Annotated in this window: 47 protein-coding genes and 1 other RNA gene (2 of these 48 only partly in view); 20 read left to right on the top strand and 28 right to left on the bottom strand. The window is 37.9% G+C overall.

The genetic code is table 11. The annotated features are described in order from the left end of the window. From MS2017_RS02425 to MS2017_RS02465, 8 genes are all read left to right on the top strand, one after another. Positions 1-363, top strand: partial view of a class I SAM-dependent methyltransferase gene (locus MS2017_RS02425; RefSeq protein ID WP_164707579.1) — the 3' end only. 486 nt of this gene lie to the left of the window's left edge; the window shows 363 of its 849 coding nt (coding positions 487-849); its start codon lies off the left edge, out of view; the stop codon is at positions 361-363. 311 nt (positions 364-674) lie between these two features. After that, a complete protein-coding gene (locus MS2017_RS11875; RefSeq protein ID WP_420886042.1) occupies positions 675-887 on the top strand; it encodes a hypothetical protein in 213 nt (70 codons plus the stop codon). A 357-nt stretch (positions 888-1,244) separates the two neighbouring features. Continuing rightward, entirely contained in the window at positions 1,245-2,933 is a 1,689-nt protein-coding gene (locus tag MS2017_RS02440) for an AIPR family protein (protein ID WP_122951137.1), read from the top strand. Between the two features lie 104 nt (positions 2,934-3,037). Further along, complete coding sequence (locus tag MS2017_RS02445) at positions 3,038-4,072, top strand: virulence RhuM family protein (RefSeq protein ID WP_122951138.1); 1,035 nt, start codon at positions 3,038-3,040, stop codon at positions 4,070-4,072. Further along, the gene (locus MS2017_RS02450) at positions 4,065-4,442 is read left to right on the top strand and encodes a hypothetical protein (RefSeq protein WP_071565250.1); all 378 of its coding nucleotides are present in this window, start codon (positions 4,065-4,067) and stop codon (positions 4,440-4,442) included. The genes MS2017_RS02445 and MS2017_RS02450 overlap by 8 nt, the downstream gene beginning before the upstream one ends. A gap of 3 nt (positions 4,443-4,445) precedes the next feature. Beyond that, positions 4,446-6,236: an ABCB family ABC transporter ATP-binding protein/permease gene (locus MS2017_RS02455; protein ID WP_122951139.1), complete on the top strand. Its 1,791-nt coding sequence runs from the start codon at positions 4,446-4,448 to the stop codon at positions 6,234-6,236. Then, positions 6,226-7,329, top strand: coding sequence for a tRNA guanosine(34) transglycosylase Tgt (gene tgt / locus MS2017_RS02460; RefSeq protein ID WP_122951140.1), 1,104 nt, complete (start codon positions 6,226-6,228; stop codon positions 7,327-7,329). Before MS2017_RS02455 ends, tgt begins: the two co-directional genes overlap by 11 nt. After that, complete coding sequence (locus MS2017_RS02465; RefSeq protein WP_122951141.1) at positions 7,322-7,684, top strand: hypothetical protein; 363 nt, start codon at positions 7,322-7,324, stop codon at positions 7,682-7,684. The genes tgt and MS2017_RS02465 overlap by 8 nt, the downstream gene beginning before the upstream one ends. On the opposite strand, the gene mrdA is transcribed toward MS2017_RS02465, so the two are convergent. The 4 genes from mrdA to MS2017_RS02485 are packed head-to-tail and all read right to left on the bottom strand — an operon-like array spanning position 7,673 to position 11,862. Then, positions 7,673-9,514, bottom strand: coding sequence for a penicillin-binding protein 2 (mrdA, locus tag MS2017_RS02470; RefSeq protein WP_122951142.1), 1,842 nt, complete (start codon positions 9,512-9,514; stop codon positions 7,673-7,675). The two genes, MS2017_RS02465 and mrdA, sit on opposite strands and share 12 nt — an antisense overlap. A 9-nt stretch (positions 9,515-9,523) precedes the next feature. Next, a complete protein-coding gene (gene mreD / locus MS2017_RS02475; protein WP_071565255.1) occupies positions 9,524-9,994 on the bottom strand; it encodes a rod shape-determining protein MreD in 471 nt (156 codons plus the stop codon). Position 9,995: 1 nt separating this feature from the next. After that, entirely contained in the window at positions 9,996-10,796 is an 801-nt protein-coding gene (mreC, locus tag MS2017_RS02480) for a rod shape-determining protein MreC (protein ID WP_071565256.1), read from the bottom strand. A 34-nt stretch (positions 10,797-10,830) separates the two neighbouring features. Next, entirely contained in the window at positions 10,831-11,862 is a 1,032-nt protein-coding gene (locus MS2017_RS02485) for a rod shape-determining protein (protein WP_122951143.1), read from the bottom strand. 93 nt (positions 11,863-11,955) lie between these two features. Between MS2017_RS02485 and MS2017_RS02490 the strand changes: the two genes are divergently transcribed. Continuing rightward, positions 11,956-13,446 carry a fumarate hydratase gene (locus tag MS2017_RS02490; protein WP_122951144.1) on the top strand — a complete coding sequence of 497 codons (1,491 nt, stop codon included), beginning with the start codon at positions 11,956-11,958 and terminating at the stop codon, positions 13,444-13,446. 170 nt (positions 13,447-13,616) lie between these two features. Here MS2017_RS02490 and MS2017_RS02495 read toward each other — a convergent pair whose 3' ends face one another. Beyond that, the gene (locus MS2017_RS02495; protein ID WP_122951145.1) at positions 13,617-13,961 is read right to left on the bottom strand and encodes a hypothetical protein; all 345 of its coding nucleotides are present in this window, start codon (positions 13,959-13,961) and stop codon (positions 13,617-13,619) included. 396 nt (positions 13,962-14,357) lie between these two features. Between MS2017_RS02495 and rnpB the strand changes: the two genes are divergently transcribed. Then, an RNA gene (rnpB, locus tag MS2017_RS02500) (RNase P RNA component class A) lies at positions 14,358-14,700 on the top strand. 108 nt (positions 14,701-14,808) lie between these two features. On the opposite strand, the gene MS2017_RS02505 is transcribed toward rnpB, so the two are convergent. Genes MS2017_RS02505 through clpB form a run of 6 tightly spaced genes read right to left on the bottom strand, consistent with a single transcriptional unit; the run spans position 14,809 to position 21,677 of the window. Next, positions 14,809-16,104 carry a TRAP transporter large permease gene (locus MS2017_RS02505; protein ID WP_071563666.1) on the bottom strand — a complete coding sequence of 432 codons (1,296 nt, stop codon included), beginning with the start codon at positions 16,102-16,104 and terminating at the stop codon, positions 14,809-14,811. Beyond that, the gene (locus tag MS2017_RS02510; protein WP_071563667.1) at positions 16,101-16,574 is read right to left on the bottom strand and encodes a TRAP transporter small permease subunit; all 474 of its coding nucleotides are present in this window, start codon (positions 16,572-16,574) and stop codon (positions 16,101-16,103) included. Before MS2017_RS02510 ends, MS2017_RS02505 begins: the two co-directional genes overlap by 4 nt. Before the next feature lie 6 nt (positions 16,575-16,580). Next, positions 16,581-17,678: a TRAP transporter substrate-binding protein gene (locus tag MS2017_RS02515; protein ID WP_071563668.1), complete on the bottom strand. Its 1,098-nt coding sequence runs from the start codon at positions 17,676-17,678 to the stop codon at positions 16,581-16,583. Between the two features lie 8 nt (positions 17,679-17,686). Next, positions 17,687-18,493 carry a peptide chain release factor N(5)-glutamine methyltransferase gene (gene prmC, locus MS2017_RS02520; RefSeq protein ID WP_306822003.1) on the bottom strand — a complete coding sequence of 269 codons (807 nt, stop codon included), beginning with the start codon at positions 18,491-18,493 and terminating at the stop codon, positions 17,687-17,689. Beyond that, positions 18,465-19,091, bottom strand: a complete 627-nt coding sequence (locus MS2017_RS02525; protein ID WP_071563670.1) for an electron transport complex subunit E — start codon at positions 19,089-19,091, stop codon at positions 18,465-18,467. Before MS2017_RS02525 ends, prmC begins: the two co-directional genes overlap by 29 nt. Before the next feature lie 27 nt (positions 19,092-19,118). Then, positions 19,119-21,677 (bottom strand): ATP-dependent chaperone ClpB, encoded by a 2,559-nt coding sequence (gene clpB, locus MS2017_RS02530; protein ID WP_122951147.1) that lies wholly within the window; start codon positions 21,675-21,677, stop codon positions 19,119-19,121. A gap of 78 nt (positions 21,678-21,755) precedes the next feature. Here clpB and MS2017_RS02535 point away from each other — a divergent pair, with 78 nt between their 5' ends. Both MS2017_RS02535 and MS2017_RS02540 read left to right on the top strand, forming a co-directional pair. Continuing rightward, positions 21,756-22,214: a tRNA (cytidine(34)-2'-O)-methyltransferase gene (locus tag MS2017_RS02535; RefSeq protein WP_122951148.1), complete on the top strand. Its 459-nt coding sequence runs from the start codon at positions 21,756-21,758 to the stop codon at positions 22,212-22,214. After that, the gene (locus MS2017_RS02540; RefSeq protein WP_164707580.1) at positions 22,211-23,224 is read left to right on the top strand and encodes a polysaccharide deacetylase family protein; all 1,014 of its coding nucleotides are present in this window, start codon (positions 22,211-22,213) and stop codon (positions 23,222-23,224) included. The genes MS2017_RS02535 and MS2017_RS02540 overlap by 4 nt, the downstream gene beginning before the upstream one ends. A 101-nt stretch (positions 23,225-23,325) precedes the next feature. On the opposite strand, the gene MS2017_RS02545 is transcribed toward MS2017_RS02540, so the two are convergent. Together MS2017_RS02545 and MS2017_RS11100 are read right to left on the bottom strand one after the other, a co-directional pair. After that, positions 23,326-23,877 (bottom strand): cytochrome b, encoded by a 552-nt coding sequence (locus MS2017_RS02545; protein WP_071563674.1) that lies wholly within the window; start codon positions 23,875-23,877, stop codon positions 23,326-23,328. A 9-nt stretch (positions 23,878-23,886) separates the two neighbouring features. Continuing rightward, positions 23,887-24,036, bottom strand: a complete 150-nt coding sequence (locus tag MS2017_RS11100) for a hypothetical protein (RefSeq protein WP_164707581.1) — start codon at positions 24,034-24,036, stop codon at positions 23,887-23,889. A 422-nt stretch (positions 24,037-24,458) separates the two neighbouring features. Here MS2017_RS11100 and MS2017_RS02550 point away from each other — a divergent pair, with 422 nt between their 5' ends. Further along, positions 24,459-24,986: a hypothetical protein gene (locus MS2017_RS02550; RefSeq protein WP_164707582.1), complete on the top strand. Its 528-nt coding sequence runs from the start codon at positions 24,459-24,461 to the stop codon at positions 24,984-24,986. Between the two features lie 14 nt (positions 24,987-25,000). Continuing rightward, complete coding sequence (locus MS2017_RS02555; RefSeq protein WP_071563676.1) at positions 25,001-25,348, top strand: hypothetical protein; 348 nt, start codon at positions 25,001-25,003, stop codon at positions 25,346-25,348. A gap of 415 nt (positions 25,349-25,763) precedes the next feature. Here MS2017_RS02555 and fmt read toward each other — a convergent pair whose 3' ends face one another. From fmt to MS2017_RS02570, 3 genes are read right to left on the bottom strand one after another with little or no spacing between them, the layout of a single operon-like run. Next, entirely contained in the window at positions 25,764-26,693 is a 930-nt protein-coding gene (gene fmt, locus MS2017_RS02560) for a methionyl-tRNA formyltransferase (protein WP_122951150.1), read from the bottom strand. Then, positions 26,690-28,072, bottom strand: a complete 1,383-nt coding sequence (gene argH, locus MS2017_RS02565; protein WP_122951151.1) for an argininosuccinate lyase — start codon at positions 28,070-28,072, stop codon at positions 26,690-26,692. Before argH ends, fmt begins: the two co-directional genes overlap by 4 nt. Continuing rightward, positions 28,069-28,473: a thioredoxin family protein gene (locus tag MS2017_RS02570; RefSeq protein ID WP_122951152.1), complete on the bottom strand. Its 405-nt coding sequence runs from the start codon at positions 28,471-28,473 to the stop codon at positions 28,069-28,071. The genes argH and MS2017_RS02570 overlap by 4 nt, the downstream gene beginning before the upstream one ends. A gap of 38 nt (positions 28,474-28,511) precedes the next feature. On the opposite strand from MS2017_RS02570, the gene hemC reads away from it, so the two are divergent. Further along, positions 28,512-29,420 carry a hydroxymethylbilane synthase gene (hemC, locus tag MS2017_RS02575; RefSeq protein WP_122951153.1) on the top strand — a complete coding sequence of 303 codons (909 nt, stop codon included), beginning with the start codon at positions 28,512-28,514 and terminating at the stop codon, positions 29,418-29,420. Between the two features lie 31 nt (positions 29,421-29,451). Next, positions 29,452-30,084, top strand: a complete 633-nt coding sequence (locus MS2017_RS02580) for a hypothetical protein (protein WP_071563681.1) — start codon at positions 29,452-29,454, stop codon at positions 30,082-30,084. On the opposite strand, the gene MS2017_RS02585 is transcribed toward MS2017_RS02580, so the two are convergent. Both MS2017_RS02585 and MS2017_RS02590 read right to left on the bottom strand, forming a co-directional pair. Continuing rightward, positions 30,081-31,208: a DNA alkylation repair protein gene (locus MS2017_RS02585; protein ID WP_122951154.1), complete on the bottom strand. Its 1,128-nt coding sequence runs from the start codon at positions 31,206-31,208 to the stop codon at positions 30,081-30,083. The genes MS2017_RS02580 and MS2017_RS02585 overlap by 4 nt on opposite strands. Continuing rightward, positions 31,201-32,229: a bifunctional transcriptional activator/DNA repair enzyme AdaA gene (locus MS2017_RS02590; protein WP_071563683.1), complete on the bottom strand. Its 1,029-nt coding sequence runs from the start codon at positions 32,227-32,229 to the stop codon at positions 31,201-31,203. Before MS2017_RS02590 ends, MS2017_RS02585 begins: the two co-directional genes overlap by 8 nt. A 335-nt stretch (positions 32,230-32,564) precedes the next feature. Between MS2017_RS02590 and MS2017_RS02595 the strand changes: the two genes are divergently transcribed. Further along, entirely contained in the window at positions 32,565-37,712 is a 5,148-nt protein-coding gene (locus MS2017_RS02595; RefSeq protein WP_122951155.1) for a beta strand repeat-containing protein, read from the top strand. Positions 37,713-37,806: 94 nt separating this feature from the next. Here MS2017_RS02595 and ftsY read toward each other — a convergent pair whose 3' ends face one another. Beyond that, entirely contained in the window at positions 37,807-38,751 is a 945-nt protein-coding gene (gene ftsY / locus MS2017_RS02600) for a signal recognition particle-docking protein FtsY (protein ID WP_122951156.1), read from the bottom strand. A gap of 689 nt (positions 38,752-39,440) precedes the next feature. On the opposite strand from ftsY, the gene MS2017_RS02605 reads away from it, so the two are divergent. After that, positions 39,441-40,652, top strand: a complete 1,212-nt coding sequence (locus tag MS2017_RS02605) for a reverse transcriptase domain-containing protein (RefSeq protein ID WP_071563960.1) — start codon at positions 39,441-39,443, stop codon at positions 40,650-40,652. Between the two features lie 755 nt (positions 40,653-41,407). Here the strand turns inward: MS2017_RS02605 and MS2017_RS02610 are convergent. The 3 genes from MS2017_RS02610 to MS2017_RS02620 form a co-directional block, all read right to left on the bottom strand. Continuing rightward, a complete protein-coding gene (locus MS2017_RS02610; protein ID WP_122951157.1) occupies positions 41,408-43,129 on the bottom strand; it encodes a JDVT-CTERM domain-containing protein in 1,722 nt (573 codons plus the stop codon). Between the two features lie 818 nt (positions 43,130-43,947). After that, complete coding sequence (locus MS2017_RS02615) at positions 43,948-46,185, bottom strand: cadherin repeat domain-containing protein (protein WP_122951158.1); 2,238 nt, start codon at positions 46,183-46,185, stop codon at positions 43,948-43,950. Positions 46,186-46,207: 22 nt separating this feature from the next. Beyond that, entirely contained in the window at positions 46,208-46,609 is a 402-nt protein-coding gene (locus MS2017_RS02620; protein ID WP_122951159.1) for a hypothetical protein, read from the bottom strand. 263 nt (positions 46,610-46,872) lie between these two features. On the opposite strand from MS2017_RS02620, the gene MS2017_RS02625 reads away from it, so the two are divergent. Continuing rightward, complete coding sequence (locus MS2017_RS02625) at positions 46,873-47,052, top strand: hypothetical protein (RefSeq protein ID WP_071564755.1); 180 nt, start codon at positions 46,873-46,875, stop codon at positions 47,050-47,052. 178 nt (positions 47,053-47,230) lie between these two features. Here the strand turns inward: MS2017_RS02625 and MS2017_RS02630 are convergent, their stop codons facing one another. Further along, positions 47,231-49,795 (bottom strand): JDVT-CTERM domain-containing protein, encoded by a 2,565-nt coding sequence (locus MS2017_RS02630; RefSeq protein WP_122951160.1) that lies wholly within the window; start codon positions 49,793-49,795, stop codon positions 47,231-47,233. Between the two features lie 29 nt (positions 49,796-49,824). Further along, a complete protein-coding gene (locus MS2017_RS02635; protein ID WP_122951161.1) occupies positions 49,825-50,220 on the bottom strand; it encodes a hypothetical protein in 396 nt (131 codons plus the stop codon). 165 nt (positions 50,221-50,385) lie between these two features. On the opposite strand from MS2017_RS02635, the gene MS2017_RS02640 reads away from it, so the two are divergent. Further along, positions 50,386-50,565 (top strand): hypothetical protein, encoded by a 180-nt coding sequence (locus MS2017_RS02640; protein ID WP_071564755.1) that lies wholly within the window; start codon positions 50,386-50,388, stop codon positions 50,563-50,565. A 179-nt stretch (positions 50,566-50,744) separates the two neighbouring features. Here the strand turns inward: MS2017_RS02640 and MS2017_RS02645 are convergent, their stop codons facing one another. The 4 genes from MS2017_RS02645 to MS2017_RS02665 form a co-directional block, all read right to left on the bottom strand. Then, entirely contained in the window at positions 50,745-53,048 is a 2,304-nt protein-coding gene (locus tag MS2017_RS02645; RefSeq protein ID WP_122951162.1) for a cadherin repeat domain-containing protein, read from the bottom strand. A gap of 22 nt (positions 53,049-53,070) precedes the next feature. Then, on the bottom strand, positions 53,071-53,514 hold the full coding sequence (locus MS2017_RS02650; protein ID WP_122951163.1) for a hypothetical protein: 444 nt from the start codon (positions 53,512-53,514) through the stop codon (positions 53,071-53,073). 644 nt (positions 53,515-54,158) lie between these two features. Continuing rightward, entirely contained in the window at positions 54,159-55,163 is a 1,005-nt protein-coding gene (locus MS2017_RS02660; RefSeq protein ID WP_122951164.1) for an IS5 family transposase, read from the bottom strand. A 255-nt stretch (positions 55,164-55,418) separates the two neighbouring features. Then, a protein-coding gene (locus tag MS2017_RS02665) for a cadherin domain-containing protein (protein WP_122951165.1) crosses the window boundary here: on the bottom strand, positions 55,419-57,671 show its 3' portion. The gene runs 285 nt beyond the window's last position; only the last 2,253 of its 2,538 coding nucleotides appear in the window; the start codon falls outside the window, past its right edge; its stop codon occupies positions 55,419-55,421.

The following is a 57,671-nucleotide window of genomic DNA, read 5'->3' on the forward strand; positions in this document are numbered from 1 at the left end:
ATTTACTATGGACACTTGTTTTTAATTGGAATTAATAAATTAAGGTTATTGGCTAAAATTTCTGGGTTCAGAATTAAAAATATTGAAAATACGCGGGTTAAAACATCGGCAGTTATATTGCTTGTATTGTTTTATCCTTTTATCCTTTTATCAAACTGGAGAAGTTATAAACGGTGCTTAAGAAGAAACAAGAAAGTGTCTATGAAAATAAAAAAGGAAGTATATGGGGAAATTTTTAAATTGGCGACCACTCCAAGGCTACTAGTTAATAGCCATATATTTGTTGAATTTGAAAAAGAATTTAGCACTGAAGATGCTAAATGCAATTTAACGGGTTCACAACAAGAATTAAACGCAACATAAATTATAACAAATCGTTCCAGTTAACTGCTAACTCAAGTGTTGGGCGTATAAAAACATCGCTGATATTATGGCACTATAAAGTGTATAAAATTTAATGTAAGTGATTTTCTATCTTGTTTGAATTTACATCATAAGGGCGATACTCAATTAGTTGGTCAAAGGGTATATTGACCACTCCTTAATCCGACAAGAAAAAAAGTGAAACATATAAAAATATACACAATTGACTTGCGAACAAAGATATCATAATTTCCCTACTGAACAAACAAGGATACAATCAAACTTTTATCGCCAAATCAATAGGCAGAAGCATGCCAACTATTTCTAGGGAATTATCTCGTAATACTGGTAAAAGAGGTTATCGCCACAAGCAAGCCTGCGAAAGGCACAAAGAGAAAGATAAAACTATAAAGCTCACTGTTGCAGCTAGAAACCATCTAGCGTTTGCCTTGCAAGGCAAAGCGGTAGGTGGGGCGTTTTATAAATACCTACGCCACCAGTATAAAAGAATGCAAAGGATTTAAAATTTTTCATAATGACATAAAAAGTGATTTTTTATAGACAGCATTATGCCCAATATTGGTAGCATAAATGAATGCTTGATATTTATAGTTTATAATGTCAAAAACCCAGTTAGCAATCAAGGACTTGGTCTTTGTATTTTCATTTAATAAACGAAAGTTTTTTGTTGAAATAGTTATGCTAGTAGGGTTTTTCATTTTTTCATTTCTGGACTAAGGTGCATCCTCGCTCCCAAGCGGGGCTTGGGAACGAGGACAAAAATGGATTACAAGGATCAGATTTAGAGAATATATTCTATAATTTAAATCCCTTTATCTTGTTGAACAAATAGATTAAATTAATTATATTAGGAATATTTTATGAACCAAAAATTATTTATAGATGGTTATCTTGAGCGAATAGAAAAAAAATTTTCACTTAGCGACGGTTTTGCATTTGAAATTTTAGCTATTACCGCTCTATTAGACCAAAGTTTTGATGAAGTTTATCAAAATATTAGCACCATTGTTAATGGTAATGGCGAGCATGATGGAGGTATGGATGGAATATTTATTGACGAAAATGACAATGAATGCACTATGCATGTTTTTCAAATGAAAAATGGAAAAGGCTTGGGGGACAATATCCTTTCAAAGTTTATCAATGATTATAGAAATATTTTTGTGTATGGAAATAGTACGAGCATCCCATTAAATTCAAAAGTAAGTTCGTTTCTTCAGAGATACACCGATATTGTCTCTTCAGGAAAAATTGTAGATGTTAAATTATATTTTGTATTCTCTGGAGAAAAAGAGAAGAACGATCAATCTATAATAGAAAGACATCAAAGAGAAAATAGCGAACTTACGATATATGACATAAACGATTTATACGATAGAATAGATAATCTAGTTTCCGAAAGCAAGAAACGAGAAAATATTGATTTTAGTTTTATGGCAGCAAAATCTAACATATCTTTAAGAAGAGACCCCCAAGCATTAATATCATTTCAAATACAAAATATCAAAGCAATAAATTTTAGGTTGAAAGCACTTGATTTATGTAAATTATTAGATCAAGAAATAGCAGTTAATCAAAGAATAGATACAGTATTTAGTGATAATATAAGAGGATTTTTAAAATATAATAAAGCTAATAAAAACATTAAAGAAACGCTTGAAAGTGACTATTCGGAATATTTTCCATTTCTTAACAATGGAATAACCATCATATCTGAAAAAGTAAAAATACCAAATGATATGCAAGCTGGATATTATCCAATTGAAACAAAAAATCCAATTATTGTGAATGGACTACAAACAACAAATGTAATTTATGATATTTATAAAGAAGATTCTACAAAATTAGATGGAGTATATGTTTTAATAAGGTTATATGAGACTAGCGATCCTGATATTGTAGATAAAATTACAGATGCTACAAATACACAATCCCCTATAGGTTATAGGGATAAAATGAGCAATAAGAATTTCATTAGATATACAAAAGTTATATTTGAATCAAATGAAATAGGCTTTCTTGCTAAACGAGGAGATACTTTTGAAAATAGTTTAAGTAAGCAATTGAAAGAATCTATACAAAGCGATACAGTTTTTAAATTTTGGTATGCGACATTCCAAGAATTGCCAGAGTTTTCTAAAAATTCAAAGTCAAAACTTTTAGAAGAGATTTTTGAAGCAAGTAATGACGATACCCATAGGTTACATAGCCTATTTAACGGTTCAAAAGATTCCGCTATATATGATCAACTCCTTAAATCGTATAAAATATATAAATTTATTGTACAAAAACGCAATGAAAATATTAAAGATGATTTTATCAACTATACTGATGAACTTATATCATATGGGATGTACAAATTAGGAGGAACATTTGAAGATTCATATGAAAAAATTTGCTCCTCAATAAGCAGTATAGTTGATAACGAAAAAAAATTCTTAGAAGAGAAAAACTTAACATATTCACACAATGGATATTTTAAATCTGCCAAATCAAGATATGACCTTAACAAAAAAATGAGTTTCGTTGAAAAAAATGAAACCATATAGGCGAGTATTCTAACTATAAAATCCCAACAATTTTCTCGTTCCCAAGCTTTACCTGGGAATGCATACTTGGGTTTGGGAGCGAAGATATTACCTGAAAATACAAGATGACTAAAAACTTAACCATTAAAAACTCAACGGCAGAATTTCTAATTTTTACCACGCAAGCAGGTAAAGATAACATTAGCGTGCGTGTTGAGAATGAAACGGTTTGGCTGACGCAAAAATTAGTAGCGCAATTGTTTGAATGTTCAGCAGATAATATTTCATTGCATTTAAAAAATATTTTTCAAACGGGTGAATTGGATAAAAATTCAGTTACCGAGGATTTCTCGGTAACTGCTACTGATGGCAAAAATTACAACACCAAACATTACAATTTAAAGGCAGTGATTGCGCTTGGTTATCGTATTAATTCACAAAAAGCGACGGATTTTAGAAAATGGGCGACGCAGGTTTTGGAGCGCTATAGTGTTCGTGGGTATGTTTTGGATGATGTGCGATTGAAGAATGGGGCGTATTTAAATCCGCAGTATTTTAAAGACTTAATTTTAGAAATTCGTGATATTCGTGAAAGTGAGCGCAATTTTTATCAGCAAATTACGGATATTTATGCCACGGCGATGGATTATGATTTGGATTCGAATGTGACTAAGGATTTTTTTACAACGGTACAAAATAAATTGCATTGTGCTACGCATGGCAATACAGCGGCAGAATTAATGACCAAAAGAGCGGATCATCAAAAAGATTTTATGGGGCTAGTTACTTGGAAAAAGGCACCGAATGGCAAAATCTTAAAATCAGATGTGGTGGTGGCAAAAAATTATTTGGGTCGAAATGAAATTAAAACACTTAATCGAGTGGTAACGATGTATTTGGATTATGCCGAAGACCAGGCGGAAAAAGGTGTGCCGATGACGATGTATGATTGGTCGGAGAAACTAAATGCTTTTTTGAGGTTTAATGATAGGGAGGTTTTAGAAGAGTGTGGGCAAATCACTGCTGCCATTGCTAAATCGTTTGCACACAGTGAATTTGAAAAATATCGCCCTATTCAGGACAAACTTTTTGAATCTGATTTTGACAAAGTGCTAAAAAAACTGTTTAAAAGCCAAAAACAAAACAACGAAAATGAATAAAATATTTACCCTCAGATCGCCCTTATATATCAAATATCCGAATGGTGAAACTCGGGTGATTGAGGAGATTTTCCAGCATTCAAAAGGCATTTTGTATTTTGAATTGTTTTGGGAAAAAGACCCGAAATATAGCATTCATTTGATTGAAGGTGAGATTACGGGCGATGGGCCTTGGCGAGTGGGTGAATGTAGTTTTCATGTGTTGGGATGTAATCATACGCATCCGCAAATGTGTGAAATGCACAGTTTTTGGCAGCAGCAGTTGTTGCAAGATTCTGGTCAATTTAGGGCTGATGATGTGGTAAAAATTGCTTTAGAGAAAGGGGCTATTTTGCCTGATGATTATCCAATAAACGACAAGAGGTTTTAGACAATGCAGGGATTTAACAACCAGACTAAGGCCAGTGATTTTAAAACTCAGGATATTAAAGTGTTAAAAAAACTGATGCCTTATTTGTTGAAAATGCGAACTCGTGTTATTTTAGCGACGCTATTTTTGATTATTGCTAAATTGGCAAATGTGGCTGTGCCAGTGGCGTTGAAAGGCATTGTGGATGCACTTGAAGCGCCTGATGTGTTGGTGGTGCTGCCTTTGGGATTGTTGTTTGCTTATGGTATTTTGCGTCTCAGCAGTTCTTTGTTTAATGAACTCAGAGATGCGGTGTTTGCGCGTGTGCGTTATCATGCGATGCATTTAATTGCGCTGGGTGTTTTTAAGCATTTGCATACATTGGATTTGTCTTTTCATTTAGATCGTCGCATTGGCGGTATTACTCGTGATATTGATCGTGGTACGCAAAGTGTTTCTACGCTGTTGTCTATTTTTGTTTTTAATATTTTGCCGTCATTTTTTGAAATTATTTTGGTGATTGGTTTGTTGTGGGCGAATTATGATGTTTTCTTTGCAGGTATTTCATTAATAACGGTGGTGTTTTATGTGGCATTTACTTTGGCAATTACCACTTGGCGGATGAAATATCGCTATGAGATGAACGATATGCAGTCTGAGGCAAACACTAATGCGGTGGACAGTTTGATTAATTATGAAACGGTTAAGTATTTTAATCGCAAGGATTTTGAAGTGAATCGTTATGACGAAACTATGGGTCGTTGGGAGGATGTTGCTACCAAAAGTTTTACTTCAATGACGGCGCTTAATTTTGTTCAGGGTGCTATTATTGCCGTCGGCGTTACGGTTATTTTGACTTTGGCGGCTCAAGGTGTGGCAAATGAAAATCTGAGTCTTGGTGATATGATTATGATTCAGGCATTGTTATTGCAATTATTTCTCCCGTTAGGCTCTTTGGGTATTGTGTATCGGCAAATCAAGCATAATTTTATTGATATGAACAATATGTTTGATTTGTTGGATCGTCGTGCGAAAGTGTGTAGTCCGAAGGGTGCATCTAAGATAAAAATAAGTCAAGGCAAGGTTGAGTTTAAGCACATTTCTTTTGCTTATGAGGGCAAAGAAAAAGTGTTAAAAGAGGTGGATTTTTCGATTGAGTCGGGGCAAAAGGTGGCAATTGTTGGTCAATCTGGTTCTGGAAAATCAACATTGGCTAAATTGTTATTCCGATTTTATGATGTGGATAGCGGTGCAATCTTGATTGATGGGCAAGATATTAAAACCCTTGAGCAACATTCTGTGCAATCTGCTATTGGTGTTGTGCCACAAGATACGGTTATGTTTAATGAAAGTATTTATTATAATATTGCTTATGGAAAGCAGGGGGCAACTCGACAAGAAGTTGAGGCGGCGGCAAAGTCGGCTTTTATCGATCAATTTATTGATGCGTTGCCCCAAGGTTACGATACTTTGGTTGGTGAGCGAGGGCTTAAATTATCAGGGGGTGAAAAGCAACGCATGGCAATTGCCAGAGTTTTGCTTAAAAATCCGCCTATTTTGATTTTTGATGAGGCGACTTCGGCATTGGATTCTTATAGTGAAAAAATGGTGCAAAAGGCGATTAACGCACTCAGTAAAAAAACTTCTACATTGGTCATTGCACATCGTCTTTCTACCATTGTAGATGCTGATAAAATTATCGTGCTTAACAATGGCAGGGTGCAAGAAAGTGGCACACATGCTCAGTTGTTAAAAGCCGAGGGTGAATATGCCAAATTGTGGCAAATACAAATAAGCGAACAAAATGAAATTTAAACTAAAAAACACAGACCAAAAAGCCAGGAGAGGCACACTAATCTTTGAGCGAGGCACGGTTGAAACACCAGCCTTTATGCCAGTTGGCACTTATGGCACGGTAAAAGCAATGACACCTGAAGAAGTTAAGGAGGTTGGTGCGCAAATTATTCTCGGCAATACTTTTCATTTGGCAATCACCCCCGGTACCGATGTGATTAAGGCACACGGTGATTTGCATGATTTTATGCATTGGCAAGGGCCAATTTTGACTGATTCAGGTGGCTTTCAGGTGTTTAGTTTGGGTGACATGAGAAAAATTAGCGAGGCAGGAGTGGATTTTCGTTCACCTAAAGATGGTGCTAAAATTTTTATGGGGCCAGAAGAATCAATAAAAATTCAGTTTGATTTGGGTGCAGATATTGTCATGATTTTTGATGAATGCACACCTTATCCAGCTGACAAAGCCACTGCAGATCAATCTATGCAGTTGTCCTTGCGTTGGGCGCAACGCTCTAAAGATGCACATCAAGCGTTGGGCAATAAGAATGCATTATTTGGTATTGTGCAAGGTGGTATGTATGAAGATTTACGCTGTGAATCGGCTTCGGCACTCATTGATATTGATTTTGATGGATTTGCAATCGGTGGCTTGAGTGTGGGTGAGCCTAAGGAAGAAATGATAAAAGTATTGGATTACTTGCCTGAGCAATTGCCAAACGACAAACCCCGATATTTAATGGGTGTGGGTACGCCAAGTGACTTGGTGGAAGCGGTGGAACGAGGTATTGATATGTTCGATTGTGTGATGCCAACACGCAATGCTCGAAATGGATATTTATTCACCTCAAACGGCATTGTCAAAATTCGCAATGCACAATACAAGCTAGACATTAAGCCTTTAGACGAGCGATGTGGTTGTTATACTTGTCAAAATTATTCTCGTTCTTACTTGCACCATTTACAACGAAAAAATGAAATATTGGGCGCGCGACTTAATACCATTCACAATCTGCATTATTATCAAGATTTAATGCAACAAATGCGCACAGCGATTGAAAATAATACCTTTGCAGAATTTAAGCAATCCTTCTACGCAATGCAAAATGCCTAATTTATTATTTTTTATTGATGAAGGTGGATTTGATGATTTCACACCGCTGTTTGTTCAATTAGGCTTCACTGTGGATTTTGAAAACTCACAAAGAAAGGCGGTTAAATTGGCAAAGAAAAATCAATACCAAGTATTGGTGGCAGAATTTAGCCATAATCCAGAATTTCGTGACAGAGTGAGCAATATCGAATCTTTATTAGCCACTCTTGAAAGCCATTCTCCTGAAGTCAAAATTATTGTGTTATACGATGAAATCAATCAACCGCAACTCAATCAACTTATGCAACGATACAGAATGGATGCTACCCTAACTTTTCCAATTCAGCCGGCACAGTTGCAAAGTTTATTGGGTTAAGGATTGCTTTTCAAAATAAACATCCAACAATTTTTTAGCAAGTGGTGCTGCCTTTGAGCTGCCACTACCTGCATTTTCTACAATGACGGCAATGGCAATTTTAGGGTTTTTAATGGGTGCAAAGCCGGTAAATAGCGCATGGTCACGCAAGCGCTCATCTAAGTTTGCGGCAATGTATTGCTCTTCTGCGTCTAAGCCAAATACTTGTGCTGTGCCTGTTTTTCCTGCCAAAGTGTATTTTAAGTTTTTGTTTAGTTTTCTGGCGGTGCCTCGTGGCGAATAAATGGTTTGCTTCATGCCTTGAATGACTTCTTCCCAGTTGTGAATATCTTTAATAGGAATTTGCTTCCGAATGCCTTTTTTTGCTTCTTTAATGGACTCGCCGTGGGCATGTGTACTTTTTAGTATTTTGGGTTGAATAACCACTCCTTTATTCGCCAAAGCTGCTGTGGCAACTGCTAACTGCAAGGGGCTGGCAGTTATAAATCCTTGTCCAATACCTGCAATTAAAGTTTCTCCTCGATACCAAGGTTCTTTTTTGTTGATTTTTTTCCAGGCTTTTGAGGGCAGAATACCGCCACGCTCTCCGGGGAGATCAATGCCTGTTTTTTCACCAAAATTAAAAGGTTTTAAGCCATCGTGTAAGCTGTCAATGCCCATCTTGTTTGCGAGTTTGTAAAAGAACACATCGCAAGATTGAGCAATAGAACTTCTGACATTGACCTGCCCATGCCCACTGCGTTTCCAGTCATTAAATTTGCGTTTAACATTTTTCAATTTAAAATACCCTGGGCAATAAGTTTTGGTGTGAGAGGTAATTGTGCCTTGTTCAAGGCCGATTAATGCCACCATTGGCTTTATGGTTGACCCAGGTGGATACAAGCCTTGAATGGTGCGATTAAGTTGTGGAATGTCTTTTGAGGTTCGAAGTTTTTTATAATTTTTATGTGAAATGCCGTTAACAAACCAATTGGGATTGTAAATAGGCATGCTCACCATTGCCAGCACTTCGCCATTCTGAACATCAATTGCCACAATTGCACCACGCTTGCCTTCAAGTAAAGATTCTGCTTTTTTTTGCAAATCCAAGTCAATACTCAGGTATAAATCTGTGCCTTTTGTTGCTTTTTGAATAATTTTCGTATTGATAACTCTGCCTGTTACATTGCGTTCAATTTGTTTTTTTCCATTTTTTCCATGCAATAACGATTCGTATTGTTTTTCAATGCCTGTTTTGCCAACAAAAGAAGTGCCTAAATAATCTTCTTTGTTATAAAGCGCCTTGTCTTTTTTGTTCATTCTGGAAACATAGCCAGTTACATGGACGCTGGAGGCGTTGTAAGGGTAAATTCTTTGAAAATAAGACTCAATATCAACCCCAATAAACTGGTTGCTAACTAGGAATCTTGCCACTTGTTTTTCATTCAGTTTGTATTTGAGTGGTATGCTGTGGAATTTTTTATAACGCTTTTTGTTTTTATTAAAAATTTCAATATCTTTGTCGTTAATAAAGTTATATTTTTTAAGCAACAACAATGTTTCAGAGACATTGTTGGTTTTTTCAGGTGTGAGTGTGAGTTTATAAGCGAATTGATTGCCAGCAATCATTTTTCCATTGCGGTCAAAGATTTTTCCACGAATTGGGGTAATTGGCAGCATACGCATTTGATTGCCTAAAGATTCTTCAATGTAATAGTCGTAATTGCTAATTTGCAGGCTGTAAAGTCTTGAAATTAAGATAAAAACCAAAACAAAGATAAAGACGAGTGCGAGCATTAATCGAGTAGAAAAAATCTTATTTTCTGACGCAGCGTTGCTAATTTTATCCATCAGTTTTTATTAATGTTTGCATTTTGAGAGTGCCAATTGCACCAAGGGCCAAAATAGCGCACTTGTTAGTGGCGTGAACAATAAATAGTAATTAAAATCAAAGCTTTGAGTAGATAGACCGTGTACCAATAATAAGACCCCTAGGTAAATACCAGACGCAGACAATATATAAATTTGTTGCGTGGTAATGTTAGAGACAGAAAAAGATTGCCTTATTTTGGTAATAAAAACAATGCTTAAAATGAGTGCCAATGCATTTTGACCTAAGATATCTCCATGCAATATATCAATTAAGACACCTAAAAATAGGGCGATAAAAAATCGTCCTTGTGTGGTGAAATAAGTCAACCAATAAGTAAAAAATAGCAACATCCAAAAAGGAGCAATATTCAAAGCCACCTCAGGCAAAGGCAGTGCACCAATAATCAGGGTAAACATCGTGATTTTAGCAAGAAAAACATAAGGTCTTTGGGTGCGCATTCTAATTGTCTCTTGTATTGATTAAAATAAATTCCAACTGTTGGGTGGTTTGAGCTGGTGCCAATTCAACATATAAAAACGGGTCGTTCGCTCGATTTTCTACCCGAGTAACACGACCCACGGGATAGCCTGCTGGGAATTTTGAGACAATAGCACTGGTTAAAAAGACATCTCCAACTTTTATATCAAGTCCGGATTCAATAAAACGCACCATTAATTTATCTTGGTTTGAGGCAATGCCTTTGCCAACACCACGAATACCATTGCGTTGATTTTTAACAGGTATGTGTTGGGTCGGGTCGGTAATTAGCAATATGGTGGCGTAGAATGGCGTTACTTGACTAACTTGCCCGAGTACGCCATCAGCACCGAGTGCAATTTGCCCCACTTTAATGTCATCCCTGCTGCCTTTATTGATGACAATTTGTTTTTTCAGTCGTGATTGATTGATGGTGCTAACACGAGCCAATACGAATACGCCTTTGTCAATTTGATAGCGTGATTTTAATAATTTACTGAGCTTTTGGTTGTCTGATAATAAAGCGTTATGACGCTGTAATTTGACTTTTAAGCGAATTAATTCTGCGTTAAGTCGCTTGTTTTGATTTAACAAAAACTGCCTGTCTGCACCTTGTTCATTGACCCAAAGATAGAGTTGAGAGGGTAAGTTAACCAGCAAGTACACTGGCGATGTAAGTTTGGTAATTAATTGCTTAAAGTTATCTAAGTACGAAAATTTGTAATCTGAAAAGATTAAAAAAATTGCAATTAAAATGGGGGCAAAAAGTTTTAAAAATTGCATGATTCAGCATTTTACCCTAGTTGTGTAAAGAAACTTACTCTGCTGACAAAAATCCTATGTTGTGCCGACTAATCATCTCTAAAGCAACACCACCACCACGAGCCACACAAGTTAAAGGATCATCAGCAACACGCACTGGCAATCTGGTTTCTTTTTTGATGAGTTCATCCAAGCCTTCTAACAACGCACCCCCACCTGTTAACACCAAGCCGTTTTCTGCAATATCAGAACTCAATTCTGGTGGCGTTTGTTCTAATGCTATTCTAATGGCACCAACAATAGCGGTTAACGGCTCCTGCAAGGAAGATCTAATTTCGGTATTGGTCACTTCAAAAGACACGGGAATACCTTTGGCAACATCTCTACCTCTGAATTTGACTTTCTTAACAACGCTTTCTTTGAATGCTGACCCTACCTCTTTTTTGATTTTCTCAGAAGTAGATTCACCGATAATAATGCCGTGTGCTTTACGCACAAATTTAATAATATTATCATCAAATACATCGCCACCTATGCGCAGTGAATCAGAATAAACAATGCCGTTAAGTGACATAATCGCAATTTCCGTAGTGCCACCACCAATATCAACCACCATGGTGCCCGAAGCTTCGTTAATTGCCATTCCTGCACCTAGTGCTGCTGCCATTGGCTCTTCAATCAAATACACATCTCGTGCGCCAGCGCCAACGGCACTTTCTTTAATTGCACGCCGTTCCACTTGAGTTGCACCACAAGGTACACAAATAAGCACCTTGGGGCTGGGTGAGAAAAATCCGGAGTGCAATACTTTTTTAATAAAATGTTGCAACATTTTTTCAGTGATTTTAAAGTCAGCAATAACGCCGTCCTTCATTGGGCGAATCGCCTCAATTGAACCGGGTGTTCTACCTAACATACTTTTAGCGTCTTGACCTACGGCAATGATAGTTGCTTCTGTAGCGCCTTTTTCATGGTGAATGGCAACAACAGAGGGTTCATCTAATACAATTTCATTATCCATAAAAATTAATGTATTTGCTGTGCCAAGATCAATAGAAAGACTTTGAGGTTTGAAAAAATTAAACATAAAAAACTCCGCTTAGACATTAGATAAAATAAATAGCGGATATAATACTATAAAATCCAATAGTATCTTAATAGAATTCATTTAATAGACAATATGAAAATCCAACAAAAACATATTATTGAGAGTATTGCCAACGCTTTACAATATATTTCTTATTACCACAGTCCCGATTTTATTCAAGCAATGACCAATGCTTACGAGAAAGAAACTCAGCAAGCCGCCAAAAATGCCATGGCACAAATTTTAATTAATTCCAAATTGTCCGCTATTGGTCAACGCCCTTTGTGTCAAGATACGGGTATTGTTAATGTTTTTGTTGAGGTGGGCATGGCAGTTGAATGGGCGGCAGATTTATCTTTAGAAGATATGATCAACGAAGGTGTTCGCCAGGCTTATACTAAGGCGCAAAACCCCCTTCGTGCTTCAATTGTCAAAGACCCATTGTTTGGTCGAGTTAACACCAAAGACAACACGCCAGCTGTTATTCATATGAAAGTAGTTAAAGGCAATCAACTTAAATTTATTGTTGCTGCGAAAGGCTGTGGTTCAGAAAATAAAGCAAAATTCGCCGTTCTGCAACCCGATGACAATGTGGTTGAATGGATATTAAAAATGGTACCAACAATGGGGGCAGGTTGGTGTCCACCAGGTGTGCTAGGCATTGGTGTTGGCGGCACTGCTGAAAAAGCGATGTTGATGGCAAAAGAAAGTTTAATGGAACCAATTGATATTCAAGACATCGCCCAAAAAACAAACCTCAGTAATCTCGAAAAACTGCGTTTAGAATTAAGAGAAAAAATTAATAACCTTGGTATCGGCGCCCAAGGCTTAGGTGGCTTAACCACCGTGCTGGATGTTAAAATTAAGGACTACCCAACTCACGCTGCCTCGCAAGCCGTGGCAATGATTCCCAATTGCGCTGCCACTCGCCACTTACATTTTTCACTGGATGGATCAGGGGTTGCGATATTGCCAGAGGTAGATTTAAGTGTTTATCCTGATTTAGCAATGGACACTTCAAACTACCAGAAAATTGATTTAAACACACTCACAAAATCGCAAATGAATGCATGGCAAGTGGGCGATACTTTGTTGCTTACCGGCACAATTATTACTGGCAGAGATGCTGCACATGCACGCCTTAAAAAAATGTTAGACAATGGCGAAGGACTGCCAAAAGGTGTGAATTTTAAAAATAAATTCATTTATTATGTTGGCCCTGTAGATGCTGTTGATGATGAAGTGATTGGTCCTGCAGGTCCAACGACCGCAACAAGAATGGATAAATTCACCGATATGATGTTAGAAAACACAGGCATTCTAGGGATGATTGGCAAAGCTGAGCGTGGTGAAGCGACCATTAAAAGTATTAAAAAACACCAAGCCAGTTATCTAATCGCTGTAGGTGGCGCTGCTTACTTAATTTCCAAATCCATTAAAAAAGCCAAAAAAATAGCGTTTGCAGAAATGGGCATGGAAGCCATTTATGAATTTGAAGTTAAAGATATGCCTGTTGCTGTTGCTGTTGATTCTCAGGGTGAGAATATCCATGCTATTTTTAAGAATTTATTAGAAAATCAATAAGAGACCTTTGCATAAATATAAATAATCATCAACAATCCACTTTTCACCCACTTGGTAATTTTTTAAACCCAGCCTTAGCCCTGCTAGGACAAGGTTTAAGAAAATCACCAAGTGGGCAAAAATTGAATTTTGCTAATCACCCATATTTATGCAAAGGTCTCAATAAGTTTCTAAAAATCTTCATCACCCCATATTTTTCTTTGTTGCCGAGCTTTCCAAACAGCGTTGTGTTCGAAATCAATGCCCCATACAATGCGATTATTTATAATCATAGTTGCTTTTTTGCAATAAATAAACTTGCCAGTTTTAATGCCCCACTGTATCTTTTTGTAACACTCAAGTCTGGTTTTGCAAGTGGTAACAAAAGACTTTAGCCCACTGTCTTTATATCTTTCAATACTTAAAAAGATAGTTCCCTGTTGAGTATTATCGTACTTTTTGTCAAAAAATTTAGAATCTGAGAGAGTAACGCTAGAAAACGCCAAAAATAACAAAAATAGAATATTTTTTTTCATAATGCACCTGTTTTTAAATTTATATTATTTCTAGATAGTAACGACACTAATTAAGAACCCACTTTTATCGGCGTATTAAGCAAAGGACGAATGCCACAAATTTATTATACACTTCATTTTTGAAAAATAGCAACCTTTGATTTTTATGTAATCGGTAGAATATTTTTCTTCTAATTTATGACAGTTTCCAGTATTTTTTTTGGATTGTGACAGCGCCCCCTATATTAAATATGGATGTTGAATAAAGGGTAAATTTTATTCCATTGTCATTTTTTATAAAGTCTATTATAGCAGGGCTAAGACAGGCTTTATAAAAGTTTACAAATGTGTAAATATTGCTCTTTAGTTAATATTTATACTTAATGGCAAGGGTCTCAATAGGTTATAATATCCAGCGAAGTTGGTCGGATGGTCGCTGGTAGGTTTTACCTATCAGAGGAAAGTCCGGGCTCCATAGAGCAAAGTGCTAGTTAACGGCTAGGTATGGCGACATAACGGAAAGTGCTGCAGAAAATAAACTACCCAATTATTGGGAAAAGGTGAGAAGGTGCGGTAAGAGCGCACCGCGCGGAAGGTAACAACCGTGGCAAGGTAAACCCCACTTGGAGCAAGCTCAAATAGGCTACCCATGGTGTGGCTCGCACAAGGTAGCGGGTAGAGTGCTAAAGAATTTTGGTGACAAAATTTGTAGATGAATGACCGTTTATTACAGAACCCGGCTTATAGACTAACTTCCCTTTTTACACCCTTGAATTTTTCCAATATCCATTTTCCAATATTGAATGACGCAGAGACCTGTATGGAAAAAATTCGCCTTGCAAACAAGGGAAATATTAGCAAAACAACACTAAGACCCGTTAAACCCATACCACTGTGGAAACACGATAAGGCTGATTAATAGGGTAACTTGGATAGCGATAAAAGGCATTACCCCTTTGTAAATGTCAGTGGTTTGAATGGATTTTGGGGCGACACCTTTTAGATAAAACAAGCTAAAGCCGAATGGGGGCGTTAAGAATGAGGTTTGTAAGTTCATGGCAATCAAAATGGCAAACCATTGCATATCAATGCCAAGCGATAGGGCGGTTGGGTAGAAAATTGGCACAATAATGAGTGAAATTTCCACAAAATCAATAAAAAACCCAAGAATGAAAATAACCAGCATTGAGATAAGAATAAAACTCATTTCTTTGGCTGGTAAACTGTGAATAAAATCCTCTACGACAACATCCCCACCACTATAAGTAAATACCATTGAGAAAGCCGTGGCACCAACCAAAATAGCGAATACCATAGCGGTAACTTTCACTGTTTCAACGCTGGATTGGCGTAACATTTCCCAGTTTAATCGTTGGTAGAAAAATGCCAATACCAAAGAGCCAACTGCACCAATAGAGGCGGATTCTGTTGGCGTGGCAATGCCTGAAAAAATCGAGCCAAGTACCGCAATAATAAGAGTAATAGGTGGCACAATGGCTTTGGCAACCGCCTTGTATTTTTCTATTTTTTTCAAGTCGTGATTTTTACTTTTAAACGCTGGTGCTACCTCTGGGTCCAGGTAAGAGATAACGAGTACATAGGCAATATAGCCCCCAACTAAAATAAGAGAGGGCATGACTGCCGCTTTAAATAAATCCCCTGTTGACACCCCCAAGACATCTGCCAAAATAATCAATACAATGGAAGGGGGGATGATTTGCCCTAAAGTGCCTGAGGCGCAAATAACCCCCGTGGATAGTGTTTTTTTATAATTATGTTTAAGCATAACGGGAAGAGAAATCACACCCATGGCAACAACACTTGCCCCTACCACGCCTGTGGATGCTGCAAGTAGCGAGCCCACTAAAATAGTAGAAACTGCCAAGCCACCACGCACATTGCCAAACAAATCACCCATGGCTTCTAGTAGTTGTTCAGCAAGTTTGGTTTTTTGCAAGACAATACCCATAAAAACGAATAACGGCACAGCCATAAGAATGGTGTTTTGCATTATGCTCATAATACGATACGGCATAAAGGCGAACAAATCAACACCTTGGGTTAAAACACCAAAAATAACTGCCACACCAGCAAAGGTAAATGCCACAGGAAAACCAACCATTAGCAATATTAAAGTAATGGCAAACATAATTAAACCGATCATTGTTTTAGCACCTCGTAGTTATTTTTAGCAAACAATATGCCAGAAATAATAACCAAAATAAAACTAATTGGAATGATGCTTTTAATAATAAAGCGGTGAGTTAGCCCACCAGGAGCGTCACTTTGTTCGTTGATGGCATAAGCCGAATAGGCGAAGTCAATGCCATCATAAGCAATTAGCAGACTGATTGGTAAGATGAATATAGCGAAACCAATAAGGTTAATGAGGGCTTGTCTTTGCGGGGAGAATTTGGCATAGAAAACATCAACCCTAACATGTGCATCTTTTTGCAAAGTGTAGGAAATGCCCAATAAGAACATGGCTGAAAATAGGTGCCATTCCATTTCTTGTAGAGCGATGGAGGAATTGTTAAAAGCGTAACGAAGTACAACATCAAGAAAGACATTAAAAATCGTAAGCAATAACAACCCAACAACGAGACGCTCTAGCCACTGGGTGTAACGATCCAATTTTTTTTATTTGGATTGAGAGTTTAAGTAGGCTTGGTCTGAAATGGCTGTCCAAGCGCGTATTTTCCGTAGATAGTTAGTTTGAGATTCAATAATTTCTTTAGAAAGTGGGTTGCTTGCAGCCAGTTTTTTAAGAAGTTTGTCGTTTGCGGCTCTGAGTGCGTCAAACACGGGTTTAGGGAAGGTTCTAATTTTGATATTGGGGTAGTCTTTTTTCATAGTTGCCCAGTTTTTGGCGCTTTCGTGTTCAGATTGATCGTACATCTGGTAAGCAGATAACTTCATTGCTGAGATTAAAATGGTTTGTAAATCCTTGGGTAAACTGTTGTATTTTTTAAGATTGACTAAGAATTGTAATTCAGAACCAGGTTCATGCCAACCAGTGTAATAATAAGGCGCAATTTTGTGAAAACCCATTCTCAAATCTAGTGATGGACCAATCCATTCTAATGCGTCAATCGTGCCACGGTCTAGTGCAGTGTAGAGTTCACCGGGTGAGATATTGATAGGTTTGGCACCAACTTCTGCCATGATTTCACCTGCAAAGCCAGGGATGCGCATTTTTAAGCCTTTTAAATCGGCAATTGAGTTAATTTCTTTTTGAAACCAACCACCCATTTGGTTGCCGGAACTACCGCCAATGATGGATTTGAGTCCATATTTGGCATACACTTTGTCCATTAATTCTTGACCGCCACCATATTCAAACCAAGCGTGTTGCTCGAATGTAGTCATACCAAAGGGCATGGAGGTAAAAAATAGGGTGTTAATGTCTTTGCCTTTCCAGTAATATGAGGCAGAGTGCCCGAGGTCGTATTGTCCTGATTTAACGAAATCAAAGATACCGAAAGGGGCTTTGTGTTTGTTCTTTGAGTCAATTCTAATTTTTAATCTGCCATTTGACATGGTTTCTGCTAATTTTTTAAATTTTTTGGGTGTGTCGCCAAAAATAGGGAAATTACTCGGCCAAGTTTCAGCCAATTTAAGTGTGTAAGTTTTTTGCTCTTGTTGTTGAGTTGGCTTTTGTTTATCGTCATTAAACCAGTTAGCAGTAGCAGATATGCTGAATGTTAATAGAATGATTGCTTGAATTGTTTTTTTCATTTTGCCCCTTAAAATTTGAGTTGTGCCAAGATGGCACGGTTTTGAAGATTATAGTCATTAAATTTGTGAATATTGAGAAAATTATCTTTTAATAATTGTGTGATTTGTTGTTGTTGGTTGTAGCCGTGTTCTAGCAAAAGGTAGCCTTGTTTGTTAAGGTGTTTTGGTGCATTTTTAATAATAAGGCGAATGTCGTCCAAACCATCTTTACCAGCAACCAATGCACTTTGTGGCTCATGACTTAAGTCTTTTAAATAAAGGTCATTTTGTTCAATGTAAGGGGGGTTGGAAATGATTAAATCAAAGGTTTGATTGGGCACAGCATCGAACCAATTGCCTTGTTGAAAATTGATGTCTTGGCGGGCGTTTTGTTTTGCCACTGCCAGTGCTTTGTCACAAAAATCTGTGGCACTGACTTGCCAATGTGGATTTTTATCCGCCAAGGTAATGGCAATAATGCCACTACCTGTGCCTAAATCTAATAAACGACAAGGCTTTTTTTTGAATAAATCCAGTGCAATGTCAATTAAAAGTTCGGTTTCTGGGCGCGGAATAAGCGTATCAGGTGTTACTTTGAAATCTAAGTGGTAAAAGCCTTTTGTGCCACTTAAATAGGCGAAAGGAACGCCTTTTTGTCGTTGCTCTATCAGATGCGCTAGCGTGTGTTTTTCTTGGGCGTTGAGAATGTAATCGTTATGTGTAATCAACCAAGTGTGATCTCTTTTTAACGCCAATCCTAAAAGTGGAGCGCTATCAATAACACGACTATTTAGATAGTGATGAACGCTATGCATCAATCCAATTTTTGAGGGCAACAATCAAACCTAAACCGATAAAAGCACCAGGTGGCAGAACAGCAAGCAATGTACCTTGATAATCTTCAAATACGGTAACGCTGAGTGTGTCACCCAAACTGCCTAGCAATAAAGCAGATTGGTCAAATAAAGTGCCAGCACCAATTAATTCACGCATAGCACCGAGAATAACCAATACAATTGAAAATCCAATACCCATCATTAAGCCATCTAATGCGGATTTACCCCAAGTATTTTTACTGGCAAATGCCTCCGCTCTACCCAAAATGGCGCAATTAGTCACAATTAATGGCACAAAAATACCCAGTATCAAATACAAGTCATAAAAATAGGATTGCATTAACAATTCGACAATAGTAACAAACGAGGCAATGAGCAAAACAAAAATAGGGATGCGAACTTCTCTTGAAATTTGGTGACGAAAAATAGAAACAGTGGTATTTGAAGCCACCAAAACAAAGGTAGTTGCTAACCCAAGTCCGATTGCATTGGTAATATTATTAGTTACCGCTAGCAATGGACACAAGCCTAAAAGCGCCACTAAGGCTTGGTTGTTGCTCCACAGTCCGTTTTTTGCGATTTTAATATAATCTTCCATAGAGGCTGATTATATCAAGTTATACCTTTAAATAAATACAATCTCATCATTTGACACGCTGCCACGAATGACCGAACCTGGAGGAAATTCGCCAGCCAATATTTTTTGTGATAACGGGTTTTCTAACAATCTTTGAATGGTGCGTTTGAGTGGTCTGGCGCCAAATATGGGGTCGTAGCCTCTGTCGATAATGGTTGTTATTGCCTCATCATCTAACTCAAGTTTGAGATCCATTTTAGCCAAACGAGATTGTAAAATCTCAATTTGCAAGGTGGCAATGCCTTTAATTTGCGCTTTCTCAAGGTTGTTGAAAATGACAATTTCATCAATACGATTGACAAATTCTGGACGAAAATGTTCACCAACAATTTGTGTCAGTTCAGCGGTCATATCTTTGCCAGGATTTTCCTGGATAAGATGTGAGCCGAGATTAGAAGTCATTACAATCACGGTGTTTTTAAAATCCACAGTGCGACCTTGACCATCGGTTAAACGACCATCATCTAGCACTTGAAGTAAGATATTAAACACATCAGGGTGGGCTTTTTCTACTTCATCAAGCAAAATAATAGAATACGGCTTGCGTCTAACGGCCTCGGTTAAAACACCACCTTGCTCATAACCAACATAACCAGGAGGTGCGCCAATCAATCGTGCAACTGAATGTTTTTCCATAAATTCGCTCATATCCACTCGAATAATGGCTTGCTCGGTATCAAATAAAAAGTCTGCCAAGGCTTTGGTAAGCTCGGTTTTGCCTACACCTGTTGGCCCCATAAACATAAATGAGCCATCAGGGCGATTGGGATCAGACAATCCTGCACGAGAGCGGCGAACTGCATCGGAAATAACTTTAACAGCCTTGTCTTGACCGACCAATCGCTGATGGATAATTGACTCCATTTGCAGGAGTTTATCGCGTTCACCTTCCATCATTTTGTCTACAGGAATACCTGTCCAGCGGGCGACAATATGGGCAATTTCATCTTCGGTAACTTTGTTGCGAAGGAGGGTCATTTCTTCTACAGTAGCAGATTCAGACTCGGATATTTTGGCTTCAAGTGCTGGAATTTTTCCGTATTGGAGTTCACTCATTTTTGCCAAATCGTTGTTACGAGTGGCAGATTCAAGGTCAGTTTTTGCTTGTTCAAGTTCTTCTTTGAGGTGTTGAGCGCCTTGTACCACGGATTTTTCTTTTTTCCAGATTTCTTCTAAATCAGCATATTCTTTTTCCAATGATTGAATCAGTTCAACCAATTCTTTGAGTCGGGCTTTAGAGGCTTTGTCTTTCTCTTTTTTAAGCGCCATTCGCTCAATTTTGAGTTGCACCAATTTACGGTCAAGTTTGTCCATTGATTCTGGCTTTGAATCAATTTCCATGCGAATTTGTGATGCTGCTTCATCGATTAAATCAATGGCTTTGTCAGGTAGTTGCCTATCGGTAATGTATCTGATTGAATAAGTAACAGCGGCGATAATTGCAGGGTCGGTAATTTCTACACCGTGATGCACCTCGTATTTTTCCTTCAATCCACGCAAAATGGCTATGGTGTCTTGCTCGGTTGGCTCGTCTACCAATACTTTTTGAAAACGGCGTTCTAAAGCAGCATCTTTTTCAATGTATTGGCGGTATTCATCTAAGGTGGTTGCGCCCATACAATGTAGGTCGCCACGAGCCAGTGCAGGTTTTAGCATATTTCCTGCATCCATTGCACCATCGGCTTTTCCTGCGCCAACCATGGTGTGTAATTCATCAATAAATAAAATCACTTGACCTTGCTCGGCTTCCAATTCTTTTAGAACAGCTTTAAGGCGTTCTTCAAATTCACCTCGGTATTTTGCCCCTGCCACTAATGCTGCCATATCAAGTGATAACAGGCGTTTTCCTTTAATGCCTTCTGGTACTTCATTGTTGATAATACGCTGTGCCAAGCCTTCGGCAATTGCGGTTTTACCAACGCCCGGTTCGCCAATTAACACAGGGTTATTTTTGGTGCGGCGTTGTAAGACTTGAATGGCACGGCGGATTTCACTGTCTCGCCCAATCACGGGGTCAAGCTTTCCTTCTTGCGCACGCTGGGTAAGGTCAAGGGTGTATTTATTTAACGCATCTCTTTGGGTTTCTGCATTTTGGTCGTTCACGGTTTCTCCTCCTCTAAGGTTGTCTATGGCAGTTGATAAATTTTGTTTATTAACGCCTAATGCCTTTAATAATGTTGTTGTTGTATCGTTGCCTTCAATAATTGCCAACAAAAATAATTCGGTAGATAAGTAACTATCGCCTTTATCTGTTGCCAGTTTTTCGGTGGTATTTAGCAATCTTAATAAACTTTGTGAAACACCTATGTCGCCATTTGGATTGCCTACCACTGCCAAATTGTCAATGGCTTTGTCCACATCAACTTTGAGTTGTTTGGTCTCTATTTTGAGTGTTCTAATTACATTGCTCACGCTAGAAGCATAATCGTTGAGCATTGCACTTAGTACATGTACACCTTCGATGGCAGTATGATTTTTGTTAATCGCAATAGATTGTGCGGCGTTTAAATCTTGTTGGAATTGCGAAGTTAGTTTGTTAATATCCATTTCATTTTATTTTTTTTTAATTGCTTAAAGATTATTTATGGGATGATTAGCCACTTATCAAGTCAAAAATAAAATATTATGTTGAATTTAGTGTTATTTGAGCCAGAAATACCTAATAATACGGGCGCTATTATTCGTTTGTGTGCCAATATGGGTGCAAATTTACACCTTATTAAGCCGTATGGTTTTGACATGGAGGATAAGAAATTACGCAGAGCAGGACTGGATTACAAAGAGTTAGCGTGTGTGCGGGAATACGATAATTTTGAGGATTATCTGGACAAAGCAAAACCTGAAAGGTTGTTTGCAGTAAGTTCAAAGGTTAAAACCATTTATACAGAAGTTAACTATCAAGCCAATGATTCGCTACTTTTGGGCCCAGAGACACGAGGACTTCCTGAAGATATATTAAGTCAATATCAGGGTATTACCCTGCCCATGCAAGCAGGTTCTCGTAGTTTAAATTTATCAAATTGTGCCTCTATTGTGGCTTACGAGGCATGGCGGCAAATTGCGTTTATGGGGGCAAAAAAATGAATGTCGTTTTATATAGAGGTCTTATTGCGTTATTGTTATTGTTTGCTTCAACAGCAAATGCAGGCAGTTGCGTGGTTTTAATGTATCATCATTTTTCTGACACCAAGCCCAAATCAACCAGTGTTAGTCCTGAATTATTTGAGCAGCATTTACAGTATTTGCAAGACAATCATTTTAAAGTGCTTAAACTTAAAACCATGTTGGCACATTTAAAAGAGGGTAATTTACCCAATAAATGCGTGGTATTAACGGCTGATGATGCTTATCAATCTATTGCTGAAAACGCCTATCCTTTACTGGAAAAATATCAAATGCCAATGAGTGTATTTGTTGCCACTGAACCAATGGATAAAAAATATCCAGCAATGATGTCATGGCAAAAAATGCGTGATATTCAAGGTGAAATTATGCAATTTTATAACCACACTAGCACGCATTCACATTTATTAGATTTAAATAAAGAGCAAGTTAAAGTGAAAATTACCCAAGCACAAAATCGATTGGAGCAGCAATTAGGCAAACGCGAAAAAATTCTTGCTTATCCTTACGGTGAGGCGAGTTTAGCAATATTAAATCAAGTTAAAAATATGGGTTATAGTGCTTTTGGACAGCATTCTGGCGTGGTATCTGAGACAAGCAATCGACAAAATTTACCGCGTTTCCCGATGGCAACACGCTACGCCAAAATGTCCAGTTTTAAAACCAAAGTTAATGCCTTGCCAATGCCAATTAAAGCCAAAACCACCAATCCGATATTCACCCAAAACCCACCAACTTTAACACTGGAATTTTCCAAACCTCTCAACAAATACCAGCAAAACAATTTTAATTGTTTTGCTAGTGGTGGTGTAAATATGACATGGGAAGGCAATCAAAGTGTTGCCATTACTGCCAATAACCCTTTGGACTATCGCCGTAATAAATACAATTGCACTATGCCCAGTGGACAAAAAGGCAGGTATTATTGGTATAGTGTTCAATGGGTTAATCTAAAAATCAAAGAGCAATAAAAGCCAACCAATTGGCAATAATTTAACTATCAGGTTTTTTATAATGAGACCTTAGCCCTGGCAGGACAAGGTTTAAAAAAATAGGTCTCGCAATAATTTTTTTAATTTTTTCCCAGCATTCTTCTTAAAGTATTGTCTTTATTAATAAAATGATGCTTTAAAGCGCCAAAAAAATGTAGCACAATAGCGACAATCATAGTCCATCCCGCTATTTCATGGACTTCTGCCATAAAGCCAGCAAGTGCTGCATTATGCGGAATGGCTTCTTTGGCAATAGGGTCAAATTGTGCTGCAATAATCTCCAAGCCAAAAACTGACACACCATAACCACCTGCACCAGACATAATAAAACCTGAAATTGGCATGACAACAATGGCAATGATTAGCACCCAATGTATTATTTTCGCTAGATTGTGTTCAATTGCTTTGTAGGTAGAAACAGGCTCAAGCCAACCATTAACAAAACGCCAGTAAACTCTAGCAATAATGACTGCAAAAATCAAAACGCCTATTGATTTGTGAATAGGATAAAGTTCAAACGCTTCGTTTTCACTCATATAAACCCCAATAACTGCTAATGCAATAACGCTTAAACCAACTATCCAATGTAGTGTTATTGTTAAAGCAGATAATTTTTCTCTTGTGTCCCGCATGTTTTTCTCCTATTTTTTTGAAATTTTAAATATTATAAGATCTTTACATAAGTATAAATGATTAGCAAAATTCAATTTTTGCCCTTTTAAGAGGACTGCTGGGGGTGTTGGAAAAAAATTGTCAAGTGGGCGAAAAATGGATTCTTGATGGTTATTCATATTTATGCAAAACTCTCATTATAAAGTAGATATTTATTTTTTGTGGATTTAACACACAACCTTATTAATAAAAAGTGACTTCACACGAGCACTTTTTGATTTTTTTTAACTACTAGATAAATGCCTCATTTAAAGGTCTTAAGTTAAAGCGCCATACAAATGGTATTATTTCCTATCTTTAGACTAGATAAGTAATTACTTAAATCAAGTGTATATTTGGATGTATAATAACAAATTTACCGTTGTCTAGAACTTCTCTTGTATTTAGTATGATTTATCAATTTTTAAAAAGAATCAATATAGATAGGCCGTATGTGTTTTACACATTGGTATTTGTGATATTTGTATTACCGTTAACATATGTTAATAATTTTTACTACTATAAAAGTATAGCCAAAGTAGAAAAGACAGCAATGCTCAATATGGCCAATACACTGAATAAATTTTCTGAAATGTGTGTTAAGTTACCCAATAACAATACCACGCAATGTATCGATAAACTGAAGCGGTTTCTAAGTAGCAATAAAGATTCCTATGGAAGTCTTGTTATTATAACCGCCAAAAATAAACTTTTACTTAAGCATGATAACCGATGGTATGTCCATAGTAGGTTACCTATAAATTTGAAAGATGTTGAAGGCGCAGTAACAACAATCCGTTCATTAGATGCAAATATTGCTATTACTAAAAATTCTATACCTAATATATGGTACAGCGTATATAAAAGTGTTACATTTTCGATTGCAGATATAATACAAAAAGACGGCATTCGTAAAAAATGGAGTTATATTAAAAGAGTGGCTATTCCGCGTAGCACGCCATTCTTTTCTTTTTTACTTATTGCGTTGTTAATTATGTATTTTGTGAAAAAATCAATAATTGCTCAGATAGAATTTATTAATGAGTTTGAAGATCTTGAAGATCCTAAAGGCGTTGGTTCAATTTTTTAGTCAGATCATTCATTATGAGCAAAAAAAACCAAAAGTGGCTTACTAAAAAAACCAAAGAAGAGAGAGCCAAAAAATACAAGAAAAGTGATTTTTACAAGGCAATCATTCGTCCATCCTTAAGAAAAAATAGGGAGGATAGAGAAGTTCAAGAGAATGGATTTGCTATTACAGATCATGCTGTTTTCCGTTATTATGAGCGTGTTAAAGAGATAGACATGGAGTCATTAAAAAAAGAAATTGTTCCCGAGAGTGTGCAAGCTTTTATTTGCGCTCAGAAAAATGGAGAAATTTCTGTCTATAGCGGCGGAGAAAAGTATCGATTAAAGTTTGCGAATAAAAAAGTTATAACAATAAAAAGATAATTAATATACAAAATTATTAAGGTTTTTTGAAAAATTTAATTATTGGCTAATGTTGCGCTATTATTCCAAAACAAACCAAGTAACCCTAAATCATCATCAAAAAATCCACTTTTCACTAATTTTGTGAACCTTAGTCTTGTTAAGACAAGGTTGACAGAAGTCACCAATTTGGTAAAAATTGAATTTTTTCAATTATACCATTTGCAAATATAAACCAAGCAATCTAGCGACCATCCTTATTAAGCACTATATTATTTATATTTACACACAAGCCCTGTTGTTTATTTTTGAACTTTACTAATATCAAGGCTACCATTGAATTGCACTTAATCCGCAGTAATGGGTGGAAAAATAACGCATTTAGTTATTTTTTTTAGAGTGTGGGCAATCCCAATAAAAGGCAATTCAAATGCAATTATTTGAGTGTTGTGAGTGTATAAGCATTGCTAAAATCTTTGATATTGAGTGCTTTTTTTCCTGAGAGTTGCACAGTTTTTAAACTGAGTGTGCCATCGCCTGTGGCAACAAGGCATTCTTTCTTATCGTGTTTGATGATTTCACCGGGTTGGTGATTGTGGTTGTTGTTTATCACGGTGGCAGATAGAATGCGTAATGTTTTGTCGTTAAATTTATCGCTTGTTGCATTGGTTTGGGCGATGGGATAGGGATTGAAGGCTCGGATTTGGCGGTTGATTTGTGTGGCAGATTGTGTCCAGTTGATCCACGCTTCGTCTTTTTTTAGTTTTTTGGCGTAGGTTATGTTGGCTTCATTTTGTGGTGTGGGTGATAAATTTTCTAACTCTTTTAAGGCTGTAATAATGGCATTTGCGCCTAATGAAGCAAGTTTATCATGTAGCGATTGTGCGGTATCGGTATCGGTGATTTCACAGGTTTCTTCAAGCAAAATAGCACCCGTGTCCAGGCCTTCGTTCATTTGCATAATACCAATGCCTGTGGTTTTATCGCCTGCGAAAATAGCCCGTTGAATGGGGGCAGCGCCGCGCCAGCGAGGCAATAAGGAGGCATGGATATTTAAACAACCATATTTTGGCATTTGCAACACTTCTTTGGGTAGGATTTGACCATAAGCCACAACTATCATGATGGCAGCGTTTAAGTTCTTGAGTTCAGTTTGTGCGTCTTTGTCTTTGAAGCTTTCTGGTTGCAGAATAAGTAAATTGTGTTCCAATGCTTTTACTTTGACAGGGCAGGGGGTTAGTGTCCTACCACGGCCTTTGGGGCGGTCAGGTTGGCAGTAAACGCCAACAATGTTATGTCCAGCTTTGATAAGCGCTGTTAAAACGCCGACTGAAAATTCAGGTGTACCTGCAAAAATTATTTTCATTTAAGGGCTTTTCGTGCGTTATTAATGGCTTGTTTGACTTGATTTGGTGCGGTGCCGCCTAAGTGGTTGCGTGCGTTAAGTGAGCCTTCTAGGGAAAGAATATCAAAGACATCGTTTTCAATGTCTGCATTAAATGCTTGTAATTCTTTTAGGCTTAATTCACTCAAGTCTTTTTGTTTTTGAATGCCGTAAGCCACTGATTTACCTACCACTTCGTGTGCATCACGGAATGGCAAGCCTTTTTTAACCAAATAATCAGCTAAATCTGTGGCAGTGGTGTAGCCTTTTTTGGCAGCGTTATACATATTATTGCGTTTGCTTTCAATGGTTGGCACCATATCTGCAAATACACGCAAGCACGCTTTGAGCGTATTAACGGTATCAAATAATGGCTCTTTGTCCTCTTGATTGTCTTTGTTATAAGCCAATGGTTGGGATTTCATAATGGTAAGCAACGAGGTTAAATGACCATACACACGACCTGTTTTGCCACGAACCAATTCGGGCACATCGGGGTTTTTCTTTTGTGGCATAATGGAAGAGCCTGTGCAAAAACTGTCAGGCAATTCAATAAAATCAAATTGTGCACTTGACCATAAAATTAATTCTTCTGAAAAGCGTGAAAGGTGCATCATGATAATACTGGCAGCATTTAAAAACTCAATGGCAAAATCACGATCACTAACACCATCTAGCGAATTATTACAAATGCGTTCAAAACCCAGTAATTCAGCAGTACGAACTCGATTAATTGGGTAAGTTGTGCCCGCTAATGCGGCGCTACCAAGTGGCATTGAATTGAGTCGTTTGCGACAATCAATGAGGCGCTCAGCATCACGAGACAGCATTTCAAAATACGCCATCATATGATGACCAAAACTTATGGGCTGTGCGGCTTGCAAGTGCGTGAAGCCGGGTAAAATAGTGTCAACCTCTTGTTCTGCCAAATCAAGCAATGCGCTTTGTAGGCGCTTAATTTCATTGTTAATGTCATCCACTTGATTGCGCAAGTATAAGCGAATATCAGTTGCCACTTGGTCGTTGCGAGAGCGCCCAGTGTGTAATTTCTTACCTGCATTGCCAATCATGTTCACCAAGCGCGCTTCAATATTCATATGCACATCTTCTAAATCAATTGACCATTCAAATTTATCGGCTTCAATGTCAGCAAGAATGGTATTTAAACCATCGATAATTTGTGATTTTTCCTCATCAGTCAACAATCCGACTTCGCACAACATTGTGGCGTGTGCAATTGAGCCAGCAATGTCATACGGGGCGAGAATTTTATCAAAAAATACTGAAGCGCCAAAAATCTTCACAAATTCGTCAGTTGGTTGGTTGAAGCGTCCGCCCCAAGATTGGTTAGTGGTTGTCATAGTATTGCCTTAAGTTGTTTGGTTGCTTGTGTAATCAGGGTATCTAATTCAGTCCAATAGGTCTCAATTAAAGTAACGCCAATTTTTTTCTCCAGCACATTGCCATGATTATCAAACAGCATTAATGTAGGATAAAACTTGGTATTGTACTTAAAACTAAATTGAGAATGGTTACTGCGTTGCCCTGAAAAATCAATAATTTCTTCTAACGAAGAATAAAAAATATGGCGTAAGATTATTTTATCTTGGTATTCTTTTAATTCACTCATTGGCCTGATTACTTCCTGTTTAACCAATTCACAATAGGGGCAATTAGGCGCTGAGAACATAACTAAGATGGGTATTTGCTTATGTTTTGCCATTCTCCCATCGATAAAAAAATCTTTTGCGTCTACTAACATCAGTAAAATAGTTTATTCTTTAAAAGTCAGTATTTTATATGAAAACGCTAAAAATCGCTACACGCAAAAGCCCACTCGCACTATGGCAGGCTGAATATGTAAAATCTAAGTTGGCATATCATCATCCTGATTTGACGATTGAGCTGGTAAAAATGACAACCAAAGGTGACCAAATTTTAAACTCTCCACTGTCTAAAATTGGCGGAAAAGGTTTGTTTATCAAGGAATTGGAAATAGGTATGTTAGCAGGCGAAGCAGATATTGCTGTGCATTCAATGAAAGATGTGCCGTATGAAATCCCCGAAGCATTCGAACTGGGTGCGATTTTAAAACGAGAAAACCCATTTGATGCTTTTGTTTCTAATTATTTTGACAGTATTGATGACTTACCACAAAACGCCAAAGTAGGCACTTGTTCAATGCGCCGTATCGTACAACTTAAAGCCATCCGTCCTGATTTAGAAATTTTAGATTTGCGTGGTAATGTTAATACTCGCTTGCAAAAATTAGATGATGGTGAATTTGATGCGATTATTTTGGCATGTGCAGGACTTATCCGCCTTGGCTTTAAAGACAGAATTAAACAACAAATATCCGCCGAACAATCGTTACCTGCTGTTGGACAAGGAGCAGTTGGTATTGAAATTCGTAAAAATGATACTCAGGTTCTGACTTTAATTAAGCCTTTAATTGATGCTGAAACCACCTATAGAGTCAACGCTGAACGAGCAATGAATGCCCGTTTAGAAGGGGGCTGTTCTGTGCCAATTGCAGGCTATTCGACCATTGATAGCAAGCAAATCACACTGTCAGGCTTGGTGGGTAATGTGGACTCTGGAGTGATATTAAAACATCAGGTATTTGGCAACATTGATGATGCTGAAGTATTAGGCACACAATTAGCCGATAAATTAATTGCCATGGGTGCGCGAGATATTTTAAAATAAATATTATTATTATTCAAAAAAAGGCCATATCATGTTAAGAATTATCGAAAAAAGTTTCCTTAGAATTACACAAGTTGTAGGTTTAGTATTTGCCATTATTGCATTAGTTATGGCGGTTACCATAGGTTATAACAAAATCAATGTTAAAGTTGACGGCAAAGTGGATGCACCCAATATTAAACTTGCTGATTATCAAAAATTAATACGCACTCAAGAAGTAAAGATTGGCAAAAATCTAAACAATAATCAATATTTTAATCAAGAATTTGATGCGTATATTAACGATATTGTTGGCGCACTAAGTAACCTTCCGAATGGTGTGATTAACAAAATCGACCTCAAGCAAAAAGTTAAAATCTCAACCAAGGTCAAGCTCAATCAATACCCTCAAGCATTGCAGTTGGCGTATGTTAAATCTTTGGCAAAATTAACCAGACAAGTTGCAAATGTTGGGGGTGAAATCAATGTGGATAACTTTGTCAAATGGCACGACCAAGCCTTTTTTCAAAAAATGAAGGCACAAGACGCGCGCAATTTTTTACAAATTGGGTCGTTGAAAATAGAAAAATCAGCCTATTTTGCCATTTGGAAAGCGCTGGCTATATTTGTAATGTTAGTGATTATGCTCGCCGTGTTGCGTATTGAGAAAAATACCAGAAATTAAAAAATCAGAGTGAAATCGCCTTTGTCATACAGTGTGCCATTAATTTGCAGTTGTATTTGATGATTGCCTGGATAAAGTTTTTTGGTGCTCATATGCTTAAATAAATGCTTTTTTTCGATAACAACAGGCACATTGCTTTTCAGTGACAGTTGTTTAATTTTAAACACTTTTTCACAGAGTCTTGTACTTGGGTTTGAGTAAGTAATTTTATAATCTAACATTAATTTCATTTCTTTTGTGGATGAAATTTTGAATGAAAAATCTAGGTATTCGCCCAAATTTATTTGTTTATTTTTAACCTGAAAGGCGTTAATTTTAATATCAGGATTGGCGTTAAATCCCAGTAAGCCAAGTGCTTGAATATTGCCCTTTTTTACCAAAGTTCGTAATGCATGCTTGATTAAAAAATCCAATTCTTTTGGGTTGCTCTGCCTACCTTCTATTTGCCATCTTGTTAGCGTGTGAATGACTAAATCAGGGTCTATTTTAGCAATGTCATTCAGATGGTTGGCAACCGAACGCACAACATAGCGAGTGTTGTCAGAATACAATCCATCCAAGACAGTCAGTGCTTTTTTGTAATCAAAATCAATACCAATACACCAGGGTAATTTTGGTCGCAAACCCTCCGATGCTAAGCGTCGTTGATGGTAATTGTCTGAGTGTGCCATGGTTTGCATAAAGGCAAAACTTTCTTTGGGGCAGTGGTTAATGAAGTATCGAATTGCATCTTCGCAACTAAAGCGTTTGGTGATTTCTGCTAAGGCGTTAAATGACAAGTTTAGAAATTGATTTTGCAAGCCATTTTTTGCCACAAAATCAGACAAAGGGGCGAAAATAAAATCACCAAAATCTTGGTCAACTTTATTTGGATCAAGTTCACAAGGTAAGGCACTTATAATAATTTTCAAAGCACTTGGATAATCATTGGGCAAATAGATTTCTAACTGTTCTCGAATGCAAACAATGCGTTGTTTTAGTTCTAATTTTGGAAATTGTGCAATGATTTTTTGAGTAAACTCAGTGTCTTTAAAATCGGGGTTGGTACCTTTAATCAATGTAGCCAAATAAGTTACTTTTTTTGGGTTAAAAAGTTCATCCTTAAGGGAAAATTTTTCAGTCATTTTTTTCTAAATCCAGTAAAAATTGTTTTCTATCTAATCCGCCACCATAGCCACCAAGCGAGCCATCCGTGGCAATGACACGATGACAAGGCACCATTAAGCCAATTTTGTTGCAACCATTCGCACTGGCGACCGCACGAATGGCATTTGGCTTGCCTAAAATTTTAGCTTCGTATTTGTAACTCCAGGTTTTGCCATACGGAATTTTAAGTAGCGTATGCCAAACCTGTTGTTGAAAATCAGTACCCACCATGTGTAAATCAAGGTCAAATTTTTTGCGCCTTCCATCCAAATATTCTGTAACTTGCGTTTGTACCAAGTCTAAATATTGGTTACTCCCTGGCAAAATCACTCCATTTAATCGATTGCACAAATCCTTAAATTCAGTTTCTAACATTCGTCTATCACTAAATTCCAACAAACACAATCCCTGTGTAGTGGCACAGGCAAACATAGTGCCAATTTTGGTGGGAAAGCGAATAATGTTAATCACAGTTTTTTCAGTATGCTTATCACTGCTTCCAAAGATATTTTTCCAGCCTTGATTAAAGCCACTTAAACTCTCGTAACCCAGCCCAAAAGCGGTATTGGTGATAGAATTACCGCCTTTAATTTGATTGTAGGCCTTGTTAATTCTAAGCATTCTCTGATAAGCGTGAAAAGTCATATTGTGATTAACCTTAAACCAGCGACGAATTCTATTGGGTTCAATGCCTTGTTTTCTCAAATCATAATCTTTGATTTTTAAATACGGGTCATTTTGTAATTGCCAGATAATTTTTTCAATATAATCAGGCGTTTTTCCCTGAACCTCCATCGGCTTACAAATTTTACAAGGACGAAACCCCGCCTTAATCGCATCATTCGGCGTGTCATAAAACACCACATTTTCCGCTTTCGGTTTTTTTGCCCGACAAAACGCCCGACAAAAAATACCCGTAGTAACAACAGCCGTTATATATGACGACAGTGAGTTTGGTTGAATAAGTGTATATTTCTCATTAAAAGTTAATTGTTTCATTGCGCTATTTTATAAGCACTAAAAGGCAACATGTTGACAAAAACTTAACAAGTTCATTTCCTTTTATTTAACACTGGCGTTAGGTGCAAGTCTGGTTGGTGTGATTTGGCGTTTGTTTAAGTGTGATTTTTTTTGTGTAGGTAAATTTTAATGATATAATGCCGCTGGTCACCGAAATACTTAAATGCTATTATTTAAATACTTAAGACCTTTGCATAAATATGAATAATCACCAAGTGGGCAAAAATTGAATTTTGCTAATCATTATTTACGCAAAGGTCTCATTTAGATATAGTTTGATAGATACCTATAACTTAATAAATTAAGGAGTAATTATGCAAGTCAAAACACAGAAACAAATTACAGTATTACAAGCCAAAGCACAAAAGATTAGTAACAAGCTCAGTGAGGAAATTGTTATTATTACTAAAGGGGTTCAACATATTCAAGTTCAAGCAGGGGTAACTTATCAATTAAATACTCAGGATTTTGATATTAATAAGTTGAATTTAATTGCCAAAAAAGTCGGTGATGATTTAGAAGTAGCCTCAGAAGATGGTGTGATTATTTTTGACAACTATTTTGAAGTTTGTGCCAGTGATTTATCTTGCTTAGTTTCTCTACCTGCTAAAGACGGTGGACTTTATCATGTTATTGCTGACATCTTCTTTACTTTAGAAGATGGTACGCAAGTTGTTTATTTTTATGGTGACCAATCTATTGTGTCTACTGAGTCTAGTGCGACAGATGAAACAACGCAAAGTTTTGGTGAGTTTATTGATTCAAATATTGGCAGTATAGCAGTATTTATGGTGGCAGTACTTGCGATTGCTAGTAGCGGTAGTAATAGTAGTAATAACGACAACGATAATAATACTGAATTCTCACTAAATGGCGTTTTTTCAGCAGGTATGTACACAGGTGGTAAAGTTAGTAATGCGATTTTCATTTATGACAAAGACGGCAATCAAATGGCCAATGTTGACCTTAAGGAAGGAGGCGCTTATACTGTTTCTGTAAATGACTTAGGGTTAGGCTACAGAGCTTACACGGGTACAATTTACATTCGACTTAAAGCCTCTAATGAAATAACATTCTTAGACGAAGTGCGTAATGCTGAAGCAACCTTGCAGAATGATCTGTATTCCATTGCTACATTTATTTCAGATTCAGTAACAGCGCATATTAATGTGCAAACTACCATTGCAACACAAGTTATTGTTGGTGCTTATATCACTGCTAGTAACGATGACAAAAAATTGATTATTGGTGCTGAGGGTTCTTTTGTCGGCATTGACAAAGAAAAAATAGAAAGACTTGAAGAAGTAACACGAAACGCACTTGATTTGGAAAGCAATATTTTTACAACAAAGGTTGATACAATTAATAGTGTCGGCGATGAAGAGGGCAATATAAAAGCAGGCCAAGTAGCCGCCTCACTTTCAGGTGCAGTTTCAGATGGCACCAGTCTCCAAGATGTTATTGATAGTGTTGCTTATAGTATTGATAAAGTCGGCGCCTTAACAGCTGTAATAGCAGGCAAACTTACTGCTGGCTTGATCGAAGTTAAAAATAAAATGAAAACCGATGCAAGCACCAATGCTGACAATAAAGTTGCCGCAGAAGTTGCTGCTCAAAATGCAATCACCGGTATCGGTAAAAATGATTACGATAATGGTACTGCTGAATTTAAGGAGGCTAAAGATAATGCACTTGCTAGCGCTAAAGTAGCAAAAGCAAAAGCCCTTGCCGATAAATTAAAAGTTGACGCAGCTGCCGATGCACTTGTTGCTGACACAACATTTGATGTATCGCCAATTACCAATGCAGGTTTAACTTTCTCTGCTGATACAGGAGTCAACAATGATCTTATTACCCAAACAAAGATACAAAATATTTCAACAACTCTAAACGACTCACTTGAGACCAATGAAAGCGTTTGGCTTTCAGTTAATAACGGCAACTGGCAAAAAGGCAATGCTGTCAACAACTCCAAAGTCATTGTTTGGGACAATGTTGATTTAGGCAGTGAAGGCATCAATATTATACGAGTAGTTGTTTCAAAAGCAAACGACGGAACCCAAGTTGACGCTAAAAAAATCAGTGCGATTGCTGCAAAAGAATACACGCTTGATGCTACAGGTTCAGCCGTAGCAAGTGTGACTATAAGTGCTACCGACAGTTCAGATGTGATCAAAACAGGTTCACTCACAGTGGGCGATAAAGTCATTGTTAGCATCGTTATGAGCGAAGCAGTAATTGTTACTGCCAATACAGATATAGATAAACCCGTCTATAAAGTTATGATTGGCGATACCGAAAAAGAAGCAACTTATGTATCAGGCTCAGGCACAAACACATTAAAATTTTCTTACACCATCGTCGCTAATGAGACAGACAATGTTGATGGCATTACTGCCAACGCTAACAAATTGGTATTAATGGGCTCAGGCACCATTACCGACATCGCTGGCAATGTGGCAAATCTTGCCAGTCCAGTGGCTGCTACCAATACGATTATTATTGACACCAAAGCCCCGAATGCACCAGCTAATTTGAAATTAGCAACTGATGATGACACAGGTTCTAATAATCATGACAATGAAACCAGCAAAACCTTCGTAACCATCATGGGCGAAGCCGAGGCAAATTCCACTGTAAAATTATTCAATGGTGATACTTTGTTGGGCTCAACTACTACTGATAACAGTGGTAATTTCAGCCAAAATATCACTTTAGCAGCAGATTTAACAAATATCACTGCAAAGGCAATTGATGCTTCAGGCAATCAAAGCATTGCCTCCGCTGTTTTGTCAATTACATTAGACACCCTGGCACCAGTACTCAGCAATGAAGTTGTAGTCAATGTTGCTACTAAAGTAGAAACCAGTGTTCAGGTTTATGATGCACAAGCAACCGATGGGGGTGACAAAGATGAGGGTGTTACTTATTCGGTTACAGGGGGTGCGAATAAAAATTTATTTGAGTTCAAAGATGATGTGGCAAAAGCAACAGGTATTCTTACTTACAAAGATAAGCAAATGACTGAAGCTGATCATACGGTTATTATCACCGCAACTGATGTTGCTGGTAATACTAAAGAACAAACGGTAATTGTTCATGCTAAAAACCTCTTTACCAGTGTTAACTGGACAGGTGCAACGGATGACAATTACATCGGTGCTGCTGAAAAATCAGCCGTCACCTTGTCAGGAACAATTGTAGGTGGCGAAAATACGGTTGTTATTGAAAAAATTGAGATTTTCAAGGATGGTATTCAAGTAGGCGACGATATTACCACAGGCATAATTGTTGACAGTTCTAGTAAAACTTGGTCATTAAATAGCCAAGTTAGCACTTCAAACTTTGCTAATTTGGCAGATGGCACTTACATCGCCAAAGTAACTATAAAAGATGGTAGCAATGCGCCTATTACTTTATCTAGTACAAGCATCACTTATGATACCTCCGCACCAATTTTAGACATTACCAGTAACAAAGCCATGGGCGTAGCCAAAGCAGATGAAGAAGTTACTTATACCTTTACCTTTAACGAAAAAGTAGTGGATTTTACACTCAGTGATATTACCATCGACAATGGCGTTATTAAATCTGGCGCTAACTTAGTGGCAGCCACAGGTACTGATGTAGGTAAAAAATGGACACTTGTTGTTATTCCTGATGCCGACAAAGGCTTGGGTACAAATATGACAGTCTCTGTTGATGCCAATAAAGTTAGAGACCTTGCAGGTAATGGTGTTGTCGAATCAAGCAACAATCAAGCCATTGACACCATGGCGCCAACTTTAATCATTAGTGATGATAATGTAGGTGCCGTTAAAGCAGGTACAGAAGTTACCTACACCTTTATTTTTAGCGAAAAAGTAACTGGCTTTACCAAAGCAAGTATTGCTATTACCAATGGTACAATTAAAAGTAATGCGGTTTTAGTAGAAGCCACAGGTGTCGATGCAGATAAAAAATGGACACTCGTTATCACCCCTAACACTGGTACAGATGCCGGTAGCAAATTAATAGTTTCAGTGCCAACCAGCAATAGTGGCATTACAGATATTGCAGGTAATGCTTACAGTGTCAAGGCGGCAAACAATGAGCAAGATATTGACTCTGAATCTCCAGATGCTTTCGTCAATACCATTAGTGAAATCGCTGGTACAGACTTTGTTATTAATGCCAGCGAAAAAACCAATGGCTTTACGGTTAAAGGCACCATTAGTAATGCATCAGATGGCAACAAAGTCATTATTAGTCTTAATGGAAAAAACTATGAGTCTGCTGAATTTACCTCAGGTGGAAAGGCTTGGGAAATCAATGTACCTGCAACAGATTCGGTTTCAATCACTGCAGGCAATGTGGTTGCTAAATTGATTAATTTAGCAGGCAAATCTTCTGCAGAAAAAGAACACAGTTTTGCTATTAATACTACCCTTCCAATCATTGTTGATTTCACCTCAACTACAAGCGATGGCATTTATAAAATTGGCGATACAATCGACATCGTTGCCACTGCCAGCGAAACCTTGAAAGCGAACAGTGAAATAATATTAACCCTGAACACAGGCGCCATAGTCGCATTAACAACCTCCTCAAATAGCACCACTTTAACGGGTACTTACATAATTGCTACCAATCAAAACAGTGAAGATCTTAGTGTTAGTAGTTTTGCACTTAGTGCAAACACGCCAGAAGATATGGCAGGTAATGTCATGATCGCTACGGAAATCCCTATTGGCGATCATAATATTGCAAATTTCAAAGCTATTGTTATTGACACTATGTTGCCAACCTTAGACATTGCCTTTACCGGTCTTAATATTGCCAAAATAGGCGATGAAGTTTCTTGCACCTTTACCTTTAGTGAGGTAGTAACAGGTCTTACTGAAGACGATATTGCCATTGTCAATGGCGCAGTTAAAGCCAACAGTTTAGTGGCAGCAACAGATGCTAATGCAGGCAAGGTATGGACATTTATTATTACCCCTGAAGCCAACAAGGATACAGGTACAAATATGACAGCCTCTCTTAAGGCTAACACAGTCAAAGACTCTGCAAATAATTATGTTGTTGAAACAACAAGTGGGAATCAGGCCATTGATACCAAGGCGCCAACTAAGGCGGTCACAGGCAGTATCCTTATCAAGGATAACGATACCAACAGTGTTTATAATGAAGGCGACGAATTAATTTTTAAATTTTCAGAAAACCTTTCTGCTAACACATTTGTTCCTACTGTTGACAATAATCATTCTTTTGGCATTGGAGTTGGTGTCTCGATATCAAACGATACTGTTGTAATAATTTTAGGCAATAATTCAAACCTAGAAATTGGTGATGTTATCTCACTACCTAGTGATGCAATTATTGATATAGCTGGTAATGCAGCAGGTGCATCAGGCAGTAATATTGAATTTACCCTCCCAAGTTTTCCAACGCCCCCGCCTGTTGATGGAACAATAATATAGTTTCTATACTGGACAGTAGCCTTAAGGGGATTATATTGCTCTTATACCATTTTATTTTTGAAAATGGTATAAAAGAAGGGTAAAGCGTGTGTTTTTAATCGAACAAAGCCTCAATAAATTCTTTTGGCTCAAACGGTTTTAAATCATCAATTCCTTCGCCGACGCCAATGTAGCGAATAGGGAGATTGAGTTCGTCAGCAATGGCGAATAAAACGCCACCTTTGGCGGTGCCATCAAGTTTGGTGATACTGATACCGTTAAGGGTAATGGCTTTGTTGAATGCTTTGGCTTGGTTGATAGCGTTTTGACCTGAGCTACCGTCAATAACTAGCATTGTTTCGTGTGGCGCAGTGGCATTTTGTTTGGCAATGACGCGTTTGATTTTAGCCAATTCTTGCATAAGATTGTCTTGGGTATGTAGTCGTCCTGCAGTGTCAGCGATTAAAATGTCAATATTTTTGGCTTGAGCAGACTGATAGGCATCAAAAATTACAGAAGCAGCGTCAGCACCTGTGTCTTGTGCGATGACAGGTATTTTATTGCGTTGCCCCCAAACTTTGAGTTGCTCTACAGCAGCAGCACGAAAAGTATCGCCTGCTGCTAGCATCACTGATTTCCCTTGATTTTGAAAAGATTTGGCAAGTTTGCCGATGGTAGTCGTTTTACCAGCACCATTTACACCAACCACCAAAATCACAAAAGTTTCTTGCCTCTCAATATTCAATTGGTTATCCTCAAGAAGCAATTTCGCCAACTCATTTTTTAAAAAATCATACAAAGCATCAGAGTCTTTGAGAATTTTCCTAGAAGCATTTTTACGCACAGATTCTAAAATTTTATCGGTAGTATTGATACCAATATCAGCCGTGATAAGCAATATTTCAAGCTCTTCCAGCAAATCTTCATCAATAGATTTTTTACCCAATAGTAAGGACGACAAACCAGAACCCAGTTTTTTCCTGGATTTAATTAGTCGCTCTTTTAAAGAGGCTGAATTTTTTTCTGAATTGGTTTTATTTTTTTTAAAAATATTAAACACTATTTCTCTCTATAATTAGTAAATCTATAAAGGTGTTGATTTTACTATTCTTTACTTCGCCTTATTTCAACAATTTAAGATTACTTATTGTGTGGATAGGTTAAATTAAACCAGCAATCCTCTATGGGGCAAGCCCAGTCTTAATTTTGCAACAATGTTTAATAAAATCACCAATTTGGCAAAGTTGAATTTTGCTAATCATCTATATTTATGCAAAGATCTCAATTCAAAAAATAATTTATGAAAAAGATAAGGCGAGTGATTTTATTTTTGATCTTAACAAATAGAAAAAACCTATGGGAGTGTTGGAATGATTTGAAGCTAAAACTTTCAATAGAAGACAGTTGTCCGAAAAAACCGAGCAATTGAAAATAAAATTTGTTGATTAAGTTTTATAAAGCTGATATTTTAGAGACTAAAAATATTTTAAGATTAATTTAATCTGCCCTCCAAAAGCAGAGTCTTTTAAATTATGACTTACAAAAGTCAGTTAGAGAAAAATTATTTTTATGATATAATTTTGAATTGCTAACTTTTTTTATTTTTTTAAAACTTTTTTCTGATTTTTGCAGTTAAGAGGAAGATGATATAATTTAAAACAGCATTTTAATGGCTGTACTTTATGAAGCATAGGCTTTATGGAAATTATTATAATCAAAGGTTAGCACTCTAATTTATTAAAAAATATCATGAATTTCTTGGAAGCATTAGAATTTGTTTTAACAAGCAAAAATCAAGCAAAAATCAAATATTCGAGTGCTAGGGGAGTCGATGGAATTAACGGTAAAAAATTCATTGAAATGATAGACAATGAAAAGAAGTTAATTCAAAAAAAAGTTAAAAATAATAATTATAAATTTTCAAATTATAAAGAAAATTTATTGATAAAAAATCACAATGTCACCAGACAAGTTTCGATTCCAACTCAGAGAGATAGGCTTGTTTTGCAAGTTTTATTGAAAATCTTAAGAAATAACTTTGCACTTAATGATAACAATATAAAGAGAAAAATTATTGACATTAAAAAGAATGTTGGTAATTTTGATTCGTTTATTAAGGTTGATATTATAGAATTTTACCCTTCGATAACTCATGAAAAATTATTATTTATTCTTAGTAATAAAATAAAAGATGATTCTGCTTTAGAAATGATTAGATTAGCAATTACACAACCGACTATATCTTTAAAGGTTCCCAAGAAAAAAAGAAAATTAAAGATTAATGAAAAAGGTATTCCCCAGGGGCTTCCAATTTCTAGTTTTTTAGCAGATATTTATTTAGATAAAATAGATAAAAAACATTTAAATGATAAAAACATTAAATATTATAGATTTGTGGATGATATTTTAATCCTTTGTAATCAGAGTAATATAGAATCCATTAAAGACAATATATCCAATGATTTTAAAGAAATTGAATTAAAGATTCATGAATTTACAAATAATCAAGATAAATCTCATTCTGGAAAGATTGAAGATGGATTTCAATATTTGGGATATAAGTTTACAGATACGCTTGTGAGTGTTAGAGCCTCATCAGTACAAAGGTTTTATGATAGCATAACTAAATTGTTTCACAGTTATAAGGATGAAGGCCCATCTAATGAGTTTGTTTTTGATTTAAATGCAAAAATAACTGGCATTCGTTATCAAGAAAAAACATACGGCTGGATTAATTTTTTCTCAGAAATAAATGACCATACATTATTATTTAAACTTGATGCTCATGTAAAAAAAATGCTAAATAAATATTTACAAGGTAGCAATATTGAAGTTAAGAAGTTTTCAAAAGCTATTTTTGAAATACGAAAGAAAAGTAGCAATTACATCACTAAAGATAATGTAAATAAAGAAGCCTATAAAACTATCAGATCACTAGAGGATGATATTGATTTTTATTGATTTTTATGAAAATACAAGTAGATAAAAAATATAAATTAACAAATGGACAGTTTAAACAAAAACTCCAGCAATTTCAAACAACAATTTAATCTTTCTTATTTTAAACCCGTTAAACTAAACAAAAAAAATCAGAGTAAAAAAAACGAACCAAATATGCATCTGCATTCAAGGCCAAATTTGTGCTTGAACTATTGCAAAGCGAACAAATCTTAGTTCGGATTGCCAGCAAGTATAGCTCTCTTTCTCAGGAAATAAAACCGTAGAAATTATCATGGAACCCCCTAAGTCCGTTAAAGAATACAAAGAAGAACTTGTTTTTAAGTGCAGCAACAGAATATTACCCTAGTAGGTAAAGTAATAGTGGAGAAGGAGTGATTGGTAAAAAAGTTAAAAAACTTGGGTTTATCTAATCTCAAACAGTTAGTTAAACTTAAGTCATTTTCATTTTTATCTTCTTTATTCGTTAATTATCAATGTCAATTGTTAGACATTAACAGAAAAAAACAACACTAAGTAAACCATCAAAAACCATATTGCTAAAGTGTTTGAGCGCATACTGCACTAACAACTTTTTAACACTTCTTGTATAGTTCAATTTATGAAGCCTTCACTTTTTCAAAAATAAAATGAACAATATAGTGCCAATACTTGGAATAAGAATGATCGCTAGATTGTTTGGTTTATTTTTTGAAAATGGTATAAGTGCAAAAAAAGGCCGATGAAATAGCGACCCTTGTTGTTTTTTGGTGAAAAAGTTAATGATTAAAACAGCGTCTTCTTCTGATTAAATAATAAGCGCTTAATGTCATTAACAGAATAAAGCCCATATCAAATCTAGCAGGTGCATTGGGATTGTAAACACAACCACCACCACTGTTATTGTTATTGTTACTGTTGCTAGCAGCAGGTATTGCGATTGAAATGGTGCTTTCAACAACACCGTTAACTTGACCTTTGCCGTTGTTTTGGTCGCCGTCTGTGTCGTTTTCGCTGCCGTCTTTAATGGTGAGTTTAAGGCAGGTTGCACCTGTGGTTAGTCCAGTTTGCCAATGAGTATCGTCGGTGCAGGTGTTGCTTGTTTTGGATTGTATGTTGTTGTCATTGATGACAAAATTAGCCCAGCCAGTTGCGGGTGAGTATTTGCGTAAGATTGCATTTGCAGGGATTGGGCTGGTGAGTTCAATGATGACTTGGGTGGTGGCAGTGGCACTGAAGTTTTCAACAACATAGTTGTAAATGTCACCAGTGGTTAAGGTGTCTTCGGTGTTGTCGGAGAGATTGTTGTCTGTTCTGTATTTTTTCATTTGGGCAAGGGTTAGGTGGGCGGTGTCTTCGCTCATGATGCCGAGTAGTAGTCTGGTGTTTATTGGACTGGTGATTTTCTTATTTTCTCCTACAAGTAATTCGTTGTTATGGCGTCCTATTTCTTTGCTGTCGTTGATGCCGTTGTTGTTTTTATCTTTCCAATCGGTGGGATGGCTTTCAACCAATTTGAGTTTTAGAACTCTTTCTGAAGAGTAGTCGCCTATTGTTACTTTTAATTTAATTGTTCGAGTGCCGACATCTGCATTGGGGATGAAAGTAACAAATGCACCGCTACCAATGACGGAAAAATCAGAACTGCTCCAAGTGTAAGATGATCCCCCACTTGCTTCAGCGTAAACAGTAACACTTGTGTCTGTTTTGATAATCAGCCGACCTTGATTTACACCTTGGGAGATAGTGAATCGCCTAATCACTGGAGCAGTATCAGTAACATCCTTAATGTTAACAGTAAGGGTTTGCTCGGTGTTTTCATTAGTGTCATTGCCAGTGGTGGCTTTGATTTTGACGGTGTAGGATTTTGTGGTGCTTTCGTAGTCGGTGTTGGTGCCGTCAAAACTTAGGGTTGCGTTGTTGGCGCCACTGAGACTGAATAAACCGCTGGTGTTTTCAATAATGCTGAAAGTGGCGGCGGTGTCGCTGGCGATGAGAGTGTGTTCGAGGTTGGTGCCTTCGTTGGTGTCAAGGGTGTTGATAGAAGTTATGGAAAGATCATGTTGCCAAATGAGGTTGAGAGTGTTTATGTAATCTAGAGAAGAGTGGCCAATATCATTTTCAAAATCAGAATGATAAGCATTCAAATTGATAGTAATTTCACTCAGTCCGTCGTTATCTGTAGCAGTTAATGTTGGCTCTTCCCATTGCCATTGTGTGGCGAAACCATTGTCATTAGGATTAACTGCGGTTGGAGTACGGACTATAAGGCTGTTAGGCGAGCCTAAATAATAAGTGGTACTAGTATATAGTTTCACACTAAACTCACCCTCAATTGGCACATCAAAGTGTGAAACTGGCTTAATGCCTTGATCAAAGGTAACAAGGATAGTATTTACATTTATTCTTTCAATTTTTGTAATTATTGGCGAAGTGGCAAACGCCTTTGAGGTAAACAAAACCAATAGAGCAGTGACAATAAAGCGATTAAATATGTTCATAATAAACTTCCTAAGTTGATAATTAATGGTATTTGTTATTTCTAAGCAACGATGAGTGAAAGTGGTGTACTGTAAGCGTCAACTTCGCTGTTGTTAATATCGTAGCGGGCGGTAATGGCAGAATTGACCTGTTTGGTTGAGGGTCAATTTGAGGGCTTTGTGTTCGATTGCAATGCAATGTATTCATAGATTTTAAAATTAAGCAACGCAAAATGAGTTTTAAATTATTCCATAAAAAATCATATTTGTGCGAGTTTTTTTTAATTGTGGGTGGGTAATTTTTGACTTTTTTCATTCTTGTGGGTAATTGATTGTGCTATTTTCAAAAAATAAATGAAACAACCTGGCATGCATTCTCATTTCAAATATTGGTAAAAATATCTATGCTGTCAATAAGTAACAAGTGTTGTTACTAGAGACCTTTGCATAAATATGGATGATTAGAAAAATTCAATTTTTGCCCACTTGGTGATTTTCTTAAACCTTGTCCTAGTAGAGCTAAGGCTGGGTTTAAAAAATTACCAAGTGGGTGAAACGAGGATTCTTGATGATTATTTATATTTATGCAAAAGTCTCTACTAGTAATACTTAGGCGATTATAAATCTACAGCATTCATTTTGTTTTTGAAAATGCTATAACTCATTCTTTTGCTTTATTCCTACGCCGTTTTAGGTAGGGATGGGTTTGCAACCCATCCTCTTTGCCTCATCCTCATACTCTGCGTGAGACTGAAAAAAATTATTATCATAAATCAGGCATAAAAAAAGTCCCGTTTCCACAGGACTTTTTTATCAGTATTCTTACTTGAATTGTTTGCTTAATGAGGAAATCGGCGTCTTCTTCTAATTAAATAATAAGCACTCAATGTCATTAACAGAATAAAAACTGTATCAAATCTAGCAGGTGCATTGGGATTGTAAACACAACCACCACCGCTACTACTGTTACTGCTACTATCATCATTACCACCAACAACAGGCGTTGCTATTGAAACAGTGCTTTCAATCACACCATTAGCCTGATTACCATCAGCATCATTTTCGCCACCATCTTTAAGGGTTAGTTTAAGGCAGGTTGCACCGGTAATTAATCCAGTTTGCCAAGTGCCATCGGTGTTGTCGCAGGTATTGCTTGTGTTGACTTTAGATTGTATGTTGTTGTTACCAACCACAAAATTACGCCAGCCAGTCGCTAGTGAGTATTGACGCAATACTGCATTTGCAGGGATTGGGGTGGCGAGTTGAATGATTACTTGGGTAGAGGCACCAGTGGCGCTTAGGCCTTCGATTATATAGTCGTAGATATCGCCAGTGGCTAAGGTGTCTTTGGTGTAGTCAGATAGGTGGTTGGCCACTCTGTATTGTTTTAGTTGATCGAGGGTTAGTTGTCCAGAATCTTCGCCCATGATGCCGGGTAATATTCTAGTACTTCCTGGACTGGTGATTTTTTTGTTTGTGCCTGCGGGTAATTCATTGTCGCTATTTCCTGATTCTTTGCTGTCGGAAATGCCGTTGCCGTTTGTGTCTGTTCGCCCATTGGGGTAGGTGTCAACTAATTTAAGTTTTAACACTCTTTCTGATGAAAAATCGCCAGCCGTTACTTTTAGTGTGATTGTTCGGGTGCCGATGTTGGCACTTTGGGGATTGAAAACAAAAGTCTTACTGGTGCTTGTGTTAGAAAAATCGGCACTACTCCAAGTGTAAGATCCTGTGCCTGCTGAGGCGCTAACGGTAACTTCTCCACCGTCTTTGCTGATTAAAGGACCTTTGTTTTCACCTTGGGTTACGGTGAATTTGTCGATTACTGGGGCGGCGATGTAAATGGTAGTAATGGTAATGGTAAAGGGTTGTGGAGCGGAGTCGTTAGTATTGTCGCTGGCGGTGATGTTAATATTGATCGTATTTCCAAGGGCGGTAGTGATGGATTTATTGGTTCTAAGTTCATTGCCGTTGACGATTTTGAAGTTGGCGGTGTCGTTGACGGTAAAGGTAAGGGGAGTGTTGGTATCTACATCACTGGCACTGAGGGTGCCGACTAGGGTATTGGCAGGCTGGTCTTTGATCAAGTTTACATTGCTAAGTAGAATGTTAGTTGGGGCGGTGTCGTCTATGTCGCTAACTGTGAAGTTAAAGGTTTTGTCGAATGTGTGACTGTTGGCATCGGTTACGGTAATGGTGGTGCTAAGACTGGTGGCGTTCTCGTAGTCTAGGGTGGCGTTGAGTTTGAGTTTGTCATTGTCAATGGTAAATTTGGCGTTGCTACTGGTGTAAGTGAAAGTATCGTTGGCATCGGCGTCGGTGGCGGAGAGTGTGCCTAATTCAGTGCCAGTGTTTGTATTTTCAGCAATGGTGCGGTTGCCTGTGAGGGTGATAGCGGTGGGGGTTTCGTCGTTGAGATCAACAAGGGTAACGGTGATGGTTTGAGTGGTGTTTTTATCGTCGCCATCTCCGATGGTGGCTTTGACTTTGACGGTGTAGGATTTTGTGGCACTCTCAAAGTCGGTGGTGGTACCATTAAAGGTTAGGGTTGCGTTGTTGGTGCCACTGAGACTGAATAGATTGCTGGTGTTTTCGATAATGCTGAAAGTGGTGGCGGTATCGTTGGCGGTGAGAGTATGGGTGGTGCTTGCTGCTTTTTCATTGGCGGGGAATGTGTTGGTGGAGGTGATGGCGAGACCGGCTATACAATTGCCGTCAACACAGAGTGTGTAATCATAAAAATCACTATAAGCTAAAAAAGTTATATTAACTTTGTCACCTGCAATCAAGATAGATGGGATGAAACTAGAGAGAGAATGTGTACAAGTACTCATTGTATGGGTAAATTCACCATTTTGTTCAGTGGGTAAATTTAATAAACAGGTTGTTCGAATATTGTTATTGCCATTAATATTAAAACCGGAGTTTCTTGAATCTGTTGTAATGAGTTTAAAGGTATTATTAATAAGACTTACATGAAACTCTTTGGTAGCAGGATTAGGGTTAAGTGTTGCAAACACCTGAGAAGCAAACAAAACTAATAAAGTGGTAATAATAAAGCGATTAAATGTATTCATAATAAAACTCCTAGGCTGATAATTAATGGTTACTCTTCTGTGTTGTTTCTAAGTAATGGTGAATGAGAGTAATGGTAAGATATTGGTTTATAGCCTCTAATTCGTTGCTAAAGTTGTTGTATTTTTTGTTACCCACCGAGATTACTTTTGTTGCTTGAAAGGATAAAAATGCTTTAATGATAAGAGAGAAATGTTTGAATTTTTTTTTGGCGCAGGTGTTACTAGTTTTATGGTGTAGCGGGGCGATGGGGAGAGGCGTGGAGGAAATGGTTTTGAATATAGAATATTTTTTTTCAACGATTGCAATGCAGGTAATAAAAGCAACGAGGCGAATAATTAGGGTGGAGAAATAAGCGGTCGTTTGGTTTGGATTAAGCCCAGATGTTGCTAAAATTGCGGTGCTATTGTAATGCAATATATTCATAGTCTAAAATTAAGTAATGCTCTGAATTATTCCATAAAAAATAATATTTGTGTGAGTTTTGAATTGTGGGTGGATGGGTAATTTTGATTTTTTTATTTGTTCTTGCAGGTGATTCGTTATACTTTTTTCAAAAATAAACGAATAATCTGGCGTGCATTCTCATTTTAAATATAGGTAAAAATATCTATGCTATCAATAATTAGCAGATGTTTTTACTAGTAACATTTAGGCGATTACAAACACTGTGAGACCTTTGCATAAATATGAATAATCATCAAGAATCCTCGTTTTACCCACTTAGTAATTTTTTAAACCCAGCCTTAGCCCCGCTAGAACAAGGTTTAAGAAAATCACCAAGTGGGCAAAAATTGAATCTTGCCAATCATCCATATTTACGCAAAGGCCTCACTGTATTATTTATTTTATTTTTGAAAATTCTATAACTCACCCCTTTACTTTATCCTCAAGCTGTTTTAAGTAGGGGTGGGTTTATAACCCATCCTCTTGCCTCACTCTCATACCCTGCGTGAGAGTGAAAAAAAATTATTACAATAAATCAGGCGCAAAAAAGCCCCATTTTCACGGGGCTTTTGTTGTCAGTATTTTACTTGATTTGTTTGCTTAATGAGAAAATCGGCGTCTTCTTCTGATTAAATAATAAGCACTTAATGTCATTAACAGAATAAAAACTGTATCAAATCTAGCAAGTGCATTGGGATTGTAAACACAACCACCACCACTGCTACTATCACCATTATCATTACTATCATCATTGCCACCGACAACAACAGGCGTTGCTATTGAAACAGTGCTTTCAACCGCACCATTAGCTTGATTGCCATCAGCATCATTTTCACCACCATCTTTAAGAGTTAGTTTAAGGCAAGTTGCGCCGGTGATTAATCCAGTTTGCCAAGTGCCATCGGTATTGTCGCAGGTATTGCTTGTGTTGGCTTTAGATTGTATGTTGTTGTTACCAACCACAAAATTACGCCAACCAGTTGCTAGTGAGTATTGACGCAATACTGCATTTGCAGGGATTGGGGTGGCGAGTTGAATGATTACTTGGGTGGAGTCACCAGTGGCGCTTAGGCCTTCGATTATATAGTCGTAGATATCGCCAGTGGCTAAGGTGTCTTTAGTGTAGTCGGATAGGTGGTTGGCTACTCTGTATTGTTTTAGTTGATCAAGGGTTAGTTGCCCAGAATCTTCGCCCATGATGCCGGGTAATATTCTAGTACTTCCTGGACTGGTGATTTTTTTGTTTGTGCCTGCGGGTAATTCATTGTCGCTATTTCCTGATTCTTTGCTGTCGGAAATGCCATTGCCGTTTGTGTCTGTTCGTCCATTGGGGTAGGTGTCAACTAATTTAAGTTTCAATACTCTTTCTGATGAAAAATTTCCGGCTGTTACTTTTAGTGTGATTGTTCGGGTACCGATGTTGGCACTTTGGGGATTAAAAACAAAAGTCTTGCTGGTGCTTGTGTTAGAAAAATCGGCACTACTCCAAGTGTAAGTTCCTGTGCCTGCTGAGGCACTGACAGTAACTTCTCCACCATCTTTGCTGATTAAAGGACCTTTGTTTTCACCTTGGGTTACACTAAATTGGGCGATTACTGGGGCGGCGATGTAAGTGGCAGTGATGGTAATGGTAAAGGGTTGTGGGATGGAGTCGTGAGTGCCGTCTTTGGCGGTGATGTTAATATTGATCGTGTTTCCGAGGGCAGTGGTGATGGATTTATTGGTTCTAAGTTCATTGCCGTTGACGATTTTGAAGTTGGTGGTGTCGTTGACGGTAAAGGTAAGGGGAGTGTTGGTATCTACATCACTGGCACTGAGGGTGCCGACTAAGGTATTGGCGGGTTGGCCTTTGATCAAGTTTACATTACTAAGTAGAATGTTAGTTGGGGCGGTGTCGTCTATGTCGCTAACTGTGAAATTAAAGATTTTGTCTAATGTGTGATTACTGCCATCGGTTACGGTAATGGTGGTGTTAAGACTGGTGGCGTTCTCGTAGTCAAGGGTGGCGTTGAGTTTGAGTTTGTCATTGTCAATGGTAAATTTGGTGTTGCTACTGGTGTAGACAAAGGTATCGTTGGTATCGGCATCGGTGGTGGAGAGTGTGCCTAATTCAGTGCCAGTTCTTGTGTTTTCAGCGATGGTGCGGTTGCCTGTGAGGGTGATGGCGGTAGGGAGTTCGTCGTTGAGGTCAACAAGGGTAACGGTGATGGTTTGAGTGGTGTTTTTATCGTCGCCATCTCCAGTGGTGGCTTTAACTTTGACGGTGTAGGATTTTGTGGTGCTTTCGTAGTCGGTGTTGGTGCCGTTGAAGGTTAGGATGTTGTTGTGGGTGCCTCTGAGACTGAATAAGCCGCTGGTGTCTTCGGTGATGCTGAAAGTGGCGGCGGGGTTGTTGGCGGTAAGGGTGTGTTCGAGGTTGGTGCCTTCGTTAGTGTTAAGGATGTTGGTGGAGGTGATGTTAAAATTGGTGCTATCAAATGCGAAACTTGAGTAAGTAAAAATACCTTTGGTGCCGTAGATATTTGTAGCACAGAGTATATATCTCCCTGCAGGATCGTTTCGACAACTAACATTAGAATCGTTTATTTTTGGTTGCAAAACCCCTATAATTGTCTGGATTGAATCGGCGCCTGTGGAGGTATGGGTATAGTTGATGCCGTTGATGGTCATTTTGTAAACGATGCCTGCTTTGCTGGCAGGGGTTGGCGTGAAGTATATTGATTGAGCTTGTTCCGATAATCCAGTTATGCCACCAATCAAGTTGGCTTTTTCTAATAAGACATCGCTATCCAGTGCTGTTGCGCTACCACCTGTTGCGTTGAAACCGATTGCTGAATCAACGGCATCCACTAGATTTTGTTTGGTAGAGGTGCCTCCATGAATAGGAATACCGCAAGTTGCCACAAGATAGGAAGAAAACCTCCCTGATGATAAACTACACCCTGTGGAGTTGTTGCCTAGTATGGTAATGGTGTTAGAATTACCACTCGCTCCAATAAGAATGCTAGTGAATGTCATAGATTGATGGGTTAAAGAGGCTTGTGTGTTAAGCGTGCCGTCTTGAGCATGTTGGTTTGTAGTAGTAATAAAGGTGTCTGTGGCAAACACCTGAGAAGCAAACAAAACCAATAAAGTGGTAACAATAAAGCGATTAAATGTATTCATAATAAAATTCCTAGGTTGGTAATTAATGGTTATTTTTCTATGTTATTTTTTAAGTAGTAACGAATGAGCGTGGTGGCGAGGTATTGATTGACAATCTCTAATTCGTTGCTAAAGTTGTTGTATTTTTTGTTGCCCACTGGGATCACTTCTGTTGTTTGAAAAAATAAAAATGCTTTAGTGGCAAGAGAGAAATATTTGATTTTTTTTTTGGCGCAGGTGTTGCTAGTTTTATGGTGTAGCGGAGCGATGGGGAGAGGTGTGGAAGAAATGGTTTTAAATATAGAGTATTTTTTTTCAACGATTACAATGCAGGTAATAAAAGCAACGAGGCGAATAATTAGGGTGGGGAAATAAGCGGTCATTTGGCTTGAATTAAGCCCAGATGTTGCTAAAATTGCGGTGTTATTGTAATGCAATGTATTCATAGTCTAAAATTAAGTAATGCAACATGAACTCTGAATTATTCCATAAAAAATAATATTTGTGTGAGTTTTTATATAGGTAAAAATATCTATGCTATCAATAATTAGCAGATGTTTTTACTGGTAACATTTAGGCGATTACAAACACTGTGAGACCTTTGCATAAATATGAATAATCATCAAGAATCCTCGTTTTACCCACTTAGTAATTTTTTAAACCCAGCCTTAGCCCCGCTAGAACAAGGTTTAAGAAAATCACCAAGTGGGCAAAAATTGAATCTTGCCAATCATCCATATTTACGCAAAGGCCTCACTGTATTATTTATTTTATTTTTGAAAATTCTATAACTCACCCCTTTACTTTATCCTCAAGCTGTTTTAGGTAGGGATGGGTTTATAACCCATCCTCTTGCCTCACTCTCATACCCTGCGTGAGAGTGAAAAAAAATTATTACAATAAATCAGGCGCAAAAAAGCCCCATTTTCACGGGACTTTTGTTGTCAGTATTTTTACTTGATTTGTTTGCTTAATAAGAAAATCGACGCCTTCTTCTGATTAAATAATAAGCACTCAATGTCATTAATAGGATGAAAACTGTATCAAATCTAGCAGGTGCATTGGGATTGTAAACACAACCACCGCCACTGCTACTACTATCACCATTATCATCATTACCAACAACAGGCGTTGCTATTGAAATAGTGCTTTCAACCACACCATTAGCTTGATTGCCATCAGCATCGTTTTCACCACCATCTTTAAGGGTTAGTTTAAGACAGGTTGCGCCTGTGATTAATCCAGTTTGCCAAGTGCCACTGGTGTCGGTGCAGATATTACTTGTGTTGGTTTTGGATTGTATGCTGTTATTATTATCAACCACAAAATTACGCCAGCCAGTTGCTAGTGAGTATTGACGCAATACTGCATTTGCAGGGATTAGGGTGGCGAGTTGAATGATTACTTGGGTAGAGTCACCAGTGGCTCTTAGTCCTTCAACGATATAGTCGTAGATATCGCCAGTGGCTAAGGTGTCTTTGGTGTAGTCAGATAGGTGGTTGGCTACTCTGTATTGTTTTAGTTGATCAAGGGTTAGTTGTCCAGAATCTTCACCCATGATGCCGGGTAATATTCTAGTACTTCCTGGACTGGTGATTTTTTTGTTTGTGCCTGCGGGTAATTCATTGTCGCTATTTCCTGATTCTTTGCTGTCGGAAATGCCGTTGCCGTTTGTGTCTGTTCGTCCATTGGGGTAGGTGTCAACTAATTTAAGTTTCAATACTCTTTCTGATGAAAAATTTCCGGCTGTTACTTTTAGTGTGATTGTTCGGGTGCCAATGTTGGCACTTTGGGGATTAAAAACAAAAGTCTTGCTGGTGCTTGTGTTAGAAAAATCGTCACTGCTCCAAGTGTAAGTTCCTGTGCCTGCTGAGGCTCTGACGGTAACTTCTCCACCGTCTTTGCTGATTAAAGGACCTTTGTTTTCACCTTGAGTTACGATGAATTGGGCGATTACTGGGGCGGCGATGTAAGTGGTAGTAATGGCAATGGTAAAGGGTTGTGGAGCGGAGTCGTTAGTATTGTCGCTGGCGGTGATGTTAATATTGATCGTGTTTCCGAGGGCAGTGGTGATGGATTTATTGGTTCTGAGTTCATTGCCGTTGACGATTTTGAAGTTGGTGGTGTCGTTGACGGTAAAGGTAAGGGGAGTGTTGGTATCTACATCACTGGCACTGAGGGTGCCGACTAGGGTATTGGCGGGTTGGTCTTTGATCAAGTTTACATTACTAAGTAGAATGTTAGTTGGGGCAGTGTCGTCTATGTTGCCAACTGTGAAATTAAAGATTTTGTCGAATGTGTGATTGTTGCCATCGGTTACGATAATGGTGGTGTTAAGACTGTTGGCGTTCTCGTAGTCTAGGGTGGTGTTGAGTTTGAGTTTGTTGTTGTCAATGGTAAATTTGGTGTTGCTACTGGTGTAAGTAAAAGTGTCGTTGGCATCGGCGTCGGTGGCGGAGAGTGTGCCTAATTCAGTGCCAGTGTTTGTGTTTTCAGCAATGGTGCGGTTGCCTGTGAGGGTGATAGCGGTGGGGGTTTCGTCGTTGAGGTCATTAAGGGTAACGGTGATGGTTTGGGTGGTGTTTTTATCGTCGCCATCTCCAGTGGTGGCTTTGATTTTGACGGTGTAGGATTTTGTGGTGCTTTCGTAGTCGGTGTTGGTGCCGCTGAAGGTTAGGGTGTTGTTGTTGGTGCCACTGAGGCTGAAGAAGCTGCTGGTGTCTTCGGTGATGCTGAAAGTGGCGGCGGGGTCGTTGGCGGTGAGGGTGTGGGTGGTGCTTGCTGCTTTTTCATTGGCGGGGAATGTGTTGGTGGAGGTAATGGTGAGTCCATGTTGCCATATGAGGCTAAAAGTGTTTATGTAATAATTCTGAGGAGTGGTGCCATCACTACTTGCAAAATCAGAATAACTAGAATTCAAATTGATAGTAATTTCATTTAGCCTATCGTTATCTATAGTAGTTAATGTTGATTCTTCCCATTGCCATTGTGTGGCGAAACCATTGTCATTAGGATTAACTGGGGTTGGTGTGCGATTTATATGTTCATTAGGTGATCCTAGATAATAAGTAGTGCCGACATATAGTCTTATATAAAGCTGACCATCAATTGGGTCGCGAGGGTCTGGCGATGGCTTAATACCTTGGTCATAGGTAACAGTGATAGTAGTTACATTTGTTCTTTCAATTTTTGTAACCGTTGGTTGGGTAGCAAACGCCTGAGAAGCAAACAAAACCAATAAAGTGGTAACAATAAAGCGATTAAATGTATTCATAATAAAACTCCTAGGCTGATAATTAATGGTTATTCTTCTGTGTTGTTTCTAAGTAATGGCGAATGAGAGTAGTGGCAAGATATTGGTTTATAGCCTCTAATTCGTTGCTGAAGTTGTTGTATTTTTTGTTACCCACCGAGATTACTTTTGTTGCTTGAAAAGATAAAAATGCTTTAATGATAAGAGACAAATGTTTGATTTTTTTTGGTGTAAGCGTTGCTAGTTTTGCGGTGTATGGGAAAATTTTGCGGTATAGCGGAGTGATAGAAGGAAGTGTGGAAGAAATGGTTTTAAATATAGAATATTTTTTCTCAACGATTGCAATAAAGGCGATAAAAGCCAAAAAACCTCGGTTGACGAGGCAAGTAATTAGGGTAGAGAAATAAGAGGCTGGTTGGCTTGAATTAAGCCTAGGTGTCGCTAAATTGCGGTGCGATGCTGTCGTAATGTAATGCAATGTATTCATAAGTGACTAAATTATTCCATACAAATGAATAATTGTGTGGGTTTTATTGTTGAATTGAATCTTTGTTGTTCGTTGTGTGAGAATGAAGGCTTGTTTGTGTGGGTTTTGCGCTTCGTTCCCAAGTGTGTAGTTGGTTTTGAAGATAAAAATATGACAAAAAGATTGGGCAGGGCACTTGAATAAAGATAAAAATGTTGTTAATTGTTGGCACATGTATTTCCAAGCAGGACTTGGGAATGAAGGTGGAAATAACACCCTTTTCTTGCTCGTCTTATTTAAGAACACCTCCAGAAACTCTAATACAATGAGACCTTTGCATAAATATGAATAATTATCAAGAATCCTCGTTTTACCCACTTGGTAATTTTTTAAACCCAGCCTTAGCCCTGTTAGGATAAGGTTTAATAAAATTACCAAGTGGGCAAAAATTGAATTTCGCTAATCATCCATATTTATGCAAAGGAAGACCCCTGCATAGCACCCTAAAACCAACCATCAAAACCCAAAACCCTCAATTTTTGACTTTTCAAAGTCAAAAAATATATAAAACCCAGCTTTCATTAAAAAAATCATCAATATCAACTATAAATCGCTCATTTTTTACTCTTTTTTGTACTCTTTCCACAAAAAAAACACAATAATCCCTAGGCTGTATTTAATCCCTTGTTAATATAAACATTCGCCGCTCTAACTAGATTATAAGCAATAGCTTTAAGATTAACTTCGCTGGCAACTTTCTCTAAACCAATATAACGACTTCTTGCCAAACCATAAGTGCGTTTGAGCGTACCAAAGGTGCGTTCAACCACAAACCTTCTTTTGCTGATTGCTTTATTGCGTAATTTATTCCAATGACTCATTTGCTTGCCTTTGGGTTTTTTGCGCATAATACCATCTCTTAACTTTTGTGCTTTAAGTGCTTCACTATTAGCTTGAGAGGCTGCTCCTTTGTCGTATAAAACTCTTACGCCTTTTTGATTGCCTGCCTGTTTAACATTTTCTTCAAAATGAGTCATTTCACTATCATTAGCAGGGTGCGTAGTGGCTTTGTTAATTAATCCATTGGCATCAGTTGTTACTACTGATGAATATCCATAAGTGTATTTTCCCGCCTTAAATGTCCATCTTGCATCTTTATCATCTGAATATTGAATTGGGTTACTATCAATCTCATAAACCTCACCAGTTTTGTGTGTTGTAATAATCTTCTTAGTGCGTCTAGCACTTTGAATTAAGGTTGCATCCATGGCAACATGTTTGCCATTAGAGAGTTTGAGTTGATTATTCTCAAGCATAAGATTGATGCTACTCAAAAGTCTATCAAATAGATTTTGTTTGATTAGTTTGGTTCTAAATCTGCCAATGGTTGTAGCATCAGGTTTGTTGCCACTTAGGCTAAAGTTGCAAAAGTTAATAAAGACTAAATCTCTACTAAGACTATCAGCCAACTTCTCATCAGAGAGATTGTGCCATGTGCCTATTAATAGCGCTTTAAACAGACTAACAGCAGAATAGTCAACTTTAATATGAGACAGATCTTTGGCTATAACTTCCCAATCGATAACTTTGTTAATGATGTCTAGTTGGGAGTTTGGTATGTTGATAAAACTATCAGCAAAGGTTTGTTCTTGAGTGGTTTTAACTCGCATTTTTTTGTAAGTATCTGATAATTATAGTATTTTATCATAAATGCTAATGTTTGCATAAGGTTTTGAGGGTTGATTTGTGATTTTTTGTTGGGTTTTTTAGTTTAATGCAGGGGTCTTACTTTGACGATTACAAGCGCCCTATTATTCATTTTATTTTTGAAAATGGTATTATTCTCACCCCAAGCTCTACTTGGGGTGAGAATAAAAAAAAGCCCTGTTTTTGCAGTGCTTTTTCCTTTTACTTGCTTTATTTGTTTAACGAATAAAACAGCGCTTTCTTCTGATTAAATAATAAGCACTTAATGCCATTAACAGAATAAAAACTGTATCAAATCTAGCGGGTGCATTGGGATTGTAAACACAGCCACCACCACTGCTATCATTACTATCACCATCACTACCACCAGTAACAACAGATGTTGCTATTGAAACGGTGCCTTCAATCACGCCGTTGGCTTGGTTATCGCTATCGTTTTCGCCACCATCTTTAAGGGTTAGTTTAAGGCAAGTTGCACCTGTGATTAGACTTGTTTGCCAAGTACCATCGGTGCAGGTATTGCTTGTGTTGGTTTTGGATTGTATGTTGCTACCAACCACAAAATTACGCCAACCGGTTGCTAGTGAGTATTGACGCAATACTGCATTTGCAGGGATTGGGGTGGCGAGTTGAATGATTACTTGGGTAGAAGCACCAGTGGCTCTTAGGCCTTCAACGATATAGTCGTAGATATCGCCAGTGGCTAAGGTGTCTTTGGTGTAGTCGGATAGGTGGTTGGCTACTCTGTATTGTTTTAGTTGATCAAGGGTTAGCTGCCCAGAATCTTCGCCCATGATACCGGGTAATATTCTAGTACTTCCTGGACTGGTGATTTTTTTGTTTGTGCCTGCGGGTAACTCGTTGTTGCTATTTCCTGATTCTTTGCTGTCGGAAATGCCATTGCCGTTTGTGTCTGTTCGTCCATTGGGGTAGGTGTCAACTAATTTAAGTTTCAATACTCTTTCTGATGAAAAATTTCCGGCTGTTACTTTTAATGTGATTGTTCGGGTGCCGATGTTGGCACTTTGGGGATTGAAAACAAAAGTCTTGCTGGTGCTTGTGTTAGAAAAATCGTCACTACTCCAAGTGTAAGTTCCTGTGCCTGCTGAGGCACTGACGGTAACTTCTCCACCATCTTTGCTGATTAAAGGACCTTTGTTTTCATCTTGGGTTACACTAAATTGGGAGATTACTGGGGCAGCGATGTAAGTGGTAGTAATGGCAATGGTAAAGGGTTGTGGAGCGGAGTCGTTAGTATTGTCGCTGGCGGTGATGTTAATGTTGATCGTGTTTCCGAGGGCAGTGGTGATGGATTTATTGGTTCTAAGTTCATTGCCGTTGACGATTTTGAAGTTGGTGGTGTCGTTGACGGTAAAGGTAAGGGGAGTGTTGGTATCTACATCACTGGCACTGAGGGTACCGACTAGGGTATTGGCGGGTTGGTCTTTGATCAAGTTTACATTACTAAGTAGAATGTTAGTTGGGGCAGTGTCGTCTATGTCGCTAACTGTGAAGTTAAAGGTTTTGTCGAATGTGTGACTGTTGGCATCGGTTACGGTAATGGTGGTGCTAAGACTGGTGGCATTCTCGTAGTCTAGGGTGGTGTTGAGTTTGAGTTTGTCATTGCTAATGGTAAATTTGGTGTTGCTACTGGTGTAAGTGAAAGTGTCGTTGGCATCGGCGTCGGCATCGGTGGCGGAGAGTGTGCCTAATTCAGTGCCAGTTCTTGTGTTTTCAGCGATGGTGCGGTCGCCTGTGAGGGTGATGGCGGTAGGGGTTTCGTCGTTGAGATCAACAAGGGTAACGGTGATGGTTTGAGTGGTGTTTTTATCGTCGCCGTCTCCAGTGGTGGCTTTGACTTTGACGGTGTAAGATTTTGTAACTTCGTAGTCGGTGTTGGTGCCGTTGAAGGTTAGGGTGTTGTTGTGGGTGCCACTGAGACTGAATAAGCCACTGGTATCTTCGGTGATACTGAAAGTAGCAGCGGTGTCGTTGGCGGTAAGGGTGTGTTCGAGGTTGGCACCTTCATTGGTGTTAAGGATGTTGGTGGAGGTGATGTTAAAATTGGCACTATCAAATGCGAAACTTGAATAAGTAAAAATACCTGCGGCGCCAGAGGTATTTGCGGTGCATAATACAAAAATATTATTCCTTTGGCAATGAACAACAGAATTGATTATTTTTGATTGTAGGGCCGTTACAATTGTATAGACTGAATCAGTGCCTGTGGTGGTGTGGATATAATTGGTGCCGTTGATGGTCACTTTGTAAACGATGCCTGCTTTGCTGGCAGATGTTGGTGCAAAATTTACCGATTGAGACTCTAACGGTAATCCAGTTATGCCACCAGTTAAGTTGGTTTTTTCTAATAATACACTGCTATCCAATGCTGTTGAACTGCCACCTGTTGCGCTGAAACCAATTGCTGTATTAACAATATCTACTAGATTTTGCTTGGTAGAGGTTCCTCC

It is taken from the genome of Bathymodiolus thermophilus thioautotrophic gill symbiont, assembly GCF_003711265.1.
Lineage (GTDB): Bacteria > Pseudomonadota > Gammaproteobacteria > PS1 > Pseudothioglobaceae > Thiodubiliella.

Excerpts from the sequence above, each read along its gene's own strand:
- MS2017_RS11875 (WP_420886042.1), top strand. The coding sequence starts at position 675 with ATGCCAACTATTTCTAGGGAATTATCTCGTAATACTGGTAAAAGAGGT.
- MS2017_RS02440 (WP_122951137.1), top strand. The coding sequence starts at position 1,245 with ATGAACCAAAAATTATTTATAGATGGTTATCTTGAGCGAATAGAAAAA.
- MS2017_RS02445 (WP_122951138.1), top strand. The coding sequence starts at position 3,038 with ATGACTAAAAACTTAACCATTAAAAACTCAACGGCAGAATTTCTAATT.
- MS2017_RS02450 (WP_071565250.1), top strand. The coding sequence starts at position 4,065 with ATGAATAAAATATTTACCCTCAGATCGCCCTTATATATCAAATATCCG.
- MS2017_RS02455 (WP_122951139.1), top strand. The coding sequence starts at position 4,446 with ATGCAGGGATTTAACAACCAGACTAAGGCCAGTGATTTTAAAACTCAG.
- tgt (WP_122951140.1), top strand. The coding sequence starts at position 6,226 with ATGAAATTTAAACTAAAAAACACAGACCAAAAAGCCAGGAGAGGCACA.
- MS2017_RS02465 (WP_122951141.1), top strand. The coding sequence starts at position 7,322 with ATGCCTAATTTATTATTTTTTATTGATGAAGGTGGATTTGATGATTTC.
- mrdA (WP_122951142.1), bottom strand. The coding sequence starts at position 9,514 with ATGGATAAAATTAGCAACGCTGCGTCAGAAAATAAGATTTTTTCTACT.
- mreD (WP_071565255.1), bottom strand. The coding sequence starts at position 9,994 with ATGCGCACCCAAAGACCTTATGTTTTTCTTGCTAAAATCACGATGTTT.
- mreC (WP_071565256.1), bottom strand. The coding sequence starts at position 10,796 with ATGCAATTTTTAAAACTTTTTGCCCCCATTTTAATTGCAATTTTTTTA.
- MS2017_RS02485 (WP_122951143.1), bottom strand. The coding sequence starts at position 11,862 with ATGTTTAATTTTTTCAAACCTCAAAGTCTTTCTATTGATCTTGGCACA.
- MS2017_RS02490 (WP_122951144.1), top strand. The coding sequence starts at position 11,956 with ATGAAAATCCAACAAAAACATATTATTGAGAGTATTGCCAACGCTTTA.
- MS2017_RS02495 (WP_122951145.1), bottom strand. The coding sequence starts at position 13,961 with ATGAAAAAAAATATTCTATTTTTGTTATTTTTGGCGTTTTCTAGCGTT.
- MS2017_RS02505 (WP_071563666.1), bottom strand. The coding sequence starts at position 16,104 with ATGATCGGTTTAATTATGTTTGCCATTACTTTAATATTGCTAATGGTT.
- MS2017_RS02515 (WP_071563668.1), bottom strand. The coding sequence starts at position 17,678 with ATGAAAAAAACAATTCAAGCAATCATTCTATTAACATTCAGCATATCT.
- MS2017_RS02525 (WP_071563670.1), bottom strand. The coding sequence starts at position 19,091 with ATGGAAGATTATATTAAAATCGCAAAAAACGGACTGTGGAGCAACAAC.
- clpB (WP_122951147.1), bottom strand. The coding sequence starts at position 21,677 with ATGGATATTAACAAACTAACTTCGCAATTCCAACAAGATTTAAACGCC.
- MS2017_RS02535 (WP_122951148.1), top strand. The coding sequence starts at position 21,756 with ATGTTGAATTTAGTGTTATTTGAGCCAGAAATACCTAATAATACGGGC.
- MS2017_RS02540 (WP_164707580.1), top strand. The coding sequence starts at position 22,211 with ATGAATGTCGTTTTATATAGAGGTCTTATTGCGTTATTGTTATTGTTT.
- MS2017_RS02545 (WP_071563674.1), bottom strand. The coding sequence starts at position 23,877 with ATGCGGGACACAAGAGAAAAATTATCTGCTTTAACAATAACACTACAT.
- MS2017_RS11100 (WP_164707581.1), bottom strand. The coding sequence starts at position 24,036 with ATGAATAACCATCAAGAATCCATTTTTCGCCCACTTGACAATTTTTTT.
- MS2017_RS02550 (WP_164707582.1), top strand. The coding sequence starts at position 24,459 with ATGGCCAATACACTGAATAAATTTTCTGAAATGTGTGTTAAGTTACCC.
- MS2017_RS02555 (WP_071563676.1), top strand. The coding sequence starts at position 25,001 with ATGAGCAAAAAAAACCAAAAGTGGCTTACTAAAAAAACCAAAGAAGAG.
- fmt (WP_122951150.1), bottom strand. The coding sequence starts at position 26,693 with ATGAAAATAATTTTTGCAGGTACACCTGAATTTTCAGTCGGCGTTTTA.
- argH (WP_122951151.1), bottom strand. The coding sequence starts at position 28,072 with ATGACAACCACTAACCAATCTTGGGGCGGACGCTTCAACCAACCAACT.
- MS2017_RS02570 (WP_122951152.1), bottom strand. The coding sequence starts at position 28,473 with ATGTTAGTAGACGCAAAAGATTTTTTTATCGATGGGAGAATGGCAAAA.
- hemC (WP_122951153.1), top strand. The coding sequence starts at position 28,512 with ATGAAAACGCTAAAAATCGCTACACGCAAAAGCCCACTCGCACTATGG.
- MS2017_RS02580 (WP_071563681.1), top strand. The coding sequence starts at position 29,452 with ATGTTAAGAATTATCGAAAAAAGTTTCCTTAGAATTACACAAGTTGTA.
- MS2017_RS02585 (WP_122951154.1), bottom strand. The coding sequence starts at position 31,208 with ATGACTGAAAAATTTTCCCTTAAGGATGAACTTTTTAACCCAAAAAAA.
- MS2017_RS02590 (WP_071563683.1), bottom strand. The coding sequence starts at position 32,229 with ATGAAACAATTAACTTTTAATGAGAAATATACACTTATTCAACCAAAC.
- MS2017_RS02595 (WP_122951155.1), top strand. The coding sequence starts at position 32,565 with ATGCAAGTCAAAACACAGAAACAAATTACAGTATTACAAGCCAAAGCA.
- MS2017_RS02605 (WP_071563960.1), top strand. The coding sequence starts at position 39,441 with ATGAATTTCTTGGAAGCATTAGAATTTGTTTTAACAAGCAAAAATCAA.
- MS2017_RS02610 (WP_122951157.1), bottom strand. The coding sequence starts at position 43,129 with ATGAACATATTTAATCGCTTTATTGTCACTGCTCTATTGGTTTTGTTT.
- MS2017_RS02615 (WP_122951158.1), bottom strand. The coding sequence starts at position 46,185 with ATGAATACATTTAATCGCTTTATTATTACCACTTTATTAGTTTTGTTT.
- MS2017_RS02620 (WP_122951159.1), bottom strand. The coding sequence starts at position 46,609 with ATGAATATATTGCATTACAATAGCACCGCAATTTTAGCAACATCTGGG.
- MS2017_RS02625 (WP_071564755.1), top strand. The coding sequence starts at position 46,873 with ATGAATAATCATCAAGAATCCTCGTTTTACCCACTTAGTAATTTTTTA.
- MS2017_RS02630 (WP_122951160.1), bottom strand. The coding sequence starts at position 49,795 with ATGAATACATTTAATCGCTTTATTGTTACCACTTTATTGGTTTTGTTT.
- MS2017_RS02635 (WP_122951161.1), bottom strand. The coding sequence starts at position 50,220 with ATGAATACATTGCATTACAATAACACCGCAATTTTAGCAACATCTGGG.
- MS2017_RS02640 (WP_071564755.1), top strand. The coding sequence starts at position 50,386 with ATGAATAATCATCAAGAATCCTCGTTTTACCCACTTAGTAATTTTTTA.
- MS2017_RS02645 (WP_122951162.1), bottom strand. The coding sequence starts at position 53,048 with ATGAATACATTTAATCGCTTTATTGTTACCACTTTATTGGTTTTGTTT.
- MS2017_RS02650 (WP_122951163.1), bottom strand. The coding sequence starts at position 53,514 with ATGAATACATTGCATTACATTACGACAGCATCGCACCGCAATTTAGCG.
- MS2017_RS02660 (WP_122951164.1), bottom strand. The coding sequence starts at position 55,163 with ATGCGAGTTAAAACCACTCAAGAACAAACCTTTGCTGATAGTTTTATC.